55 protein-coding genes, 1 other RNA gene and 1 pseudogene (2 of these 57 cut by a window edge) are annotated in these 57671 nt (G+C 47.5%); 50 read left to right on the forward strand and 7 right to left on the reverse strand.

The window, feature by feature from the left end:
- The 16 genes from HW447_RS14405 to HW447_RS14480 form a co-directional block, all read left to right on the forward strand.
- Positions 1–341, forward strand: partial view of a mannitol dehydrogenase family protein gene (locus tag HW447_RS14405; RefSeq protein WP_176255822.1) — the 3' end only. 1270 nt of this gene lie to the left of the window's left edge; 341 of the gene's 1611 nt are visible here — the last part of the coding sequence; its start codon lies beyond the left edge, outside the window; the stop codon is at positions 339–341.
- 381 nt (positions 342–722) lie between these two features.
- On the forward strand, positions 723–2942 hold the full coding sequence (locus HW447_RS14410; protein ID WP_176255823.1) for an AraC family transcriptional regulator: 2220 nt from the start codon (positions 723–725) through the stop codon (positions 2940–2942).
- A 151-nt stretch (positions 2943–3093) separates the two neighbouring features.
- A complete protein-coding gene (locus HW447_RS14415) occupies positions 3094–4731 on the forward strand; it encodes an extracellular solute-binding protein (RefSeq protein ID WP_176255824.1) in 1638 nt (545 codons plus the stop codon).
- An 86-nt stretch (positions 4732–4817) separates the two neighbouring features.
- A complete protein-coding gene (locus HW447_RS14420; protein ID WP_176255825.1) occupies positions 4818–5738 on the forward strand; it encodes an ABC transporter permease in 921 nt (306 codons plus the stop codon).
- 11 nt (positions 5739–5749) lie between these two features.
- Positions 5750–6640 carry a carbohydrate ABC transporter permease gene (locus tag HW447_RS14425; protein WP_308464090.1) on the forward strand — a complete coding sequence of 297 codons (891 nt, stop codon included), beginning with the start codon at positions 5750–5752 and terminating at the stop codon, positions 6638–6640.
- Between the two features lie 3 nt (positions 6641–6643).
- Positions 6644–7744 carry a glycoside hydrolase family 88 protein gene (locus HW447_RS14430; RefSeq protein WP_176255826.1) on the forward strand — a complete coding sequence of 367 codons (1101 nt, stop codon included), beginning with the start codon at positions 6644–6646 and terminating at the stop codon, positions 7742–7744.
- Positions 7745–7754: 10 nt separating this feature from the next.
- Entirely contained in the window at positions 7755–9548 is a 1794-nt protein-coding gene (locus HW447_RS14435) for a hypothetical protein (protein WP_176255827.1), read from the forward strand.
- The gene (locus HW447_RS14440; RefSeq protein WP_279285706.1) at positions 9545–11446 is read left to right on the forward strand and encodes a DUF2264 domain-containing protein; all 1902 of its coding nucleotides are present in this window, start codon (positions 9545–9547) and stop codon (positions 11444–11446) included. Before HW447_RS14435 ends, HW447_RS14440 begins: the two co-directional genes overlap by 4 nt.
- Positions 11447–11448: 2 nt before the next feature.
- Positions 11449–12939 (forward strand): DUF3604 domain-containing protein, encoded by a 1491-nt coding sequence (locus tag HW447_RS14445; protein WP_176255829.1) that lies wholly within the window; start codon positions 11449–11451, stop codon positions 12937–12939.
- Positions 12940–13140: 201 nt separating this feature from the next.
- On the forward strand, positions 13141–14130 hold the full coding sequence (holB, locus tag HW447_RS14450) for a DNA polymerase III subunit delta' (protein WP_176255830.1): 990 nt from the start codon (positions 13141–13143) through the stop codon (positions 14128–14130).
- Positions 14131–14174: 44 nt separating this feature from the next.
- Positions 14175–15107: a PSP1 domain-containing protein gene (locus tag HW447_RS14455; protein WP_176255831.1), complete on the forward strand. Its 933-nt coding sequence runs from the start codon at positions 14175–14177 to the stop codon at positions 15105–15107.
- Positions 15097–15867: a tRNA1(Val) (adenine(37)-N6)-methyltransferase gene (locus HW447_RS14460; RefSeq protein ID WP_176255832.1), complete on the forward strand. Its 771-nt coding sequence runs from the start codon at positions 15097–15099 to the stop codon at positions 15865–15867. The genes HW447_RS14455 and HW447_RS14460 overlap by 11 nt, the downstream gene beginning before the upstream one ends.
- A gap of 21 nt (positions 15868–15888) precedes the next feature.
- Positions 15889–16773: a 16S rRNA (cytidine(1402)-2'-O)-methyltransferase gene (gene rsmI, locus HW447_RS14465; RefSeq protein WP_176255833.1), complete on the forward strand. Its 885-nt coding sequence runs from the start codon at positions 15889–15891 to the stop codon at positions 16771–16773.
- Between the two features lie 4 nt (positions 16774–16777).
- Complete coding sequence (locus HW447_RS14470) at positions 16778–17527, forward strand: threonine/serine exporter family protein (RefSeq protein WP_176255834.1); 750 nt, start codon at positions 16778–16780, stop codon at positions 17525–17527.
- A complete protein-coding gene (locus HW447_RS14475; RefSeq protein WP_176255835.1) occupies positions 17524–17985 on the forward strand; it encodes a threonine/serine exporter family protein in 462 nt (153 codons plus the stop codon). Before HW447_RS14470 ends, HW447_RS14475 begins: the two co-directional genes overlap by 4 nt.
- 87 nt (positions 17986–18072) lie before the next feature.
- A complete protein-coding gene (locus HW447_RS14480; protein WP_176255836.1) occupies positions 18073–18423 on the forward strand; it encodes a class Ib ribonucleoside-diphosphate reductase assembly flavoprotein NrdI in 351 nt (116 codons plus the stop codon).
- A 162-nt stretch (positions 18424–18585) separates the two neighbouring features.
- Here HW447_RS14480 and HW447_RS14485 read toward each other — a convergent pair whose 3' ends face one another.
- Positions 18586–18852: an AbrB/MazE/SpoVT family DNA-binding domain-containing protein gene (locus HW447_RS14485; RefSeq protein ID WP_176255837.1), complete on the reverse strand. Its 267-nt coding sequence runs from the start codon at positions 18850–18852 to the stop codon at positions 18586–18588.
- A 276-nt stretch (positions 18853–19128) separates the two neighbouring features.
- Between HW447_RS14485 and HW447_RS14490 the strand changes: the two genes are divergently transcribed.
- The 16 genes from HW447_RS14490 to HW447_RS14565 all read left to right on the forward strand — a co-directional run bounded on the left by HW447_RS14490 (position 19129) and on the right by HW447_RS14565 (position 34240).
- Positions 19129–20091 carry a beta-ketoacyl-ACP synthase III gene (locus HW447_RS14490; RefSeq protein ID WP_176255838.1) on the forward strand — a complete coding sequence of 321 codons (963 nt, stop codon included), beginning with the start codon at positions 19129–19131 and terminating at the stop codon, positions 20089–20091.
- 201 nt (positions 20092–20292) lie between these two features.
- Positions 20293–20526, forward strand: a complete 234-nt coding sequence (gene acpP, locus HW447_RS14495; RefSeq protein WP_176255839.1) for an acyl carrier protein — start codon at positions 20293–20295, stop codon at positions 20524–20526.
- Between the two features lie 165 nt (positions 20527–20691).
- The gene (fabK, locus tag HW447_RS14500; protein WP_176255879.1) at positions 20692–21618 is read left to right on the forward strand and encodes an enoyl-[acyl-carrier-protein] reductase FabK; all 927 of its coding nucleotides are present in this window, start codon (positions 20692–20694) and stop codon (positions 21616–21618) included.
- A 4-nt stretch (positions 21619–21622) separates the two neighbouring features.
- Complete coding sequence (fabD, locus tag HW447_RS14505) at positions 21623–22549, forward strand: ACP S-malonyltransferase (protein WP_176255840.1); 927 nt, start codon at positions 21623–21625, stop codon at positions 22547–22549.
- Between the two features lie 46 nt (positions 22550–22595).
- On the forward strand, positions 22596–23336 hold the full coding sequence (fabG, locus tag HW447_RS14510) for a 3-oxoacyl-[acyl-carrier-protein] reductase (RefSeq protein ID WP_176255841.1): 741 nt from the start codon (positions 22596–22598) through the stop codon (positions 23334–23336).
- Positions 23337–23364: 28 nt separating this feature from the next.
- Positions 23365–24603, forward strand: coding sequence for a beta-ketoacyl-ACP synthase II (fabF, locus tag HW447_RS14515; RefSeq protein ID WP_176255842.1), 1239 nt, complete (start codon positions 23365–23367; stop codon positions 24601–24603).
- A gap of 19 nt (positions 24604–24622) precedes the next feature.
- Positions 24623–25144 (forward strand): acetyl-CoA carboxylase biotin carboxyl carrier protein, encoded by a 522-nt coding sequence (accB, locus tag HW447_RS14520; protein ID WP_176255843.1) that lies wholly within the window; start codon positions 24623–24625, stop codon positions 25142–25144.
- A gap of 22 nt (positions 25145–25166) precedes the next feature.
- Positions 25167–25592, forward strand: a complete 426-nt coding sequence (fabZ, locus tag HW447_RS14525) for a 3-hydroxyacyl-ACP dehydratase FabZ (protein ID WP_176255844.1) — start codon at positions 25167–25169, stop codon at positions 25590–25592.
- 17 nt (positions 25593–25609) lie between these two features.
- Positions 25610–26962 carry an acetyl-CoA carboxylase biotin carboxylase subunit gene (locus HW447_RS14530; protein WP_176255845.1) on the forward strand — a complete coding sequence of 451 codons (1353 nt, stop codon included), beginning with the start codon at positions 25610–25612 and terminating at the stop codon, positions 26960–26962.
- A gap of 24 nt (positions 26963–26986) precedes the next feature.
- Entirely contained in the window at positions 26987–28708 is a 1722-nt protein-coding gene (locus HW447_RS14535; RefSeq protein WP_176255846.1) for an acetyl-CoA carboxylase carboxyltransferase subunit alpha, read from the forward strand.
- Complete coding sequence (locus HW447_RS14540) at positions 28708–29919, forward strand: NAD(P)H-dependent flavin oxidoreductase (protein WP_176255847.1); 1212 nt, start codon at positions 28708–28710, stop codon at positions 29917–29919. The genes HW447_RS14535 and HW447_RS14540 overlap by 1 nt, the downstream gene beginning before the upstream one ends.
- Positions 29920–30122: 203 nt before the next feature.
- Positions 30123–30800 (forward strand): hypothetical protein, encoded by a 678-nt coding sequence (locus HW447_RS14545; protein ID WP_176255848.1) that lies wholly within the window; start codon positions 30123–30125, stop codon positions 30798–30800.
- On the forward strand, positions 30790–31560 hold the full coding sequence (locus HW447_RS14550) for an ABC transporter permease (protein WP_176255849.1): 771 nt from the start codon (positions 30790–30792) through the stop codon (positions 31558–31560). Before HW447_RS14545 ends, HW447_RS14550 begins: the two co-directional genes overlap by 11 nt.
- Positions 31547–32263, forward strand: coding sequence for an ABC transporter ATP-binding protein (locus tag HW447_RS14555; protein WP_176255850.1), 717 nt, complete (start codon positions 31547–31549; stop codon positions 32261–32263). Before HW447_RS14550 ends, HW447_RS14555 begins: the two co-directional genes overlap by 14 nt.
- A 19-nt stretch (positions 32264–32282) precedes the next feature.
- The gene (locus HW447_RS14560) at positions 32283–33287 is read left to right on the forward strand and encodes an ABC transporter substrate-binding protein (protein WP_176255851.1); all 1005 of its coding nucleotides are present in this window, start codon (positions 32283–32285) and stop codon (positions 33285–33287) included.
- A gap of 131 nt (positions 33288–33418) precedes the next feature.
- The gene (locus HW447_RS14565; RefSeq protein WP_176255852.1) at positions 33419–34240 is read left to right on the forward strand and encodes a MerR family transcriptional regulator; all 822 of its coding nucleotides are present in this window, start codon (positions 33419–33421) and stop codon (positions 34238–34240) included.
- A gap of 367 nt (positions 34241–34607) precedes the next feature.
- Here HW447_RS14565 and HW447_RS14570 read toward each other — a convergent pair whose 3' ends face one another.
- A complete protein-coding gene (locus HW447_RS14570; RefSeq protein ID WP_176255853.1) occupies positions 34608–35273 on the reverse strand; it encodes a YitT family protein in 666 nt (221 codons plus the stop codon).
- Positions 35274–35508: 235 nt separating this feature from the next.
- Between HW447_RS14570 and HW447_RS14575 the strand changes: the two genes are divergently transcribed.
- The 9 genes from HW447_RS14575 (at position 35509) to HW447_RS14615 (ending at position 43917) form a co-directional block, all read left to right on the forward strand.
- Positions 35509–36165 carry a nucleoside recognition domain-containing protein gene (locus HW447_RS14575; protein WP_176255854.1) on the forward strand — a complete coding sequence of 219 codons (657 nt, stop codon included), beginning with the start codon at positions 35509–35511 and terminating at the stop codon, positions 36163–36165.
- A 105-nt stretch (positions 36166–36270) separates the two neighbouring features.
- Positions 36271–37257, forward strand: a complete 987-nt coding sequence (locus tag HW447_RS14580; RefSeq protein ID WP_176255855.1) for a Gfo/Idh/MocA family protein — start codon at positions 36271–36273, stop codon at positions 37255–37257.
- A 109-nt stretch (positions 37258–37366) separates the two neighbouring features.
- Positions 37367–37966 carry a GNAT family N-acetyltransferase gene (locus HW447_RS14585; protein ID WP_176255856.1) on the forward strand — a complete coding sequence of 200 codons (600 nt, stop codon included), beginning with the start codon at positions 37367–37369 and terminating at the stop codon, positions 37964–37966.
- Positions 37967–38141: 175 nt separating this feature from the next.
- Positions 38142–39077 carry a cysteine synthase A gene (cysK, locus tag HW447_RS14590; protein WP_176255857.1) on the forward strand — a complete coding sequence of 312 codons (936 nt, stop codon included), beginning with the start codon at positions 38142–38144 and terminating at the stop codon, positions 39075–39077.
- A gap of 143 nt (positions 39078–39220) precedes the next feature.
- Positions 39221–39754, forward strand: coding sequence for a nucleoside recognition domain-containing protein (locus HW447_RS14595; RefSeq protein WP_176255858.1), 534 nt, complete (start codon positions 39221–39223; stop codon positions 39752–39754).
- 201 nt (positions 39755–39955) lie between these two features.
- Positions 39956–41365 (forward strand): adenine nucleotide alpha hydrolase family protein, encoded by a 1410-nt coding sequence (locus tag HW447_RS14600; protein ID WP_176255859.1) that lies wholly within the window; start codon positions 39956–39958, stop codon positions 41363–41365.
- Between the two features lie 18 nt (positions 41366–41383).
- A complete protein-coding gene (gene murD, locus HW447_RS14605; RefSeq protein ID WP_176255860.1) occupies positions 41384–42808 on the forward strand; it encodes a UDP-N-acetylmuramoyl-L-alanine--D-glutamate ligase in 1425 nt (474 codons plus the stop codon).
- An 81-nt stretch (positions 42809–42889) separates the two neighbouring features.
- The gene (locus tag HW447_RS14610; RefSeq protein WP_176255861.1) at positions 42890–43351 is read left to right on the forward strand and encodes a MarR family winged helix-turn-helix transcriptional regulator; all 462 of its coding nucleotides are present in this window, start codon (positions 42890–42892) and stop codon (positions 43349–43351) included.
- Positions 43352–43368: 17 nt separating this feature from the next.
- A complete protein-coding gene (locus HW447_RS14615) occupies positions 43369–43917 on the forward strand; it encodes a hypothetical protein (RefSeq protein WP_176255862.1) in 549 nt (182 codons plus the stop codon).
- 163 nt (positions 43918–44080) lie between these two features.
- Here the strand turns inward: HW447_RS14615 and nagB are convergent, their stop codons facing one another.
- Entirely contained in the window at positions 44081–44806 is a 726-nt protein-coding gene (gene nagB / locus HW447_RS14620) for a glucosamine-6-phosphate deaminase (RefSeq protein ID WP_176255863.1), read from the reverse strand.
- Positions 44807–45900: 1094 nt separating this feature from the next.
- Here nagB and HW447_RS18500 point away from each other — a divergent pair.
- Positions 45901–46425 (forward strand): annotated as a pseudogene (locus HW447_RS18500) (DUF6128 domain-containing protein); the annotation flags it as partial.
- A gap of 15 nt (positions 46426–46440) precedes the next feature.
- Here HW447_RS18500 and HW447_RS14630 read toward each other — a convergent pair.
- Positions 46441–47136 (reverse strand): anaerobic ribonucleoside-triphosphate reductase activating protein, encoded by a 696-nt coding sequence (locus HW447_RS14630; RefSeq protein WP_176255865.1) that lies wholly within the window; start codon positions 47134–47136, stop codon positions 46441–46443.
- A 184-nt stretch (positions 47137–47320) separates the two neighbouring features.
- On the opposite strand from HW447_RS14630, the gene tadA reads away from it, so the two are divergent.
- Positions 47321–47926 (forward strand): tRNA adenosine(34) deaminase TadA, encoded by a 606-nt coding sequence (tadA, locus tag HW447_RS14635; protein ID WP_176255866.1) that lies wholly within the window; start codon positions 47321–47323, stop codon positions 47924–47926.
- An 8-nt stretch (positions 47927–47934) separates the two neighbouring features.
- Here tadA and HW447_RS14640 read toward each other — a convergent pair whose 3' ends face one another.
- Both HW447_RS14640 and HW447_RS14645 read right to left on the reverse strand, forming a co-directional pair.
- The gene (locus HW447_RS14640; protein ID WP_176255867.1) at positions 47935–49035 is read right to left on the reverse strand and encodes a CdaR family transcriptional regulator; all 1101 of its coding nucleotides are present in this window, start codon (positions 49033–49035) and stop codon (positions 47935–47937) included.
- 12 nt (positions 49036–49047) lie between these two features.
- Positions 49048–49227 carry a DUF6472 family protein gene (locus HW447_RS14645; RefSeq protein WP_176255868.1) on the reverse strand — a complete coding sequence of 60 codons (180 nt, stop codon included), beginning with the start codon at positions 49225–49227 and terminating at the stop codon, positions 49048–49050.
- Between the two features lie 162 nt (positions 49228–49389).
- Between HW447_RS14645 and HW447_RS14650 the strand changes: the two genes are divergently transcribed.
- Together HW447_RS14650 and ffs are read left to right on the forward strand one after the other, a co-directional pair.
- Positions 49390–50568 carry a glycerate kinase family protein gene (locus tag HW447_RS14650; protein WP_176255869.1) on the forward strand — a complete coding sequence of 393 codons (1179 nt, stop codon included), beginning with the start codon at positions 49390–49392 and terminating at the stop codon, positions 50566–50568.
- Between the two features lie 62 nt (positions 50569–50630).
- Positions 50631–50892, forward strand: an RNA gene (gene ffs / locus HW447_RS14655) — signal recognition particle sRNA large type.
- A 125-nt stretch (positions 50893–51017) separates the two neighbouring features.
- Here the strand turns inward: ffs and HW447_RS14660 are convergent.
- Positions 51018–51599 (reverse strand): hypothetical protein, encoded by a 582-nt coding sequence (locus tag HW447_RS14660; protein ID WP_176255870.1) that lies wholly within the window; start codon positions 51597–51599, stop codon positions 51018–51020.
- A gap of 279 nt (positions 51600–51878) precedes the next feature.
- Here HW447_RS14660 and HW447_RS14665 point away from each other — a divergent pair, with 279 nt between their 5' ends.
- The 5 genes from HW447_RS14665 to HW447_RS14685 all read left to right on the forward strand — a co-directional run.
- Positions 51879–52958, forward strand: coding sequence for a 6-phosphofructokinase (locus HW447_RS14665; RefSeq protein ID WP_176255871.1), 1080 nt, complete (start codon positions 51879–51881; stop codon positions 52956–52958).
- Positions 52959–52967: 9 nt separating this feature from the next.
- Complete coding sequence (gene dnaX / locus HW447_RS14670) at positions 52968–54701, forward strand: DNA polymerase III subunit gamma/tau (protein WP_176255872.1); 1734 nt, start codon at positions 52968–52970, stop codon at positions 54699–54701.
- Between the two features lie 74 nt (positions 54702–54775).
- Complete coding sequence (locus HW447_RS14675; protein ID WP_176255873.1) at positions 54776–55132, forward strand: YbaB/EbfC family nucleoid-associated protein; 357 nt, start codon at positions 54776–54778, stop codon at positions 55130–55132.
- Positions 55132–55728, forward strand: a complete 597-nt coding sequence (gene recR / locus HW447_RS14680) for a recombination mediator RecR (RefSeq protein ID WP_176255874.1) — start codon at positions 55132–55134, stop codon at positions 55726–55728. Before HW447_RS14675 ends, recR begins: the two co-directional genes overlap by 1 nt.
- 32 nt (positions 55729–55760) lie before the next feature.
- Positions 55761–57671, forward strand: the 5' portion of a protein-coding gene (locus HW447_RS14685) for a tetratricopeptide repeat protein (protein ID WP_176255875.1). Its footprint extends 600 nt past the window's final position; only the first 1911 of its 2511 coding nucleotides appear in the window; it begins with the start codon at positions 55761–55763; its stop codon lies off the right edge, out of view.

A 57671-nucleotide genomic window follows, 5' to 3' on the forward strand; every position in this document is an offset into this window, starting at 1 on the left:
AGTCCTATGTGGCAAAGTATGGCGATGCCAAGAAGCTGACAGCCATTCCTCTGGCTATTGCAGGCTGGTGCCGCTATCTTCTGGCTGTGGATGACGAGGGGAGGGCATTTGAACTTTCCGCCGATCCCATGATCCCGGAACTGACAAAACAGCTGGAAGGCATAGTAGTTGGAAAGCCGGAAACATACACCGGTCAGTTAAAGCCCATTCTGTCCAATGGGAATATTTTTGGAATTGATCTTTATGAGGCTGGTATTGGAGAACTGATCGAAAATATGTTTGCAGAAGAGATAGCCGGACCAGGGGCAGTAAGAAACGTCCTGAAAAAGTATATGGCGTAAGCCACGCAAATTGCATGGATGTAAAAAATCCCGTGCTGGCCGCATGAAAATGCGGCGGGCGCGGGATTTTTTTGAATGGCGGGGGTGAGTTAGGCTATCCAAAACCATATGTTATCCGCATTGTAAGTCAGCCCATTACTGTCAAAATATATTTTTATCAGCCGATTGCTTTTAAAAGATAATAAGTTTAAAATATTCATAAGGAGCTCCTTGTGTGATTTTCAAGATGTTGAATATCTGAATTTTATCACAATGGGAAGCGCTTTTTCGATTCACTGATTACAGATGAAATTTACGGTACATCTGTGAATAATTCAGATTTATTTAAGGGGTTATCTATGATGATATAAAAATATCAGGAGCAGTAATGGGAGGGGAATTATGAAAAGAAAATCCAGGGTGTATTTAAAGCTGCTATTGTCATATGTAGCAATTTTAATAATTCCAATTTTAGTAGCAACTGGAATTTATGGACGAGTATGGCATATTATACGAGGCCAGGCGTCAAGAACAAATGAAAATCTTTTGAATACAGTAAAACAGGAAATCGACAGTGAAATAAAGAATATTCAAAAAATAGAAAGCCGCTTGGCTCTTGACAGTGAGATCCAGAATCTTTCTAAAAAAGAAAGTTTCAGCATAAAAAACCAGCAGTCGTTATACTACTTGTATGATGACTTAAGGATAATTGATGTTGCAGAACCTCTATTTGACCATGTATTTGTATATTTTCCTGCGGCAGATAAAGTAAGTAGCAGTCTTGGAAATATGGATCTCTCGTTTTATTATGAACTTTATTATAAAAGTGACAGCACAAGCTTGGAAAATTTCAGGTCATACCTTGCTTCGCAGCATTACAATGATGTACGTCCCATTACGGGTTCATATGGACATAATAAACTGATTTTTACAATGAGTTCTCTTAATGCCGCTTCAGGTGAATATGCGGCAACAATCGGCATTGTTATGGATAAGGATCAATTTCGTCAGAAATTGCTTTTTGGCAAATGGGATGAACAGATGAATATTCGAATCGTAGACAGCGAGGATAATACAATATGTATGGATGCAAAGAGTGATTTATTACCAGAAAAGACGCAGAAAACTTCTTATATTGTTACTGGGGTGAATTCTGATGCGGCTGATTGGAGATATGAAGCAATTATCCCAAAAACTTTAATAGATAAAGAAGCTCATGAAATTCAAATATGGTCAGCAGTGGGATTATTTATCTGCATTATTTCTGGGTTTGGAATTGCAAGTTATCTTGCAAAGAAAAATTATAATCCTTTAAGAATGTTGATGGAGAATGTTGCACGTTACAACAATTCAAAAAGCAACGATAAAATGGAGAGCGGAGTAGACGAATATCAGTGGCTCAATCACCAGATGGAGAGTTTTTTCAAGGAGCATATAGATACGCAAAGGCTTTTAAAAAACAGCCGAAAAACATTAAAAACTTATTATTTGTCTAAAATGATGATGGAGCACTGTGAGAGAAACTCTCAGGAACAGGTTGGAATCCGGCTTTATTCTGAATTTTATGCAGTCGTTCTTTTAAAACCGGAGTTAAAAGGGGAATTGACAGCGGAACGCCTTGGAGAAGAGGCGCAGGTGCTCAGAAAATTCATAATAGCCAACGTGCTGAGCGAAATTTGCCAGAAATATTTTGAAGTAGAAATGACGGAAATGGGGGAACGGGAGGCTGCCATTATAGGGATGAATATACCTTCTCTGGACAACATGGAACGTTTACAGGAGTGTGTAGAAAATCTTCAGCAAATTACAGAAGAGTCATTTAGCTTTTCATGTATCGCTCTTCTGGGAACAGCCTGCCGTGGAATTGGCGGGATTCATGAATCATATGTGCAGGCACAATCGATGGAAGAGTATATTAATCTTTTGGATACTCCGGTAATCCGCTATGATAAAGTAAAGGATCTGCGTTTTGTATATGAATATCCGGAAGAAATGGAATTAAAAATTATTCATGCAATGAAAATAGGAGATGAAAAAACAGCAGGAAAATGTATGATGGAGGTGTTTGACCGAAATCTTTCCGGACAAGTAAAAGCCAATACTTACCGTTGCTTAATTTTTGATATGATTGGTACACTTTTAAAAGGAGCAAGCACAGGAGGATATAACCACACGGATCCTGAAATTGGAGTGTTGGAACAGATTTCAGTTAAAACACCGGTTGAAGAGGCAAAGGATAAATTTCTAAAATGCCTTGGTTCAATCTGTTTACACATTCGGCAGATTCGTGCAAAAGCAAGTGAGGATAACATATTCAGCCAGAAAGTAGAGGATTATGTAAATCAAAATTTCACAGATCCAGATTTAAATATTTCTATTGCAAGCCAGTATTTTCGTATAACCCCCTCATATCTGTCATCTCTTTATAAAAAACAGACAGGAAAGAGTTTGTTAGACTTTATTAACAATGTGCGGATTGATTTTGCAGAGGGACTTTTAAAAAAGGGATGCAGTGTGGCAGATGCGGCAGAACAATCCGGATTTCGTGACAGTGCAGGTTTTATCAGGGCGTTTAAGAAGAAAAAAGGGATTACACCTGGACAATTAAAGAAAGAATTTTAATTTTTACCAATCAATTTGATAAAATGCAAACTTTTATAGGCGTTTTTGCTAATAAAGTTTGCATTTTTTGTATATAAAAATCAATATTATAATGATAAGATGAGGACACAAAGCAAACTGTTATAAAAATACAAGTAGGAGGAGAAGGAAGATGAAAAAACGGAAAATAGCCTTGTTTTTAACTGCGGCAATGACATTGGCTTTGGCTGGATGTGGGGAAAAATCAGAGCCAGAACAGACAACTGCCGCTACAGCTGGAGCAGAGGGGACCCAGCAGACACAAACAGGCGGTGATTTTTCTTATCCCATGCAGGCCGGTGATACACTGACTTATTGGTGTGAACTTCAGGGTACTGTAAGTCCGAACTATTCCAATTTAGGAGAAACGCCATTTGCAAAGGCATGGATGCAGGAAACGGGAGTGAATATTGAATTTATGCATCCGCCAACGGGACAGATAAAGGAACAGTTCAGTCTAATTCTTGCAGATGGAAGCCTTCCTGACATGATGGAATACAGCTGGGTACAAGATTATCCGGGAGGCCCTGAAAAAGCAATTAAGGATGGAGTAATTCTTCCTCTTAATGATGTGTTTGAACAGTATTGTCCTAATATTACTGCATATTTAAAGGAACATCCAGAAGTAGATAAAATGATTAAAACGGACGATGGACATTATTATGTATTTCCATTTATTCGCGGAGATGAGAAACTTTGTAATACTATTGGACTTATGCTGCGTCAGGATTGGTTAGAGGAATTAAATCTGGAAGTACCAGAGACTATTGACGAATGGCATACAGTGCTGACCGCATTTAAGAATGAAAAGGGTGTTGCAGCACCTTATTGTCCAGAGTGGACCAGAGAAGATTTTAAGGATAATGATCCGTTTGCATACGCATTTAATACTTGTAGGGGATTCTACATCGATAATGATGGTCAGGTTCAGTTTGGCGCAGTAGAAGAGAACTATAAGAAATATCTGGAGCTGATGAAGCAGTGGTATGAAGAGGGCTTGATTGACCCCGATATGGCTACATTAAAATTTGACCAGGTAAGTGCAAAGATGACTAATGGATCTGCAGGAGCATCCATTGGATTTGCAGGAAGCCGTATGGGGGCGTGGATTACAGCAGCACAGGCCAGTGATCCGAATTATATGCTGGTAGCGGCTCCGTATCCAACGCTTGAAAAGGGAACGAAACCAGAATTTGGACAGATGGATAATCAGTATCCGGGAACGGCCAGTGTGGCAATTACCACTTCCTGCAAAGACGTAGAAAGAGCAGCACGTTTACTGGATTATGCTTATGGAGAAGAGGGACATATGCTTTTCAACTTTGGTGTAGAAGGCGAATCATATGAAATAAAAGAAAACTATCCAACATATACAGACTGGGTAATGAAAAATCCAGATGGATGGCCCGTATCCCAGGCAATGTCTGCGTACATTCGTGGAAATTATAATGGACCATTTGTACAGGATCTTCGCTATCTGGAACAGTATTATACCATTGATCAACAGAAAGAAACGCCGGATGTCTGGGGAAACAGTAATGCAAAAGAACATAAGATGCCTCCGGTAACGCCTACTTCAGAAGAGAGCAGAGAATATTCTGCCATTATGAATGAGATCAATACTTACCGCGATGAAATGGTACTGAAGTTTATTTTTGGTACAGAAAGTCTGGATAATTTTGATACATATGTAAAAAATATCGAGAATATGGGACTAGATCGCGCATTGGAGATTCAAAGAGCAGCATTAGAACGCTACAATGCCCGTTAAAGGCTGAGGGATGCTGCAAAATGGGAACATCATTTTGCAGTGTCTCTTTTGTATTCTGACAGATTGAAATGGAGGAATGATAAAAAATGAAGCAGCCGTCAATTTTTTACAGGATAAAAAAAGACTGGATCAGAAATAAATCTCTATATATGATGATCCTTCCGGTTCTGATCTTTTTTATTCTATTTCATTACAAACCTATGTATGGTGCAATTATTGCATTTAAAGATTACACGCCGGCCCTTGGAATAGACGAAAGCCCCTGGGTTGGATTGGAAAACTTTTTCAGATTCTTTGACAGTGTATATTTTGGCCGTTTGATTCGTAATACGATCCTGTTAAGTGTGTACAGCCTGATTTTTGGTTTCCCAGCCCCAATTATTTTAGCTCTTTTGTTAAATGAAGTGAAAAATAAAAAATTTAAGGGTCTGACCCAGACGGTTACCTATCTGCCGCATTTTATTTCAATGATTGTAGTAACGGGTATGCTGGTGGATTTCAGTATGACGAGCGGTTTGTTTAATGACATTATTGAATTGTTTGGGGGGGAGCGTTCACCTCTGCTTCAGAATCCAGATCTGTACAGAACTATTTATGTGGCATCCGGTGTATGGCAGGAAGTGGGATGGGGATCCATTATTTATCTGTCTGCATTATCTGGAGTGGACAGTCAGCTATACGAAGCGGCTCAGATTGACGGAGCAGGAAAATGGAAACAGCTGGTTCACGTAACACTGCCGGGAATTATGCCTACCATAATTATTATGTTTATTTTGAAAATGGGTACTCTGATGAACATGGGATATGAGAAAACAATTCTTTTATATAATCCTGCAACGTATGAGACAGCAGATATTATTTCTTCATATATTTACAGAATTGGTCTTTTAGAACAGGATTGGAGTTATTCCACTGCAATTGGCCTCTTTAATTCCGTGATCAATTTAGCTCTTTTGCTGATTACCAATAAATTGGCGCGTAAATGTGGCGAAACAAGCTTATGGTAGGAGGGACAGAAATGAAAACAATGAAAGTGAAACGTTCCAGAGGTGAAAGAATCTTTACTGTATTCAATTACATTTTTCTGTCCCTGATTATGTTGCTTTGTCTGTATCCGGTCTGGTATGTAGTTGTGGCTTCTTTTAGTGACAGCAATATGCTGACCCAGCATACAGGTCTTTTATTAAAGCCGGCTGGATGGAGTGTGGAAGCATACAGTAAAGTATTTAAAAACCCAATGATTATCCGCGGTTATTTAAATACCATGTTTGTGCTGCTGGTAGGCGTTGCATTAGATATTATTATGACATCTTTGGGGGCCTATTTTCTTTCCAGACGCAGAGTTATGTTTAAAAAGCCCATTATGATGATTATTATGTTCACCATGTTTTTCTCCGGGGGTATGATTCCTTTTTATCTGAATTTAAAGGATCTTCAGCTGCGAGACAGTCTTTGGGGACTGATTTTGCCTTTTATGATCAGTACATATAATCTGGTGATTTTAAAAACATCCTTTGAAAGTATTCCTGAAAGTTTGATTGAGGCAGCGCAGATCGACGGAGCAGGGCATATAACGATTCTCACCCAGATTGTTCTTCCTCTTTCAAAAGCAATTTTGGCAGTAATGGTGCTTTACTATGGTGTTTCAATTTGGAATTCATGGTTCTGGGCATCAGCTATTATACGCACAAGAGAACTTTATCCTCTTCAGGTAATTTTAAGAGAAATACTGATGCAAAACGATGTCACATCAATGACAACAGGTGTAGGAACAATGGATCAGGAATCAGTAGCAATGACTATTAAATATGCGACAATCATAGTAGCAACCGTACCTATCCTTTGTGTATACCCGTTTTTGCAGAAACATTTTACTAAAGGAACAATTGCAGGAGCAGTAAAGGAGTAAAAAATGGATGCAGAGAAAATTTTTGAAAAGCTGGAAACCAAGATTCATGCTGAATGTATGCGGTTGGGAGAACGTATTCCTTATATAGCAGAGGATGGAGCATACCGGAATGATATGCGGGATGTAAAGCTGTCATGGTGGACAAATGGATTCTGGCCGGGAATTTTATGGCAGATGTATCAGTGTACAAAAGATTCAATTTATAAAAATGCAGCAGAGCATACAGAGCAGGAATTTGATTGTATTCTGGAAAACTTTGAGGCTTTGCATCATGATGTGGGATTTTTATTTCTTCATACGGCAGTAGCTGATTACAGAATTACAGGAAATCCCAAATCACGTGTACGAGGGCTCCATGCCGCTAATATATTGGCAGGCCGTTTTAACCCTTCAGGAAACTTTATTCGGGCATGGAATGATGACAAAACAGGCTGGATGATTGTAGATTGTCTTATGAATGTGCCGCTTCTTTACTGGGCGGAAAAAGAACTGAAGGATCCTAGGTTTGGGGAAATCGCAAGACGGCATACAGATACAGCCGTTCGTTATTTGCAGAGGCCAGATGGTTCCTGTAATCACATTGCGGTCTTTGATCCGGTAACAGGGGAGGCGGTTGAATTCCCGGCCGGTCAGGGCTATAAAGAGGGATCTTCATGGTCCAGAGGGCAGGCATGGTCAGTGTATGGCTTTGCCTTAGGATACCGCTATACAGGTAAACGGGAATATTTGGATGCTGCTAAGCGGGCAGCCCACTACTTTATGGCAAATGCGGCTCAGACCGGTTTTGTATCATTGCTGGATTTCAGAGCACCTGCTCAGCCTGTATATTGGGATACATCAGCTACCGCCTGTGCTGCCTGCGGTCTTCTTGAAATTGCAGATGCAGTAGATGAATCCGAGAAGATGCTTTACAGAAATAGTGCGGAAAAAATGTTGGAAGCTCTGGAAGAAAAGCATTGCTGCTGGAATATAGAAAAAGACGGTATTTTACAGAATGGAAGCGTTGCTTATGATAAGCAGGTTCATGTCCCGTTGATTTATGGGGATTACTTTTTGGTAGAGGGAATTCTCAGACTGATGGGGAAGGGATTTATGATCTGGTAAAGGAGCCGGTATGGAGAGGGAAGAGTGTTTTGACCTGTTAAAAAGCTGGTGCGATGGTTTAATTAGTTACCAGATTCACAATAAGGGAGACTCACGTTTTGATGGCGGCTTTTTCTGCCCGGCCTGTAAAATGATTCACGGAAGAAGCCAGGACGCTGTATACCCTTTGATGTGTGTGGCGGATTTTACAGGAGAAGAGAAGTATCGGAAGGCAGCAGAAGCTGTTTTTGACTGGGGAATCAATATGGTTTGCGACGATGGGAGTTTTTATAATGACGCTCAAAGCGAATGGAATGGGATAACTGTTTTTGGAGTAATAAGTCTGTGTGAAGCGTTAAATCACCATGGTCACCTGCTGAATTTGGAAACAAAGAAATATTGGGAGCAAAGAATGAAAGCAGGGGCACGTTGGATCGCCCGAACGATTACTGTGGGTTATAAAACTAACATCAATTACCATGCGTCTGCGGCAGCAGCACTTGCTTTGGCAGGAAAATATGAGGATAGGGCAGAGTATTTAGTTCAGGCAAAAGAACTGGCAGATTATTGCGAAAATCATTTATTGGAAAATGGCCTTTTTTATGGAGAGGGTCAGCCGGCAGAGGGGGTAACGAAAAGAGGATGCCGTCCGGTAGATATCGGATATAATGTGGAAGAGTCCATTCCATCTCTGGTTTTATATGCCAGAACAGTAGGCGATTTAAGATTAATTAAAAAACTAAAGGAAATTTTGAAAAAACAGCTTGTTTTTATGCTGCCGGATGGGGCATGGGATAACAGCTTCGGTTCCCGAAATTATAAATGGACCTATTGGGGAAGCAGAACATCAGATGGCTGTCAATCGGCATATGGAATATGGGGAGAGGAAGAGCCTGTATTTCATGAAGCAGCAGTACGTAATGTGATGTTGTATAAAAAATGCAGTGTAAACGGACTGTTATATGGAGGCCCTGACTATGAGACACACGGTGAAGAACCCTGTATTCATCATACATTTTGTCATGCAAAGGCTCTGGCATCAATGATAGACTCTGGGCAGTGGAGCAGCCAGGAGAAAGAACTTCCTTCTCAGCACGCTCCATCACTGTTATATTTTCCAGAAATAGATGTTTGGAAAATTTCAATAGGTGATTTTTTGGGAACTGTAACAGGCTATGATTTTAATTACATGAAAGGAGGGCACGCTTCGGGGGGAACATTAACCATGCTGTGGCATAAAACAGCCGGGCCTGTTATCATGTCATCTATGACAGATTACTGGCTAAAGGAGCCGCATAATATGCAGCTTTCTCTGAAAAAAACACAGCACTGCAGTTTAACACCAGGAATTGAAATGCAGAGCAGTCAAAAAAAGTATTCCAGTTGTTATGACTATGATTCCCATATCACAGCACAGGAACTGGAAGATGGGGTCAGGATTGCGGTTAATCTGGAATTAAAGGATGCAGAGCATAATTCTGCTGATAAACCGGTGTATGGAAGTCTGGTATATTCTTTTTCTGATGATGAAGTCATAATTGATGGAGAGATTCAATTATCACAGGAATCCAAGTGTGTGCAGCCCATGTTTATACTCCCAATAATTGGAAAACATAAGCTGGGGATACAACGTGTACATGATAGCTGGGAATTGCCAAGAGATAGGGGAAAAATAAAGATTGGTATATCTGATTTAGAAGAAAACGCAGATCCGACTCCAATATTTTTTTTGGCTGGAGGATTTGAAGCATGGCGATTTGCTGTAAAAGCAGATAAAAATGGGAAATTCCACGTCGCAATTCAGGTAGAGGAGACAGGAGTATGACTGGACAATGGAAAAACCGGAAAATTCAGAGCAGAGCAGGCGCGGCAGAACTGTTTTTAGAAATGATCCGTCCGCTGAAAAAGTATTATAGTGACGGAAAGGGATGGCTTCATGTGGGAAATACAGGGGTACATTATGGAGAAAAGGCCGCAAGAATGGAGGGATTTTCCAGAATTTTGTGGGGGTTAGGTCCTTTATGGTCCAGGGAGAGCCCTAATTTAGCTCCAGATTTAAAATCTGAGATTGAAGAATGGAAAAAGCATTATTTGACCGGGCTGATCCATGGAACTAATCCCCAGTATTCGGAATACTGGGGGGATCTGGTAGACTATGATCAGAAAATGGTTGAAATGGCAGCCATTGCAGTAGCTGTAAGTCTGTCACCTCAAGTTTTATGGGATCCGTTGGATGCGTGTCAGAAAGAACAATTTTGTGTTTGGATGGACCAGATTAATCATCACAGGGTGCACGCCAATAATTGGAGATTTTTCAGAATTCTTGTGAATATGATGTTTCGGAGGATCGGACGCCCCTGGTCACAGGAGAAGGAAGATGAGGACTGGGCTGTGATTGCGGACTGTTATGAGGGGGATGGCTGGTACCATGACGGAAATAACGGACAGTTAGATTATTATATTGCGTTTGCGATGCATTTTTATGGTCTTGTTTATGCTAAATTCATGGAAAAAGAAGAGCCTGATTATTGTTGCATATTAAAGGAGCGGGGAAAACAATTTGCAAAAGATTATATCTACTGGTTTGATACAGAGGGAAGAGAAATACCCTATGGGCGAAGTCTTACATATCGCTTTGCTCACGGAGCTTTCTTTTCAGCATTGGCGTTTGCCTGTGATGACAATATAGAATATGGACTTTTACGTCACTTGGCCATAAATAATCTGGAAAAATGGCTTTGCCGCCCCATATTTGATAATGATGGTGTACTTAGTATTGGATATGGGTATCCCAATTTATTTATGAGTGAAAGATATAATGGTCATGGCTCTCCTTATTGGGCATTAAAGACCTTTTTTATGCTTGTATTGGAGGATAACCATCCTTTCTGGACAGCACAGGACCAGCGGCCGCTGTTTAAAGCTGTACAGCTTTTAGAGCATCCGCATATGCTGATTACGCATAATATGGATCATGTCCAGTCATTTGTAACAGGTCAGCATTGTCAAAATCATGGCTGCACTGCAGAAAAATATGAAAAGTTTGTCTATTCTAATCAATTTGGTTTCAGTATATCCAGAGGGCATCAGCTGCGTGATGGGGCATTCGATAATACATTGGCTGTATCGATAGCAGATGATAACTGCTATCGGATGAAATATGGCACAAAATCGTTTTTTATAACAGAACAGGCGGTATTTTCTGCATACAGTCTAATGCCTGGAGTAGAAGCTGAAAGTGCAGTTATTCCTTTGGGATCCTGGCATATACGGATTCACCGTATTTTGACAGATAAAGAAATTGATCTGGCGGATGGCGGGTTTTCTATTGAGGCCGAAGTGTCCTCCCAGGCACAAGCTGGTGATCTTTTGGAAAAATACAGTGAGGATCAGATTAAACATGAGGAAGGAAAAATATTTGTCTGTCTGCCATGGGGAGTCACCGGGGCGGTTTCTGTGAATGGAGATGGAAATGCAGTAGTAATCGATACATTTCCAAATACAAATCTGCTGTACAGCCTGGCTGTCTTGCCAATGATTTGCAGAAGGCTTAAGCCTGGTCAGCATGATATCATTGACTGCTTTTTGGGGGACCGAACAGAAGATGCAGTCAAATATATTGATATGATTCCGCAGGCAGAACTGAAAGAAAATAACATATATGTTAGAACAGATACGAGTGAAATAAGGATAGAATGGCCTGATTTAAAACGGGAGGAATAAAGATGGATATTTACTGGGGGGATCTTCATAACCATTGTGGGATTACATACGGATTTGGGTGCCTGGAAAATGCAATTGAAAGAGCAAAAAGCCAATTGGATTTTTGTGCATTTACTGGCCATGCAATGTGGCCCGATATGTATGAAAAACGACCGGAAACAGAATTTGTTGTCAATTTTCATGAAGAAGGATTTAAGAAACTTAAAGATCATTGGACAGATATTCGGAACAGAGTAAAAAGAGCAGGAAAGGAAGGATTAGTTACATTTCAGGGGTATGAACTTCATTCCAGTCAGTATGGAGACTATCATCTTTTATCACCGGCAGATGATCTTCCCTTAGTATATGGCGAATCGCCGAAGGATCTGATAAAAGCCTGTCAAAGAGATGCGATCGTTATTCCCCATCATATTGGATATCCAAAGGGGTACAGGGGAATTAACTGGGACGAATTTGACAGCAGCATATCCCCTGTCGTAGAGGTATTTTCTAAACATGGCTGTGGAATGAGCGAAGAGGCTGATTATCCATATTACCATAATATGGGGCCCAGAGATGGCCGAAATCTGATATATGAGGGTTTAAAGCGTGGAAAGCAATTTGGTTTTGTGGCTTCTACCGATCATCATGCAGGATTCCCGGGTTCTTATGGAGATGGAATGGCTGCCGTCTGGGCAGAAGGGAAAACAAAAGAAAGCATATGGGGTGCGCTGAAGGCTGGGCGAACCTATGCAGTGACAGGAGACAGAATCCACTGTCAGTTTGATATAAATGGAATTCCAATGGGTGGAAAAACGGAAGGAAGCAAAAGGGTACTGAATTGGAATGTAAAAACAGAATATGGACTAGATAAGATTGTAGTGTATAAAAACGGGAAACCAATCTATGTTGAAAATGGAGAATTGCATAAAAAAAATATTTCCAGAGGGCGCTATAAAATCCGGATTGAGATGGGATGGGGAAAGCAGGATTTATATCGCTGGTCTGGAAAACTGGGCGTTACAGGGGGAAGCATTGTATCATTACACCCATATTTTCGGGGAAGAAGTGTGCTGGCACCGTCTCAGGATGAATGCTATGATGTGGATCAAATTAATGACATAGCAACCAGTGCATTGGTATTGGATGGGAGCAGTGCAGAGTGGATTTGCGATACGGTGGGAAACAAGTCTACGCTGCATCCATCTACTTCTTCAATTGTATTTGAAATAGAAGGAAACCTGAACACAAAGCTTTATTTTAAGATGAATCAGAAAGACTACAGGGCATCTATAGGGGATCTTCTGGAATATGGTTATGTTTGTGAAATGGAATATTATCATTCACAGGCATTCAAAATTCATCCGGCACTGCCGTGTTCACGATATCAGTTTGAGATGGAACTAGAGGATAATCATCCAGAACAGTTATGTGATGTATATCATATGGAAATCAGTCAGAAGAATAGGCAGTGGGCGTATATTTCTCCAGTTTATGTAAGGACAGGCTTATAAAACAGCGTACGTGGAGGAGTGCGGGAGGACTCCTTCAACACACCTCACGGCCTCAGCAGGCATACCCCCTCTTTTCAATCATCTGAAAAGAGGGGGATTTTTGCGTCTGGATCTTTTGCCCGCCAACTTAAGGCTATACATCAAAATTAACTTATGTTATACTGATGGCAGCATAAAAAGCAATCAAAGGGGGTATGGAAGATGCTGGTTTTTAAGGACATTCTGGGACATGAGCAGATCAAGGAGCATTTTAAAAATGCAGTGGAAACAGGAAAGATCTCTCATGCGTATATACTCAGCGGCGAGGCGGGAATGGGGCGCAAGTCTCTTGCCAACGCTTTTGCGCTGAGCCTTTTGTGTGAAAAGGGAACGGCCGAGCCGTGTATGCAGTGCCATGCCTGCAGGCAGGTGCTTTCGGGCAGTCATCCCGATCTGATCTATGTGACCCATGAGAAGCCTGCCAGCATCGGCGTGGATGAGGTTCGGGAGCAGATCAACAACACCATCATGGTGCGGCCCTACAGCAGCTATTACAAGATCTATATTGTGGATGAGGCGGAGAAAATGACGGTTCAGGCCCAGAACGCCCTTCTTAAGACCATTGAGGAGCCTCCCTCCTATGCGGTGATCCTGCTTCTTACCACCAACCCGGATGCATTTCTGCCCACGATCCTTTCGCGGTGTGTGCAGCTGAAGTTAAAGCCTCTGCGGGATTCGGTAGTGAAGGAGTATCTGATCCAGTCTTTAAAGGAAGAGGAGACCCAGGCAGAGATTTATGCCGCATTTGCAAGGGGAAATCTGGGAAAAGCCATTCATCTGGCTGATTCAGAGGAGTTTAAGGTGATGTATAACGAAATTCTTCATCTGCTGAAGCATCTGAAGGAAATGGATATCTCCGAGCTTTTAGACTATATCCGCAAGCTGAAGGAGGACAATCTGGATCTCCATGATTGTCTGGACTTTATGCAGATGTGGTATCGGGATGTACTGATGTATAAGACCACTAAAGACATCAATCTGCTGATTTTTAAGGATGAATTTTCGACGGTGAAGAATATTGCAGCTTTAAGCGGATACGAAGGACTGGAGAAGATTCTTGAGGCGATTGACAAGGCCAGAGTGCGGCTGGACGCTAATGTAAATATGGAACTGGTGATGGAGCTGATGCTTCTGACCATGAAGGAAAACTAAGACGCCATTTAGTATGGCACAGACCAATAAAAAGGAGAACAGAATTGACAGTTATCGGAGTTCGTTTTCGGACGGCGGGAAAAATTTACTATTTTGATCCCGCCGGACGTGATATAAAGACCGGCGATCATGTGATCGTTGAGACGGCCAGAGGAATTGAGTACGGATATGTGGTGCTTGGCAACCGGGAAGTTGAGGACGCAAAGGTGGTTCCGCCCTTAAAGCCGGTGATCCGTATGGCGACAGAGGAGGACCGGGCGGTAGAAACCCGGAATAAGGAGAAGGAGAGAGAGGCGTTTAAGATCTGCCAGGAAAAGATCCGCAAGCATAAGCTGGAAATGAAGCTGATTGATGCAGAGTACACCTTTGATAATAATAAGGTGCTGTTTTACTTTACTGCAGACGGCCGGATTGATTTCAGGGAGCTTGTAAAGGACCTGGCCAGCGTGTTTAAGACCAGGATTGAACTGCGTCAGGTTGGCGTGCGGGATGAGACAAAGATTATGGGAGGAATCGGCATCTGCGGAAGGCCTTTGTGCTGTCATTCGTACCTGTCGGAGTTTATCCCTGTATCCATCAAGATGGCAAAGGAACAGAATCTTTCACTGAATCCAACCAAGATTTCCGGTGTCTGCGGCCGACTGATGTGCTGCCTGAAAAACGAGGAAGAGACCTATGAGGTTTTAAACAGCAGGCTGCCGGCCATTGGTGACTATGTGACTACTGCGGACGGCTTAAAGGGCGAGGTGCACAGTGTAAATGTGCTGCGCCAGCTGGTAAAGGTCGTAGTTGTGGTAGACCGGGATGAGAAAGAGATTCGTGAGTATAAGGTAGAGGACCTGAAATTCAAGCCCAGAAAGAAGAAGGGAAAGAACGGGGAGCGTCAGGCCAAGGAAAGCGGAGGTTCGGATACGGAACTTAAGAAACTGGAGGCCCTGGAGAAAAAGGAAGGAAAGTCGAAGCTCAATGATAAGTAAGGAGCATACCTGGATCAAGGTTAAGGAAATTTCACTGCGGGATGATGAGCGGATCGACGATCTGCAGCGCAATCATTACGGCATTATCCAGAGAAAGGGAGCTTTCTGCTTTGGAATGGACGCGGTGCTTCTGTCAGGCTTTGCAGTGGTGAAGGAGGGGGAGAAGGTCCTGGATCTGGGAACCGGAACCGGGATTATTCCCATTCTTTTAAGTGCTAAGACCCAGGGAATGCATTTTACAGGGCTGGAGATTCAGGAAGAGTCGGCAGACATGGCCCGTCGGAGTGTGGCTTATAATGGCCTTGAGGATCGGGTGGAGATTGTAACAGGCGATATAAAGGAGGCCGGGACGCTCTTTGACCGGGCTTCTTTTGATGTGGTAACGAGTAATCCGCCCTACATGAATGATGCGCACGGCATTAAAAATCCCCAGGATGCCAAGGCTATTGCACGCCATGAGGTGCTCTGCACCCTGGAGGACGTGGTACGGGAGGGGACGCGAGTGCTGCGGCCCGGAGGCCGTTTTTATATGGTACACAGGCCCAGGCGTCTGATCGAGATTATCCAGACCATGAAAATGCATGGTCTTGAACCTAAGAGGATGAAGTTTGTCCATCCCTACAGAGACAGGGAGGCAAACATGGTTCTCATCGAGGCAGTCCGGGGCGGAGGCGCCCTTTTAAAGGCAGAGCCGCCGGTGATTGTATTTGACGAGAATGGAGAGTATTCCGAAGAGATACGGACTACTTACGGTTATTAGAAAAGTAAAGGAGCTGGAGCTATGGCAGGAATATTATACTTGTGCGCAACGCCCATTGGAAATCTGGAGGATATTACCTACCGGGTAGTGCGTACGCTGGAGGAGGCGGATCTGATCGCGGCAGAGGACACCCGTCACAGTATTAAGCTTCTAAACCATCTGGGCATCAAAACGCCTATGACCAGCTACCATGAATATAATAAGATAGATAAGGCGAAATATCTGGTGGAAAAGCTGAAAGAGGGGACAAATATTGCATTGATTACCGATGCTGGAACGCCTGGTATTTCTGATCCAGGTGAAGAACTGGTGCGTCAGTGCCATGAGGCAGGTATTCCCGTAACTTCCCTTCCTGGCCCTGCAGCCTGTATCACGGCGCTTACCATGTCTGGCCTTCCTACCAGGAGATTCTGCTTTGAGGCATTTTTGCCGGCGGAAAAGAGTGATAAAAAGGAGCGTCAGAGGATACTTGAGGAACTGAAAAATGAAACCAGAACCATTATCCTGTATGAAGCGCCCCATCATTTGAAACGGACACTGGCAGATCTTTTTGAGGCCATGGGAGACCGGGATATCACTATCTGCCGGGAACTTACGAAGAAATTTGAGAGCGCCTGGAGAACCACGTTTAAGGAGGCCCTGGCCGTGTATGAGACCGAGGAGCCCAAGGGAGAATGCGTCATCGTTATCCGGGGCCGTTCCGTACAGGAAATGGAGGAAGAGGCCAGACAGTCCTGGGAGGCAGTGAGCCTGGAAGAGCATATGGAACATTATATGAGCCAGGGCATGGATAAGAAGGAAGCTATGAAGGCGGTGGCAAAAGACAGGGGAGTGTCTAAGAGGGATGTGTATCAGGGACTGCATGGAAATAAAAACAGAAGCGAGCTTAGCGGAAGCAGAATATGACGAGATGAAATATTTCATGACAGCTATTATGGATGCGGGGGAACTCCTTGCTGCCCATGGAGCTGAGGTGAGCCGGGTGGAGGATACAATTACCCGCCTGTGCATGGCCTATGGTTTTGCCCGTGCGGATGTGTTTACCATTACATCCAGTATTATCGTCACCGCCATGTCGGCAGACGGGCGCGCCGTCACTCAGACCCGCCGGATCCGGACGAGGGATACAGACCTGGGAAGAGTAGCCAGGGTAAACGAACTGTCCCGCAGAATATGCGCCGGCCCAATATCCTTAGAGGAGTTTAAAAGGGAGCTGGATGTCATCCGAAAAGGGAAAAAAACATCGGTTCGCCTGGAACTGGGGATGCATATGATGATTGCGGCAGCGCTGTCGGTTTTCTTTGGAGGAACCGGAATGGACGGCATGGCGGCGGCGCTGTCAGGGGCGGTTTTATATGGGATGCTGCATGGAAGTTCCATTTTGAAACTGAATACCATTATTCAGAATATGCTTTGCAGCGCAGTGACGGCGATGGCTGTTCTGCTCCTTGTCAGGATGGGAATCGGCACACAGCCGGATAAGATCATGATTGGCGATATTATGCTGGTAATTCCAGGGCTTCAGCTGACCAACTCCCTGAGAGATATGATAAATGGAGATATGATCAGTGGACTTCTCAATATGAGTGAGGCGGTTCTAAAAGCGGCTGCGGTAGCCATGGGCTTTGCTCTTGTAATTATTTTTGGAGGGACAGTATGAGCTTTGCTGTAATTCAGACCGTTACAGGCATGATCGGATCGGTAGGATTTGCTGTTTTGTTTGGCGTTCGGGGAAAACGTCTTGCTGTGATCGCTTTAGGAAGCGGCGCGGGATGGGCCGTCTATCTTTTGTGCAGAGCCGCCGGGTGGAGCATATTTTCGGGGCTGCTGGCTGCCAGTCTGTTTGTTGCCGCTCTCAGTGAGATATTAGCCAGAATCATCCGCACTCCGGTGATCCTTCTCCTGGTTCCCATGCTGATTCCGGAGGTTCCCGGAGAAGCTCTTTATTATACGATGTATTATCTGGTGCAGGGACTTAAAGAGGAGTTCAGTACATACTTAACACTGGTGCTGACAGAGGCGGGAGCGATTGCGCTGGGGATCATACTGGCGTCCCATGTGGCGAGGCTGGCGGTGAGCGTGAGGAGGCATATGGGGAGAAACAGAGTGTTAAAATAGGACTTGACGAAAACAGAGTTTAATGATAGGCTGACTAATGGTTAGATATAACTAATTTTTGCTTTTAAGAAAGAAGGTTGTATACCAATGAAATATGTATATGCTTCGCGCAGCGGAAATGTAGAAAAACTGGTTCAGACTCTGGAATTAGAGGCTCTAAAGCTGAAGGACGGTACGGAAACCGTCGGCGAGGACTTTATTCTTTTAACCTATACAGACGGCCGGGGTGAGGTTCCGCCTGTGGTGGCGTCCTTTTTAAAGTCCAATGGATCCCGTTTAAAGGGAGTGGTTGTTTCTGGAAATATGCAGCGCCATGCAGATACCTTCTGCGGTGCCGGGCAGATTATTTCTGAAGAGTACGGCGTCCCTGTAATCGCTCAGGTAGATGGGGCGGGCGACATCTATGACCACAGGTCGATCCGGGCAAAGCTGGCTTAGCGGCACGGTTCGGTTATCCGGTATAAAGCCGGACAGCTAACCGGGTCAGCAGGCCATTTTACCTGAATTAAAATATAAAAACCCCCAGTGTTTGTCTGCGTATCTTCCTTAATACACAGAGAACCTTGGGGGTTTTTGCAGTTACTGCGCTGCCAGTTCTGCCTATGCCTCAGCTACATTCAGCCCGGCCAGTTTTGCCAGCGCCATAACAGAATTGCGGGATACTTTTTTTCCTTCATATTCCAGCAGATCCTCGGTACTGCCTGTAAAAATATCTGCGCTTTCCGCTTTTTTAAGGATAATGCAGTCATCCTGAACGGTTATTTCAAGTCCATCTTTGACATCCAGGTCAAGGCTTCTCCTTAATTCTATAGGAAGCGTGATTCTGCCCAGCTCATCCAGCTTGCGGATTACTCCTGTGGTCTTCATCTTATGACCTCCTTTGTAATTTGTAAGATTCTGAAACTTTTACAACTCTAAACTAACAAAACCGGGAAATGAAGTCAATAAATAAAAAAGTCTAAAATGGTAAATTGTGGTATAATTTAGTAAATTTTTGGAATATTCCTGCCAAATTCCTACTTGACAAACGGTTTCCTATCCTGTAGTATTACTTTGAGATTCAAAGTATTTCGGCAAAGGAAGGTACAGCCCTTTGGCAGCGGGCCGTTTTCAGACCGCTCATCCGGGGCCGGGTAAATAAAAATGACGACCAGAATAATAGGAACCGGCTCCTATGTGCCGGAGCAGATCGTGACTAATGATGATCTATCGAAGATTGTTGAGACAAATGACGAGTGGATCCGCAGCCGAACAGGCATTAGAGAACGGCGGATTGCCACTGAGGACGGCACCTCGGATATGGCGGCCAAGGCAGCAGCCAGAGCCATTGAGCAGGCAGCCATTCTCCCGGAAGAGATTGACCTGATCCTTCTTGCAACCTCGTCACCGGATTCCTGTTTCCCAAACGGAGCCTGCGAGGTACAGGCTAAATTGGGAGCGGTGAATGCAGCCTGCTATGATATCAGCGCAGCCTGTACGGGTTTTGTGTTCGCTTTGAGCACTGCTCACGCGTTTATTTCCGCGGGGATCTATAAGACAGCCCTTGTGATTGGAGCCGATGTGCTGAGCAAGCTGATTGACTGGACAGACCGGGGGACCTGCGTTCTCTTTGGAGACGGGGCAGGAGCAGCTGTTGTCCGGGCCGATGAGACAGGTATCCTGGGCCTGAATATGCATTCCAATGGGGAAAAGGGCGGTGTTCTCACCTGCGGTTCCCGTTCCAACGGCAATTTCTTATTAGGAAGAAAGCCGGAACTGGGATATATGACCATGGATGGACAGGAAGTATTTAAATTTGCGGTAAAAAAAGTTCCTGAATGTATGAATGAGGTGTTGAGGGAAACAGGATACACCACACAGGACATCGATCATTTTGTGATCCATCAGGCTAATTTCCGTATCATTGAGTCGATTGCAAAGCGGCTTAAGGTGGATGTGGATAAATTTCCCGCCAATATGGAACGTTACGGAAATACATCCGGAGCTTCCGTCCCCATTCTTTTAGATGAGTTAAACCGGAAAGGACAGTTAAAGCGCGGTGAAAAGATGATCTTATCGGGTTTTGGAGCGGGCCTTACCTGGGGAGCAATTCTCCTGGAATGGTAGCAAAACGGCAGGAATGGGAGGCAGCCCTGGCAGCCGAAATTGGGGGTGTTTGCCCCTGGACGGTTGGCAATGGAAGAAAAAATGTCTAAAAACCGTTAAAAATTAAAAACCCCCGTAAAAAGGGCATAGACAATTCGTGAATATAATGGTAAATATTTAGGTGTAATATATAATAACCTATGTTAAAAGGAGACAGAAATCATGTTAGAGAAGATGAAAGAAATTATTGCAGAGCAGTTAAGCGTAGACGCTGAGTCCGTAACCGAGACTTCCTCCTTTAAGGAAGACCTGGGCGCAGATTCCCTGGATCTTTTCGAGCTTGTTATGGCTTTAGAGGATGAGTATTCTGTAGAGATCCCCGCAGAGGAGTTAGAGAAGATGTCTACAGTAGGCGATGTTATGGAGTACTTAAAGAACCACGGTGTAGAGGCATAAGGCCGGACCGCATAAGGTTAAAACTGCATAAACAAATGAGAGGGACGGCGTGTGGATGGTTTGAAGCACGCTGTTTCCTCTATTGAAGAGAAGTCTGACAGAACACAGCCGCAGGCCGGATGGTTCGGTATGGACGGAATCGCAGAAGAGCGTATGGAGAAAACAATGAAAACAAGAATCACAGAGATGTTAGGAATCGAATATCCCATTATCCAGGGAGGTATGGCCTGGGTAGCGGAGCATAACCTTGCGGCAGCCGTATCCGCAGCCGGCGGTCTGGGCCTGATTGGAGGAGCCAATGCCCCCGGAGAGGTTGTCCGTGACGAGATCCGCAAGGCGAGAGCGCTGACGGATCGCCCCATCGGCGTAAATGTTATGCTTTTAAGCCCCCATGCAGAGGATGTGGCAAAGGTAGTTGTGGAGGAAGGCATCAAGGTTGTTACTACCGGAGCTGGAAATCCTGAAAAATATATGGAAATGTGGAAGAACGCAGGAATCAGGGTTATCCCTGTGGTAGCTTCCGTGGCTCTGGCCCGCCGTATGGAAAAATACGGAGCAGATGCCGTTGTGGCAGAGGGAACGGAGTCTGGCGGCCATATCGGCGAAGAGACTACAATGACCCTGGTTCCCCAGGTAGTGGACGCAGTTTCCATTCCTGTTATTGCGGCAGGCGGCATCGGAGACGGAAGAGGCATTGCGGCGGCCTTTATGCTGGGAGCAGAGGCGGTGCAGATGGGAACCCGCTTTGTTGTGGCAAAGGAATCGATTGTACATGAAAACTACAAGCAGCGCATCATCAAGGCAAAGGACATTGACTCTGTAGTAACCGGCAGAAGTCACGGACATCCGGTAAGAGGCCTGAGAAATCAGATGACCAGAGAGTACACTAAGCTTGAGCAGGAAGGAAAGTCCTTTGAGGAGCTGGAGTACCTGACACTGGGCGCTTTGCGCAAGGCAGTGCAGGAGGGTGATGTGATGAACGGCACGGTAATGGCCGGCCAGATCGCAGGTCTTATTTCAAAGGAACAGACCTGTAAGGAAATGATCGGCGAGATGATGGAACAGGCAAAAAAGCTTTTAAACAGGGAGTAGAAATATGAGCAGGATCGCATTTATTTTTCCAGGTCAGGGCGCACAGACCTGCGGTATGGGAAAGGATTTTTATGAGCAGACAGAAACCGGAAAAAAGGTATTTGACAGAGCTTCTGAGCTTCTGGGCTTTTCCGTTCCGGAACTGTGTTTTGAGCCCAATGACCGTCTGGACATTACCGAATATACCCAGGCGGCCATGGTGACTGCCGGGATTGCAATGATGAGGGTGTTGGAAGAAAAGGGGATTCATCCGGATGTGACGGCAGGCTTAAGCCTGGGAGAATACTGCGCTCTGGCGGCAGCGGGCGTGATGAGCGATGATGATGCAATCGCAACGGTGCGCCAGAGAGGGATCCTGATGCAGGAGGCTGTTCCCGCCGGCGTAGGCGCCATGGCGGCGATCCTGGCTTTGGATACGGCAGTGATCGAGGAAGTGACCGCTTCCATGGAGGACGTATGGATTGCCAACTATAACTGTCCCGGCCAGATCGTAATTTCCGGAAGGAAAGAGGCGGTGGAAGAGGCCTGTGAGCGTTTAAAGGCAGCAGGAGCCAAGAGAGCCATCCTGTTAAATGTAAGCGGTCCATTCCACTCAGGTATGCTGACAGAGGCCGGCGAGAAGCTGGGACAGGTTCTCTTGCAGACAGAGATCAAATCCCCTCAGATTCCCTATGTGGCTAACGTAACGGCTCAGTATGTGACAGAAGCTGCTCCGGTGAAAGAGCTTCTGACCCGCCAGGTATCCTCCTCTGTAAAATGGCAGCAGAGCGTGGAAACCATGCTGGCAGACGGCGTGGACACCTTTGTAGAGATAGGCCCGGGCCGTACACTGACCGGTTTTATGCGCAAGATCGACCGCGCTGCAAGATGCTTCAATGTAGAAAAGCTGGAGGATATTGACAAGGTAGCGGAGGCTTTGAAAGAGGCATAATTACCGATTGTATTTTAACCAAAACCATGATAAAGGAGAGTCAGATATGCTGGAAGGAAAGATCGCACTGGTAACAGGAGCAAGCCGCGGCATCGGCCGCCAGATCGCAAAGACACTGGCCGCAAAGGGCGCAGCAGTGATTGTAAACTATAATGGTTCTGCTGCAAAGGCAGAAGAAACAGTAAGGGAGATCCGGGAAGCCGGAGGCAGCGCAGAGGCAATACAGTGCAATGTTTCCGACTTTAACAGCAGCAAGGAGATGCTGGACGGGATTGTGGCAAAATACGGCCGTCTTGATATCCTTGTAAATAATGCGGGCATTACAAGGGACAACCTGGTAATGAAAATGTCCGAGGAGGACTTTGACGCAGTGATCCAGACCAACTTAAAGGGCGTGTTCAACTGCATCCACCACATTTCCCGTCAGATGTTAAAACAGAGAGCCGGACGCATTATCAATATTTCCTCTGTTTCCGGCGTTCTTGGAAATGCGGGACAGGCCAACTACTGCGCCGCCAAGGCGGGGGTGATCGGCCTGACAAAAAGCGTGGCAAGAGAACTTGCAAGCCGCGGCATTACCGTAAACGCGGTTGCTCCGGGCTTTATCCGAACAGATATGACAGATGTGCTGAAGGATGAGGTAAAGAAGGCCATGATGGAGCAGATTCCCATGAAGGATTTCGGGGAAGTGGAGGACATTGCCAACGCAGTTGCATTTCTGGCATCGGAAGACGCCAGATACATCACAGGACAGGTAATCAGCGTAGACGGCGGAATGGCTATGTAATGCGCGGGAAAGAGAAGGAGCGGATCAAATGAATACAAGAGTAGTAGTTACAGGCATGGGAGCCATCACCCCCATTGGAAATGATGTGGAGAGCTTCTGGCAGGCTTTAAAGGATAAGACACTGGGAATTGCCCCGATCACATATTTTGACACAGAGGATTTTAAGTGCAAGCTGGCGGCTGAGGTAAAGGGCTTCGACCCGAAGGAATATATGGATGCCAAGACCGCCCGGCGCATGGAGCCATTTTCCCAGTTTGCCGTGGCGGCCGCAAAGCAGGCACTGGAAGACGCAGGCATTGATATGGAGAAGGAGGATCCCTTCCGCGTAGGTGTCAGCGTAGGCTCCGGCATTGGCTCTCTTCAGGCTATGGAGCGCAGCGAGAAGAAGCTGTTGGAGAAAGGCCCCAGCCGTGTAGAGCCTCTTTTGGTTCCGCTTATGATCTGCAACATGGCGGCTGGAAATGTAGCCATCCAGTTCGGCCTGAAAGGAAAATGCATCAATGTGGTAACTGCCTGTGCCACCGGCACGCACTCCATTGGCGAAGCCTTCCGTTCTATTCAGCATGGGGAGGCAGATGTGATGGTAGCGGGCGGAACGGAAGCCAGCATTACCCCCATCGGCATTGCAGGCTTTACCTCTCTGACTGCCTTAAACACCACAGATGATCCCAAGCGTGCCTCCATTCCCTTTGATAAGGACCGAAACGGCTTTGTAATGGGCGAAGGAGCAGGCGTAGTTGTATTAGAGTCCTTAGAGCACGCCAGGGCAAGAGGTGCAAAAATCCTGGCAGAGGTTGTAGGCTACGGCGCAACCTGCGACGCATACCATATCACGTCCCCTGCCGAGGATGGAAGCGGCGCTGCAAAAGCAATGGAATTTGCCATGAAGGATGCAGGTATCACGCCGGAACAGATCGACTATGTAAACGCCCATGGCACCAGCACCCACCACAATGATCTATTTGAGACCAAGGCGATCCATCTGGCCCTGGGCGATCAGGCAGAGAAGGTGAAGATAAACTCCACCAAGTCCATGATTGGCCATCTGTTAGGTGCAGCCGGCGGCGTAGAGTTTATCACCTGCGTCAAATCCATTGAGAACGGCTATGTTCACGCGACGCTGGGACTTGAGGAGCCGGGCGAGGGCTGTGATCTGGATTATACCCAGGGTGACGGCGTGGAAATGGATGTAAATTATGCGATCAGCAACTCACTGGGCTTTGGCGGACACAATGCCAGCCTGATCGTGAAGAAATTCACAGAGTAAGGAACAGGAGGACATGACAATGAATATCGAAGAGATCCTTACACTGGTTCAGGCGGTATCAGACTCCAGCCTGACCAGCTTTAGGCTGGAGCAGGGAGATACGGTGATCTCCCTGAAAAAAGAAAAGGAAGAGGCCAGGATTGTGACCGTTGGCGCCCCGGCAGTTCCTGCCGTATTTGCAGCTTCCGGCCCATCTCCCGCTGTCTCTGCACCGGAGACGGTTACTGCATCAGGCACACAGGTTTTGGGAAATGTACCTGCCGCACAGACTGCTGCCCCGGCATCCGCCGGAAATGATATTGGTTCTGATAAGGTAATCGCCTCTCCTTTGGTAGGAACCTTCTACAGCTCATCCTCCCCGGATGCGGAGCCTTTTGTAAAAGAGGGGGACACCGTGAAAAAGGGTCAGGTGCTTGGTATTATCGAGGCCATGAAGCTGATGAATGAGATAGAAAGCGAGTACGACGGAGTGGTTGAAGCAGTGCTCGTCAATAACGAGGATGTGGTAGAGTACGGCCAGCCGCTATTCCGCATTAAATAAGCCGTTTCAGGAGGATTTTAATATGTTAATGGGTATCAAAGAGATCCAGGAGATCATTCCTCACCGCCATCCGTTTCTGTTGGTGGACTGCATTGAGGAATTGGAACCCGGCGTGCGGGCGGTAGGATATAAAGCCGTTACCTACGATGAGTCCTTTTTCAGGGGCCATTTTCCGCAGGAGCCGGTGATGCCGGGAGTGCTGATGGTAGAAGCCCTGGCTCAGACCGGAGCCGTAGCGATCCTGTCTCAGGAGGGCTTTAAGGGAAAAACAGCCTATTTCGGAGGCATCGATAAACTGAAGTTTAAGCATAAAGTAGTTCCCGGAGACCGTTTGCGTCTGGAATGTGAAATCATCCGCCAGAAAGGCCCTGTAGGTATTGGAAAAGCCACGGCTACCGTAGACGGAAAGATTGCCGTTACCGGAGAGCTGACCTTCATGATCGGTTAATTGTGGGGAGAAATAAAATGTTTAACAAGATTTTGATCGCAAACAGAGGAGAGATCGCTGTCCGCATTATTCGGGCCTGCCGGGAAATGGGAATCCAGACGGTAGCGGTGTACTCTGAGGCAGACAAGGACTGCCTTCACACTCTTTTAGCGGACGAGGCCATCTGCATCGGCCCCGCGCCCTCCACACAGAGCTATTTGAATATGGAGCGTATTCTTTCGGCCACCGTAGCAATGAAAGCAGATGCGATTCATCCCGGTTTCGGCTTTCTCTCTGAAAATGCCCGTTTTGCAGAGCTTTGCAGCAAGTGTAATATAACATTTATCGGCCCATCCGCAGAGATCATCAACAGGATGGGAAATAAATCCGCAGCCAGAAAAACCATGATCGAGGCTGGTGTGCCTGTGGTTCCGGGAAGCAAGGAAGCGGTACACACCTCAGAGTCCGGCCTTGCCATGGCAAAGGAAATCGGTTTTCCGGTGATGATTAAAGCCTCCTCCGGCGGCGGCGGCAAGGGAATGCGCATTTCCAGAAGCGAAGAAGATTTTACCGAGCATTTTACCGCGGCTCAGTTAGAGTCTGTCAAAGGTTTCTCCGATGATACCATGTACATCGAAAAATATATCGAAAAGCCCCGCCATGTAGAGTTCCAGATCATGGCAGACCGGTTTGGAAATGTGATCCACTTAGGAGAGCGCGACTGCTCAATCCAGAGACGCCATCAGAAGGTTCTGGAGGAAGCGCCCTGCAGCGTCATTTCCCCAGAGCTTCGTAAGAAGATGGGAGAGACAGCCGTGCGGGCGGCAAAGTCCGTGGGTTATGAGAATGCGGGCACCATAGAGTTCCTTCTGGACAAGGATAGAAATTTCTATTTTATGGAAATGAACACCCGGATCCAGGTAGAGCATCCGGTGACAGAGATGGTATCCGGCATTGACCTGATCAAAGAGCAGATCCGTGTGGCCGCGGGAGAACCGTTAAGCGTTACTCAGGATCAGGTAGAGATAAAGGGCCATGCCATTGAGTGCCGGATCAATGCGGAGAACCCGGAGAAGCATTTCATGCCGTGTCCCGGCCTGATCCGCACCGTCCATCTGCCCGGAGGAAACGGCGTCCGCGTAGATACCCATATTTACGGCGATTATAAGGTGCCTGCAAACTACGATTCCATGCTGATGAAACTGATCGTATATGACAAGGACAGGGAGGCTGCTATTGCGAAAATGCAGAGCGCCCTGGGGGAAGTTATCATCGAGGGCATTGAGACGAATATCAATTTCCAGTACGAGATTCTGGAAAATGAGGCTTTTAGGGCCGGTGACACGGATACGGCTTTTATTGAGAAATATTTCCCGGAGTATGTAAAATAATCAGTCAGAAAGGAAGTAGCCCCTATGCTGCGTAATATGTTCAAAAAAACGTATACCAAGATCGACACGATCTACAGGCCAAAGGCCGCGGACAGCGATGAGCCATCCATCCCACAGGGATTGTGGCGCAAGTGCAATAAGTGCGGGCAGCCGATCTATGTGGAGGATGTAGTGAACAATTATTACGTCTGCCCCAAATGCGACGGCTATTTCCGCATTCACGCATACCGCCGGATCGAAATGATCACAGATGAGGGAACCTTTAAGGAGTGGAATCAGGAAATGCCCTTTTCCAATCCCTTAAATTTCCCTAATTATGAGAAAAAAGTGGCAGCGGCCAGAGAAAAGAGCCATTTAAACGAGGCCATTGTCACAGGAAAGGCCATGATCGAGGGGAATCCCGCGGTGATTGGCGTCTGCGACGCACGGTTTATCATGAGCAGCATGGGCCACGTGGTCGGAGAAAAGATCACAGAGGCGGTTGAGAGAGCTACAGAGCAGAAGCTCCCTGTGATTCTGTTTGCCTGTTCCGGCGGGGCCAGGATGCAGGAGGGAATCGTATCCCTGATGCAGATGGCCAAGACCTCGGCGGCCTTAAAGCGTCACCATGAGGCGGGGCAGCTCTTTATCAGTGTCCTGACGGATCCTACTACAGGGGGAGTTACGGCAAGCTTTGCCATGCTGGGTGATATCATCATTGCAGAGCCTCATGCCCTGATCGGCTTTGCAGGTCCCCGTGTGATTGAGCAGACCATCGGCCAGAAGCTGCCTGAGGGCTTTCAGCGGGCGGAATTTCTGCTGGAGCATGGTTTTGTGGATATGATTCTGGAGAGAAAAGACCAGAAACGTGTCATCGGCCAGATTTTGTATATGCACAGAAACCATAAAATGACGGCTGCAGAACTGCCGGATGGCGTTTCTGACGCAGGGACAAAAGCTTGTGCAGAATGCGGTGTTCAGGCAGAAAGGACAGCTTGGGATACTGTTGTTCTTTCCCGAAAAGCCAACCGCCCTACGGCTCTTGATTATATCAACGCTGTTTTTGACGAATTTATTGAGTTCCACGGCGACCGTTATTTTAAGGATGACGGGGCTGTTGTGGGCGGTATTGCCCTGTTCCATGGAATGCCTGTGACGGTCATCGGCCAGCAGAAGGGAAAGAACACAAAGGATAATATCAAGCGTAATTTCGGTATGCCTTCTCCTGACGGATACCGCAAGGCGCTGCGTCTGATGAAGCAGGCGGAGACCTTCGGCCGTCCGGTGATCTGCTTTGTGGATACGCCGGGCGCTTTCTGCGGCCTGGAGGCTGAGGAAAGGGGACAGGGTGAAGCCATTGCGAGGAATCTCTTTGAAATGTCGGATCTGAAGGTTCCGGTTCTCTCGGTTGTGATCGGAGAGGGCGGAAGCGGCGGCGCTTTAGCCATGGCGGTGGCAGATGAGGTATGGATGCTGGAAAACGCTATCTATTCCATCCTGTCTCCAGAGGGATTTGCTTCCATTCTTTACAAGGACAGCAAAAAAGCTCCGGAGGCGGCAGAGGTAATGAAGGTTACGGCTGCCGACTTAAAGAAACTGGGGCTGATCGAGCGGATCATCCCGGAAGAAGAGCCTGCGGGCACGGACACCCTGTATCGGATTGCAGCAGCAATGGATCAGGCGATGACCGGTTTCTTTGAAACATATCTTCCTATGTCCGGCCGGGAACTGGCAGAACACAGGTATCAGAGATTTAGGAGAATGTGATGAGTAAATTCAAACCATTAGTAATTGGAGACCTGGTTGTGAAAAAACCGGTGATCCAGGGGGGAATGGGAGTAGGAATCAGTCTCCACCGTCTGGCAGGAGCCGTGGCAAAGGCAGGAGGAATGGGACTCATTTCCACGGCGCAGATCGGTTTTCGGGAGCCGGATTTTACCACGAATTTTATAGAGGCCAATCTGCGGGCTATTCGCAGGGAATTTAAGAAAGCCAGAGAGATCGCACCGGAGGGAGCCATCGGTTTCAATATCATGGTGGCTACCAAGCACTACGATATGTGGGTCAAAGAGGCAGTTTGTGCCGGAGCCGACGCGATTGTATCAGGAGCCGGTCTGCCGGTATCTCTTCCCGAATACGCCGAGGCGGCCTACGCTGAGATGAAGGCGGCTTATGAGGAGATGAAGGCGCGGCTGGATCAGGTGAAAACAGGAGCGGCAGAGCTGAAGGCCTCCTGTGAGGAGCTGTGCAGAAAACTCTCCCGACGGACAAAACTGGCTCCTATCGTATCCACAGCCAAAGCAGCTATGGTTATTTGCCGGATGTGGGATAGAAAGTACAACAGAGTCCCTGATTTTATCGTTGTGGAAGGTCCTCTGGCAGGAGGACATCTTGGCTTTTCAAAGGAGCAGCTGGCACAGTTTGGGGCGGATACGGATGATGTGGAAAAAACCTACAATCAGGCAGCCTATGACGAGGAAGTCCGTGCCATTATAAAGGTGGTCAGGGATTATGAGAAGAAATATGACACCCATATCCCTGTAGTCACAGCCGGCGGCATTTACACCCATGAAGATGTAGTCCACCAGTTTGATCTGGGAGCCGAGGGCGTTCAGGTAGCGACCCGTTTTGTTACAACAGAGGAATGTGATGCGCCAAAGATTTACAAGCAGGCGTATATCAATGCTGAAAAAAAAGATATTGTTATTACTCAAAGTCCTGTAGGTATGCCGGGAAGAGCCATTTTAAACCCTTTCCTAAAGAAGATAAAGGCAGGAGAGCGCCCGCCTATCCGGTCATGCTTTCAGTGTCTGGAGCACTGCGATATAAAAACAATCCCGTACTGTATTACAAAAGCTCTTGTCAACGCTGCTGAGGGCGACGAGGACGCGGCGCTTCTGTTCTGCGGAAGCAATGCTTACCGCGCGGATCGCATCGAGACGGTGGACGGGGTGATGAAGGCGCTGCTTTGCGGGTAAACGCGGGCATGGTTTTTGCGGAAAGACGGCAAAAAAAGCAATATTATCATAAATACCAAAAGAGACTGTAGATGCGCGTTTACAGTCTTTTTTGATATATAAAAAAGCCAGTATATACAGGCAGTTGACTTTTTTATTATTATCTGCTATGCTGTATAGGTTGGTTAGTTAAATCTAACCATAAAGATGAGGAGAAAATGGAAGTGACATATATATGGATTAATCCAGTAGTGGAACAAATGTATGAGGAATATGTACTGGATCAGTTTTTAAAACGGCATGGTCTGGAACGGGTGCGGTGCAGAACCGACTGGGGACGGATCGTGAAGGAAAAGTACATAAGGCTCATAACGGAGGGTGGTGAAACTGTGATGGACGCGCGATGTCCCATGGCCTGCGGACTGGTAAAGGAATGGGCGGAGGATAAATCGTCCTGTGAGAACAGCGGGCCGTTGAAAGTGAATGAGCAGATGGAAGGATACAGTATGAAGATAGCAGATATTGAGCCTATTCTGATCCATTGTGCGAGAGAGATATGCAGCAGGCAGGAGTTAAAGGATGGAAGGAAGATCATCACAACACCCTGTCAGGCGCTGGCTGATATGGGAAATTCACTGAAACTTTACAATACCCGTTTTTTTTCATGGAACTCGCTTCTGGAAACCCTTGGAGAGAGGCCTGAGGGAAATGTGCCGGAGTTCAGCCCGATTCCTCCCGGTTTTTTCCGCGAGCTGGGGCAGAGGACAATGAGCCTTACGGGAAGGGAGTCCATAGAACAGTGTGTACAAGACGGAAGCTGGCAACGGGTTCGTCTTGTGGAAATGCTGTATTGCCGCGATGGATGCCATAATGGGGATGGGGTGGTGACAGATGAAGCATAGGATGAAACGCGCAGCTGCCCCTCTGGCTGGAATTGGAGCGGTTGTACTGGTGTGGTATATGGTAAGCCGGTTGGGGCTTCTCAGCGCCTATGTGCTTCCTCCTCCTTCCAAGGTGTGGAGCAGCTTTATAAAAATGCTGGTCACAGGGGAACTTTGGAAAGACATATATATAAGCTATGTCCGGGTAATGAAGGGGTTCTCTATTGCATTTGTTCTGGCATTTCTGCTTGGAATGGTACGGAGCCTTCTGCCTGCGTCAGGCAGATATTATGAATTTATTGTTCAGTTTTTCCGTAATGTGCCGCCCCTAAGCATGATTCCTCTGCTGATCCTATGGTGTGGGATTGGGGAAATGACTAAGACGGTCATTATTGTCCTTGCATCCTTTTTTCCCATGTATCTGAATATTGTGAAGGGCTTTACAGGGTGCGACAGAAAACTGATGGAAGTAGGGGAGATGTTCGGATACTCCAAAGGGCGCCGTTTCCTGCGAATTGTTCTTCCCTATGCCCTGGCGGATATTCTGGTGGGTATGCGTATTGGTCTGGGATACAGCTGGCGCGCGATTATCGGCGCCGAGATGGTAGCGGCCTCCACGGGATTGGGTCACATGATTCTTTTTGCCCAGCAGATGTCCAGAACAGACAAGGTAATTGTGGGGATTCTGGTCATTGGAATTGTGGGATATGTGACAGACAGGGTTTTTGCCCTGGCAATCAGCAAATTATTGAAAGGATCCGGTGACAATGGCTGGGATTGAGCTTATAAACATACATAAACAGTATTGGGTAGAGAATAGAACGGTTAAGGTTTTGAACGGGATCAGCCTGCATATACCTGAGAACCAGATCACAGTAGTTCTGGGGCGCAGCGGCTGCGGAAAAACCACGCTGCTGCGGCTGACAGGAGGGTTAGAGAAGGCGGATCAGGGAGAGATCCGCTATGGTGAATCCCATAAGACTGCCTTCGTATTTCAGGAACCCCGGCTCATGCCCTGGCTTACGGTGTGGAATAATATAACCTTTGGCCTGTCTAAAAGGGAGCAGGATCGTAAAAAGATCGCCGATATCATCACCACAGCGGGCCTGACAGGGTTTGAAAAGGCCTATCCGGCCCAGCTTTCAGGCGGGATGCAGCAGAGGACAGCCATCGCCAGGGCTTTGGCCTATGAGCCGTCTTTTATCATGATGGACGAACCGTTTGCGGCCCTTGACTATTTTACCAGGGAACAGATGCAGAAGGAGCTTATGAGAGTTCAGAAAAAACAGGGCAGCAGTATTCTGTTTGTAACTCACAGCATTGATGAGGCCCTGATTCTTGGGCATAAGATTGTCGTGATTGAAAAAGGGCGCATAAAAGCCCAGTATCAGGTTCCTGAAACAACCGGCGAGAGGAATTTGCTGGATGATATGTTTATTTTTCTCAAAAGGAATATTATTACAACTTTAGATTACAGCAGTTAAAATACAGGAGGAATATATTATGAAAAGATGGATCGCTTTAGGACTGGCAATATGTTTGGGAGTGACAGCCCTTACAGGCTGCACAGGATCATCGTCAGCGGTGACAGCAGAGACTCAGACAGAGGAGCAGGAAAAGGGAACGGAACAGAGGGCGCAGTCTGGAATGGATAAGCTGGTGTTGACCTATGTGGTTTCGCCGCTGAATGTTCCCTCCATTATTGAGAGGAAACAGGGAATATTTGCAAAGAATTTTGAGGATATGGGTATTTCGGTAGAATATGCAGAGATAAATTCAGGGGCCGACCAGACCCAGGCTCTGGCCTCCGGGGATGTTCAGATCCTTTACGCTGTGGGAGCAACCTCCGTTATCTTATCAGCGGCCAACGGGGCTGATATTAAGGTGCTTAATATGTACAGCAGATCACCAAAGGCATTTTGTATGTATTCAAAGGATGAAAGTCTCACTTCACCGGAAAGTCTCCGGGGAAAGACCATTGCCGGACCGGCAGGAACAAATCTGCATGAGCTTCTGGCGGCATATCTTGCAAAGGGCGGCATGACAATTGATGATGTAAACTATGTGAATATGGGGATTGCGGAGGCAAAGGCAGCTCTGGACGGCGGCAGCACAGATGTGGCCCTGATTGCGGGGGCAACGGCATATCAGGCAAAGCAGCAGGGATACCATCTGGTAGCTGACGGGGAAGGCCTGATAAAGGCAATCATCGCAGTGGCTGTAAGACAGGATTTTTATGACGCAAATAAGGACGTCATTGAGAGATTTATGAAAGCCCAGGAAGAAATTGCCTCATTCATGCAGGAAAATCAGGAAGAGACGCTGAATATTGTGGCGCAGGAACTGGATCTGGATGAGGAAGCAGTAAAAGAAATGTATGGATATTACGATTTTTCCATGGATATCAGTGACGAGGACAGAGACGGTTTTCAGAAAACGGCTGATTTCATGCTGGAATCCGGAATGATTGATCATGCTTTGGATGTAAATACGCTGTTTATTCAGTAGTTTGCCAGAGGTTTCCTTGACCAAACCTGAAAATCCGGGTAAGATAAATACAGTGAAATGGCCGCCTGTGCGTCAGTAAGAGGATGCTATGGAGGCCATTTTCCTGTTTTAGATAAAGGGAGCTGGACAAAATGGACAAAAAGAAAGAATATCTTATAGGAGATGTCTCGCGTATCGTAGGTCTGAGCAGGGATGCGCTGCGGTTCTATGAAAAAAAGGGGATTATCCATGCAAAGAAGAAGGAAAATGGATACAGGTATTTTTCCGATGAAGATATATACCGTCTGATGTGCATTGTATACCGCCGGAAGATGAATGACAGCCTGGAGGAGATAAAGGATTTTGTTAAGGACGATATGCCGGTTGCCCATATGTGGCAGCATCTGGAGCGCAGGATTGGAGAGGAGGAAGAGGAGATATGCCGCCGCAGGCAGACAATTGCCAGACTGAAGCTTTCCATTCATGATATGGAAAACATTGAGGCATATGAAGGAAAATGTGTCCTTAAGGAGCTGCCTGCAGCGTATATTCTGGATACCTGCGAGGATCTCTATGACAGCCTGCGCCAGTGGTTTTCCATGTCATCGGAGGTCAGCGGCCTGGATATGGCTTATTTTTATAATGTGTTCTCCATGAGAAATGGTATGTTGGAAAATGAGGGAACCCAGCTTTTGATTTACAAAGGCCTGGAACCTTTTATCAATTCCGGTTTTGACCTGTCGGCCTGCTTGTCGACAGAGCCCTTGCCCTGCGTCTATCGGGTGGAAGCCTCCAAAGACCTCCTGCCAGACGCCGCGGCGGCAGAAACGATGGCCGATTGGGCAAGCTCTCAGGGATTTGTTCCCACAGGCGTATTCTACTCTAACAATATGACGTCCTTTTTGGGAGAGGATACGAATATTTATTATCTGGAACTGTATATGCCGGTGATCCCGGCGGGAAAACAAAAATAAATAAAGATGGGGGATGGCCTGCCGCAGGAGAAAGCTCCTGACAGCGGGCCTGCGTCATTTCTGACATCCCAGAGAATAAACCATGGAGTAAGACCAGGGTCAAGTCAGTTTATAAAAACGTAAAAAAATGTAAATATTCTTACAAAAAGGTCATTTTAACGTTCTGAATGTGGATAAAATTTTAACAATATTCAATATTTCCACAGGAAAATACATATTTCCCCAGAATATCCCCTGCATTTCCCCATGGTATAAACAAAGTTATCCACTGACTTATCCACATTATCCACCGTCATATACAATATATATGGTGGAAATAGGTCAAAACACAAGATTTAGTTTGTGGATAACTCTGGCAATATGGCGTTTACAGTTCCTCTGCCGCTGCCCTCTCCTTTGGACGTCCCAGAGTGGTGATAAAGTCGATCAGATAGGAGGAAATCATAACAGTAACCAGAGAATATATGATCCGTCGCACGGGGATATAGGAGAGCGATAATACCAGCACGGTAAGATCCGTAAACAGATAGGCTCTGGAAATACGCCAGCCTGTGATCTTTGCAATCACGAGGGCCAGAGCATCGTCACCGGCGCAGGAAGCGCCCTGACGGACAACCAGCCCACAGCCGATACCAATAAAACACCCGCCCGCTACCGCTGCGAAAAAGGGCGAATCAGCCAGACTGGGAAGAACCGGAGGGAACAGCTCCCACAGGCGAAAAAAGCCTGCCATACAGGCAGTGGCAAAAATGGAAGTTTTGAGAAATTCTTTTCCAAGATACTTAAAGCCCATAAGATAGCTGAGGCAGTCAAGAACTGGCGACAGCATAGAGGATGACACGCCCAGCCAGAAGTTCAGCAGAAGGATCAGGCCAAGTATGCCTCCTTCTGTAATATCTGCCTGTTGATGGACATTATAAAGCCCAAAGGTAGTGATGGCCGTGCCGAGGACAATAGAAACAACGGTTCTGGGAACAAAGGTCTCCTTCAGTTCCCCCTTAATGGTGTGTGACAGCTTTTTAAGCTGCAACATAATAAAACATCCTTTCTGAAATATGGTGTATCCTCCAGATGCCGAACCCATGTAAAGGGGTGTTTATTCCCGTCAGTCCGGTAAGGAGCGATATATTCCTATTATAGCAGATGAGGGTGGAGGGGTGTCAAGAGGGGGAAACTGCGGGACGCACAGCGAATGTATGGCATATCCCATTGGTTTCCTGCATACAATACCAGATAAAATACGGTTGTATATCAAAAGGAGGCTCCCCATGCTTAACTACCTCTGGTCATCAATGATCCTTACAGGTACTCTCTGGGCGGCCGTCCATGGGCGGTTGGATGATGTGACCCAGGGAGCTTTAACGGCTGCTAAGGAGGCGGTAGCGCTGTGCGTCACCATGTTAGGCGTCATGTCCCTGTGGACGGGCGTATTGGAGATTGGAAACAGCGCCGGGCTGATCGGACAGCTTTCAAAGGCCATGAGACCGGTCCTGCGGTTCCTTTTCCCTGATCTTGCGCCGGACAGCAGGGCAGCAGAACATATCTCTGTCAATTTCATTGCAAATATGCTGGGGCTTGGCTGGGCGGCCACGCCAGCGGGCTTAAAGGCCATGGAGGAACTGAAAAAAACGGAGGAATCCCGTTACGCCGCGGGTACCTCGCCATACTGTTCCCAGACGCCTCCAACGCCTGAGGCACGGCGGGATCCGCCCTGTCTTACCACCGCCACACCGGAGATGTGTACCTTTCTTATCTTAAATATCTCTTCCCTTCAGCTGATCCCTGTCAACATTATTGCCTACCGCAGCCAGTACGGCAGTCCGTCTCCTGCAGCCATCACAGGCCCCTGTCTGGCGGCAACGGCAGCCAGCACTCTGGCGGCAGTAGTGTTTTGCAGGGTGATGGGCCGACGAAGCAGAAGGTAAAACGGAAAGTAACTATTGACGCCTCCTCCAAACAAAATTACAATAAAATCAAATCACAGTGCATATTCAGCTTCTGGAGTGCACATGATAAAAGGAGGAAAACCCATGACAACCCCGACTTTATTAAACTGGGCCGTATTAGGAACGGGTGTGATCGCAAATGAGATGGCGTCTGCTCTGGCCGGTATGGGCCGCAGTCTTTACGGCGTGTGCAACCGCACCTATGAAAAAGCGTCTGTATTTGCAGAAAAATACGGCGTAAAGCAGGTATACCCCACGTATGATGCCCTTTTCTCCGATCCCAACGTAGATGTGATCTATATCACCACGCCCCATAACACCCACTACAGCTTTATAAAAACTGCCCTGGAACACAAAAAGCACGTTCTGGCAGAAAAATCCATTACCCTAAACAGCAGGGAACTGGAAGAACTGACTGTGCTTGCCCGTGAGAAAAACCTTGTTTTTGCCGAGGCCATGACCATTTGGCATATGCCCCTTTACAAGAAACTGTGGGAGCTTACAGAAGGCGGGAACCTGGGAAGAGTTCAGATGATTACGGCCAATTTCGGCAGCTTTAAGGACTATGACATGAAGAACCGTTTCTTCAACCGAAGTCTGGCCGGCGGCGCGCTGCTGGATATCGGCGTTTATGCCTTAAGCGCCATCCGCAGTTTTATGGAAGAGACGCCGGATCAAATTCTCAGCCAGATGCTGCCTGCGCCTACCGGCGTAGACGAACAGGCCACCATTCTCCTGAAAAATAAAAAAGGACAGATGGCCACGGCGGCTTTGTCCCTTCATTCCAAGCAGCCCAAGCGAATGATGATCAGCTGCGAAAATGCCTATATTGAAATTATGGAATATCCCAGAGCGGACGAGGCCGTCATTACAGACGCCGTGACCGGAAAGCGCACGGTGATCCATGAGGGAAATACAGCAGACGCTTTAAAATACGAACTTTTAGATATGGAAAGTGCTGTTTTAAATGGTGAGCGATCCGTTATGAAGCTGGATGAAACCCGTGATGTTATGGCAATGATGACTGCCCTGCGTAAGGAGTGGGGCTTAACGTATCCAGAGGAAGAGTAGGCGGTCCGCCTGCTCTTTCCTGTTTCTTCGGTCGTGCTTGTATCAGATGGGGGCATCTGCATGAAACAAAAACAGAATACAGAGACAAATACTTGAAAAGGAAAAAGAATTGAATACGTTAAATATAGAGACAGAACGTCTTGTTTTAAGAAACTTTACAGAGAATGATCTGGAAGCGCTGTACGGTATTTACAGCGATACAGAGGTGAACCGTTTTCTTCCATGGTTTCCGTTAAAAAGTATGGAAGAAGCGGAGACATTTTTTAAAGAGCATTATAAAAACTTGTATGACAGAGCGGGGTTTTATGGACTGGCCGTCTGTCTTAAGACGGATAACAGGCCTATTGGATACATTCATGTGAGCGCCGACGACAGCCATGATTTTGGCTATGGACTTAAGCAGGAGTTCTGGAACCAGGGAATCATGACGGAAGCCGCAAAGGCAGTAATAGAGCAGCTGAAAAGAGATGGTATTTCGTATATCACTGCTACCCACGATATAAAGAATCCCCGAAGCGGCAGCGTCATGAAAAAACTGGGAATGAAATATTGCTATTCCTACCGTGAGCAGTGGATGCCTAAAAATATTCCCGTAATCTTCCGTATGTATCAGCTGAATCTGGATGAAAATGAAAGCCGTATTTATAAGAAATACTGGAATGAGGCAGAGGTTCGGTTTGTAGAGAAGATGGAGGACATGGGTGTCTGACAGGCAATACGATGCATAAAAACGTTAAAAAGCAAAAAATAATCTTGACAAACGAGTATACCCGCTCTATAATCCTACTAAACCTAGTAAAACAGTATGAATAAAGGAAAGGACCTCAGGCTGGAAGGCTGGCGGCAGGCGAGTCTCTGCTTCCTGTGAGGAAAGGGTGACGTTTATGGCAGGTATTTTTAAGGGAATGACAGAACTGGTAGGAAATACGCCTCTTGTAGAGGCGGTAAATCTGGAGAAGAAGGAAGGATTAAAGGCGAGACTTCTTCTGAAATTAGAGTATTTTAATCCGGCTGGAAGCGTAAAAGACCGTGTGGGTAAGGCCATGATCGAGGATGCGGAGGCAAGCGGCCGCTTAAAAGAGGGCTCCGTTATCATTGAGCCGACCTCCGGAAATACAGGAATTGGCCTGGCATCTATCGCGGCGGCCAAAGGCTACCGGGTGATCCTGACCATGCCTGACACCATGAGCGTAGAGCGCAGGAATATTTTAAAGGCATATGGGGCAGAAATTGTACTGACGCCCGGCGCACAGGGAATGAGCGGAGCCATTGCAAAGGCCGCTGAACTGGCAAAGGAGATTCCGGGAAGCTTTATCCCCGGCCAGTTTGTAAACCCTGTAAATCCCAAGGCTCACAGAGCGTCTACAGGCCCGGAGATCTGGAGAGATACAGAGGGTGCGGTGGATATCTTTGTAGCTTCTGTGGGAACCGGCGGAACCATTACCGGGGCCGGCGGATACTTAAAGGAGCAGAAACCGGAACTTAAGGTAGTTGCGGTAGAACCTGCCACTTCTCCGGTTCTTTCCGGCGGAAAGGCCGGAGCACATAAGATCCAGGGAATCGGCGCAGGCTTTGTACCTGAGGTATTGGATACAACTGTTTATGATGAGATTATCACTGTGGATAATGAAGTTCCCTTCGAGACTTCGCGTATGCTGGCCCGGACGGAGGGTGTACAGGTCGGTATTTCCTCAGGAGCAGCTCTTTACGCGGCGCTGCAGGTTGCAAAACGGCCTGAAAACGAAGGAAAGACTATTGTAGTGCTGCTGCCTGACAGCGGCGACCGCTATTACTCCACTCCGCTGTTTACAGAAGGATAAGGCTCAGCATCGAAGCCAAGCTGCATCGGACGCCGATTTTCGGTAATGAAAAACATAATCACCGCCTGACAGGAATAGGTTTTATAAAAGGCTCTGATCCTATGGATCGGACGCTTAAAACGATTTCTGTCAGGCGGTTTTTTATGACGTTTCTGCTTTTTTTGTCAGAGGCCATGGTGCCTCTTATGATCTTTTATATGGTTGGCTTTGGCCTACTGTCCGGCCGGCCGGTTCTGGACGATTTTATCCGTGGCGCCAGGGATGGAATGAAAACCGTAGCAGGTATCTTTCCTACCCTTGTGGGCCTGATGGTGTCAGTGGGCGTCTTGCGTTCCTCAGGGCTTCTGGATGCTCTGGGAGAGCTTTTAAAGGCTCCCGCTGCCCTTGTGGGCCTTCCTGCGCCTATTCTGCCCGCGGCGCTGGTACGCCTGGTGTCCAACTCTGCCGCTACGGGTCTGGTTCTGGATCTTTTTAAGGAATACGGCACGGAGTCGCGGATTGGTCTTATGGCCTCAATCCTGATGGGAAGCACAGAAACGGTTCTTTACTGTATGAGCATCTATTTCGGTTCTGTGGGAATCCGAAAGACGCGCTACACTCTGGCCGGCGGCCTGTTGGCCGCGCTGGTCAGTCTGGCGGCCAGCGCGGTGCTGTCCGGCTTGATGGCAGGAGGATGAAATAAACCGCAGATGATCTGATCGGATGACTCCGCCGGAAATATCCATTGCAAAATACCCGCCGGCACACTATAATTGAGCGTGTGTATCCCTGGCTTTGTTCACGGAACGTAAGGCGATACCGTTAGGACGCCGACAGCAAAGCAGTTTGGGAAATTACGTGTACCTAAACAGAACCATACAGATAGAAAGAGGTTACATATGGAACGATATCAGAAATTTCGGAAGGAATTTCCGCGTTTTTACTATCATGGATATAGGACAGAAGAAAATGAACTTGTATATAAGATTACATTTGACTTTGAGATAGAGGGGCTATCCTCCTTTGCCCCTACCTGGACATTTCCAAAATGTACAGAACAGGGAAAAACCTGGGATAATGACCCTTTATTTCAAAAGATGGTTTTTTCCCTTGGCATGGTGGAGCTGGCAAGCTACTGGAAACTGACCTGTTCCCCTCAGGTTATTGTGGAGGCGGGCAATTTAAGCGGCGATCAGATTCTTTGGTGGAAGGATCTGTATTTTAATGGTCTGGGAGAGTTCTTCTATATCAACCAGATCAAAGAAGCTGATCCGGCGGATTTTATGGAGATCATATGCCGGGGGAAAGACGCCATAGAAACCGTTTCCTCCTCTGGCGTCAAAGGACGTCCTGCTGCTGTTTCCGGTGCAGAAAATGGCGTCTTGGTGCCTATCGGCGGCGGTAAAGACTCCGCAGTTACCCTTGAACTTCTGCGCAGCGCCGGTGTGCCGATTTACGCCTATATCATTAACCCCAGAGGGGCAACCGTCCATACCACCGAGGCGGCGGGTCTGGATGCGGACCATGTGATCAGCGTAAAGCGTACCCTGGATAAGCGTATGCTGGAATTAAATGGAAAAGGATATTTAAATGGCCATACCCCTTTTTCCGCCCTGGTGGCATTTTCCAGTATCATGGCAGCCAGAATGGCCGGACTTTCCTATGTGGCCCTGTCAAATGAATCCAGCGCCAATGAAAGCACTGTAAAGGGAAGTACGGTCAATCACCAGTATTCCAAGAGTTTTAAATTTGAAGAGGATTTCCACCGCTATGAGATGGAATATCTTTCTGGGAGCGCTTATTATTTCAGTATGCTGCGCCCCTTAAGTGAGTTCCAGATCGCCCGGTATTTCGCGTCTCAAAAGCAGTATCATGCCATATTCAGGAGCTGCAACGCAGGCAGCAAGACGGACAGCTGGTGCGGACATTGTCCTAAATGCCTGTTTGTATACCTGATCCTGTCTCCCTTCCTTACAGAGACGGAAACAGAAAAAATCTTCGGACGAAATATGCTGGAGGACAGAGAACTGAAGCCTCTGCTGGAGCAGCTTACCGGTATTCAGGAGGAAAAGCCCTTTGAGTGCGTCGGAAGCCGGGATGAGATCAATACAGCTATCATCCTGACCATTGACCGTATGGAGGCAGAGGGAAAGAAACTGCCTATGCTGCTGGAATATTATAAGGGAATGGGACTTTATGACCAGTACAAGCCCATGGGAGACCGGTTCTCGTCCTATTTTGACAGTCAGAACCTGGTGCCAGCTCCATGGGAGGAGCTGGTGAAAAAAAGCTGCACAAAGGAAGCATAAGAAGCGAGGAGAAACAGAGTGATAGAGAAAATAGAACCCTGGATACAGGGAAAGCGGGTGCTTTTGCTGGGATTCGGGAGGGAAGGAAGATCTACATATAATGTACTCAGGCGGCTGGGAACCTGTTCCGTCCTTGATGTAGCCGATCAGCTGGCTTTGGAGGATCAGCCGGAAGGCATTGAAACATGGATCAGCGGCCCTGATTATCAGAGCTGTTTGAATGACTATGACGTGGTCTTTAAAAGTCCCGGCGTGGTCTTAGAACGTCCTGCGGAGGAATACCGCTGCCAGATCTTATCTCAGACCGAGGTATTTTTCCAGTGCTTTCGGGATCAGATCATCGGGATCACGGGGACGAAGGGAAAAAGCACCATTACCACCCTGCTGTATCACCTGTTAAAGCACGCAGGCTATGATACCATTCTGGCGGGAAATATAGGTATTCCGGTATTCGATCTGATGGAGGATATACGGCCGGAGACAATCATTGTCTGCGAGCTGTCCTGCCACCAGCTGGAATATATGACCGTCTCCCCTCACATTGCTGTCCTGTCCAATATCCATGAGGAGCATCTGGATCATTACGGAACCATGGAAAAATACGTTCGTGCCAAGGAACATATTTTCCTTAACCAGAGGCCGGAGGACGTGCTGATCTGCAGTGTACAGTGCCTGCCTGAGCCGGGGGAATGTGTCTCCAGGCTGATTACTGCCTGCCCCGCGTTTGCGGAACCGCCTCTGGACAGGTACTGGAAGGAGAAAAAGACGCCTGTCCGTCAGGATGCTCCCTCTCTCTGCGTAGAGGAAAACGAAAACGCTACCATCATCCGCTATGAGGGAACGGTTTACCGTATTCCTCAGGACAGGATTCGTCTGATGGGACAGCACAATTACTTTGATATCGGTTTTGCGTATGCCGTATGTCGTATTCTTCATATGTCTGAAGAGGATTTTACGAAGGGACTCATAGACTACGAGCCTCTCCCTCATCGTTTACAATTTCTGGGAGAACTGAACGGCGTAAAATACTACGATGATTCCATTTCCACCATCTGTGAAACAGCGATTCAGGCTTTAAAAACCTTAAAGGATACAGATACTATTCTGATTGGCGGTATGGACCGGGGAATTGATTATCGGGAACTGATCGAATATCTGTCCCGATCCCCGGTTCCCCACATCATCCTGATGGAGGCTACGGGGAAACGGATTTTTGAGGAGATTACAGAGGATTACCCGGAATTTGAGAATATGCAAAGACTGATTCCGGCAGAGCATTTGGAGGATGCGGTGCAGATTGCCAAAGAAGTAACAAGGCCTGGACACAGCTGTGTTATGTCTCCGGCAGCTGCCAGCTACGGCATTTTCCGAAACTTTGAGGAGCGCGGTGAGAGGTTTAGGGCGCTGGTATTTGCAGAACAGCCGGAAAACACAGTTTTTTAAGAATTTTATAAGCATTTTGGGGCTTGTATGAGCAGGGAAAATACTGTACAATCAGTAGAGCATATCTGAAAGATACAGAAGGTGAAAGGAAAAGACGTGGAGAAAACCTACGATACACTGAACGATGTACTGGTAAATCTGTTCCGTGATATTAACGATATCGAAGAGAAGGCGATTACCAGCTATGAATACAAAGATCTGACGAATAACGATATGCACGTGATCAACGCCATCGGAGTAGGCACAAAGAAAAATATGTCATCCATCGCAAAGGAATTGTCGGTTACGGTAGGAACGCTTACCATCTCCATGAACAGCCTTGTAAAAAAGGGATATGTGGTTCGCTGCCGCAGTACAGAAGATCGGCGGGTCGTTCATATTTCACTTTCTGAAAAAGGAATCAAAGCATACGAGCACCATAAGCATTTTCACGAACAGATGATACAGGGAGTGGTAGATACGCTGACAGACGAAGAGCTGAAGGCTCTTGTAAAAGCGCTGACAAAGCTGACCTCCTGGTTTCGTAGCTTTGAGGAGAATTAAAGGAGGCATTTTTTAAAATGAAAAAATGGTTATTGGGCTTAATGGCGGCGGTTATGGCAGCATCTCTTGCAGCCTGTACGCCCACAACACAGAAGCAGAAAGAGACAACAAAAGCGGCTGCAGAGAATAGCGCTCCAGCAGTAGTTTCTACTACCGGAGGCGCATCCGACAAGGTGCCGGATCCCAATGTAGCGCCCGTAGCTGTGATTTCTGTCTACCACAAGGGCGATGGCGACAGTCTGGTTCAGGAGATGGATTCTCTGGATGATGATAATCTGGACGCCCAGGCCTTGGTAGATAAGATGGTTGAATATGGAATTTTTAAGGAAGGAACAGAAGTCCTTTCCTTTGACAAAACCGGAGAAGGCGAGAATTCCAAAGCCGTCCTTAATCTGAATCAGGCTGAAAACAACGAAGGCGTCTCCGATACTCAGTTTCTGGTTGAAATTGGAAATACCTTTATTGAGAACTTTGAACTGGCATCCCTGAAGATTCAGGTCAATGGCAAGGACATGGCCGGTGCAGAGAACTTAAGCTATGTGACAGACTTTGAGAGCGTGGAGTAGGGAATACTGCCGCAGTAAGAATATTTGTTTGATACGTGAGAATCAGTCGGGACACTTCTTGAGAGAGGGGTGTTTCGGCTGTTTTTTATATAAAAACTGGTAAGCTGGATATTTAAATTTTACCGCAGCCTACCAGTTTTGGTTTATTCGCTCAATTTAAAAATTAAAACTCAGCCATAGCCGCCTCATCAGCTACTACGATCACATCGTTATGCAGCTGCAGGATAGAAGCCGGAACCTGTGGTGTCACAGGGCCGCAGAGTGCTTCGCGCAGGATACGGGCTTTATCTGCTCCGCTGGCAATAAGAAGGATTTTCTTAGCCTGCATAATCGTCTTGATACCCATGGTATACGCCTGTCTGGGAACATCGTCAATGGAGGCAAAGAAGCGTTTATTTGCCTCGATGGTACTTTCAGTTAAGTCCACGCAGTGAGTCATTTTCGCAAATTCAGAATCAGGCTCATTGAAACCGATGTGACCGTTGTGTCCGATGCCTAAAAGCTGTAAATCAATGCCGCCGATATCGTCGATTACGCGGTTGTAGCGGGCGCACTCAATGGCGCTGTCAGGCTCGGTTCCATCGGGAATATTTGTGTTCTTTAAGTCGATATTGATATGTTTAAAGAGATTATTGTACATGAAATAATAATAACTCTGGTCATTTTCCTTTGTAAGGCCCTTATATTCATCCAGATTTACCGTCTTTACGCCGGAAAAGTCAAGATCTCCCTTATTATTCCAGTCGATCAGCTGCTTGTAGGTGCCAAGGGGAGAAGAACCGGTAGCCAGACCAAGCACGCAGTTTGGTTTCATGATTACCTGCGCTGAAATAACGTTGGCAGCCTGACGGCTCATTTCATCATAATTTTTTGCTTTATAGATCCTCATAATACGTTCCAACCTTTCCGAAATAAAAAAATTTTCTTGCAAATTTCTCTATATAGAATAACATTTTCCCAACATACTTTCAAGAGGAAAATCATATAAATAATGGTAACAGCGCAGATTATACAGGTATCAGCGGATGGGGGAAACGGGACGTTGAAATCCGCTGACGGCGCAATCGGGAAATGGTACAAGGAGTGGGAAATATGGTAAATTATCGGAGACTTATCTCTTATATCTATGCCTATGAGGGAAGCATGAAAGGGAAAAATATAGGGTTTGCCAAGCTGGAGTCCAGAAACGGCCAATGCCGTCTGAACGTAAATGTAAAAAAGGTATATGCCGGAGGCGGCGATCTGGGAGTGTACCTTCTGTCATCTTCACAGGAGATATTTTTGGGAAATATGTTTATCCACAATGGGGCGGGAGAGTTCAGGGCTGTTTTGCCGCTTGAAAATATCTCAGGCTCAGGATGCTCGATGGAAAGCTGCTACGGCCTGTCTGTTCACGAAAAAAATGAGGACTGGCGGGTATATAAGACCATATGGGAAGATGCTGTGACCCAGGCGGCAGAACTGGATCTGGCAGAAGTGACATCTCAGAACATGGGGGATGCCAGCGAACAGATACATAGAAAGCTGACGGAACTGAATCAGGAGATTCAGGCAGAGGAAGAAAGGCTGGAGGAAGAACGGGCTCAGATCGTGCAGGAGGCAAAACGGGAGGTAGATGAACGGAAAGCAGAGACTGTGAAGGAAATAGAGGCTGCGGAAACGCAAAAACCTGCGGAAGAAAGATATGAAAATATTCCAAGAGAGAGCAGAAAGGTGGGAAGTGGAGCACAGCTGCTGCTGCAGAATATAAATAGAGTGGGAAATGTGCTGGGGATTTTATCTCAATCCCAGACAAGCAGGAATGCAGGGGGAGGGGGGTCGGATTTTAGCGGATTAGAACCAGGAGCAGCCGCTTCTCCAGACCGCAAAGATTCTGCCTTAACTGTCCCGGAATCGTCAGCCTCAGTATCGTCCCCTCCGGATTTGCCAACTCCGGCAGATGACGCCCCATCGTCCTCAGCGTCTGCCGCTCCAGGTGCGATACCGAAAGCCCCGGCTGTCGGGGACGGGACGCCGGCGTCTCAGCCGGCCCCAAAGCCTGAGATTATCCAGGCTCCTCAGGAAGAAGAGTTTTTGTTAGGCGATCCGGAAGCATTGGCGCGCCTGGAACGGGAGGAACATATGAGCCGTCCGGATCTTCTCTGGGAAACCTTTCGCAAACGCTATCCAAAGATTCAGGCCTTTGACAGCCCGGGGTCTATTGAAATCCTTACAATCCGTCCCCAGGATATTGGTCTTCTTCCGCGGGAAAACTGGAACTACGGAAATAACAGTTTTCTGCTGCATGGCTATTATAATTACCGCTATCTTGTATTCGCGCGGGTGAGAGATGAAGCGCGGGGACGTACCCGCTACATTATTGGCGTACCCGGACATTATTACAGCAATGAAAAATATATGGCCTCTATGTTTGGCTTTCCTCATTTTGTTCTTGCAAAGAAACAGCCTGTTCAAAATGGCCGCTTTGGCTACTGGTACGCGGATGTTAGAATGGAGAATACAGATTGACAGAACCCATCTGGCTTAATCCATTCCCCGCACAGTCACCTGCTCTGCAAAAGGGGCTATGATCTGTGCAAACCATTCCATCTCTTTTCGGGTAAAGCTATGGCAGGAATCGGGATCAAGCACCTGCCCCGATTCCTTATAACATTGAAGAAAATACTGTTTACACCCGCGGATCCATGGGCCGATCTCCTGAAAATCGGTTATATCGTGAAGTCCCGCCACAACCGTTGTCCGAAATTCATAAGGGATGGCACCATTCAGAAGAAACCGGATGCTTTGCTCGATTTGTTCCAAATTCAGTCCTGCACATCCAGCGGCCCGTTCATAATGGCTTGGCCCTGCTTTAATATCCAGGGCAACTGCGTCGATTCGTCCCTTTTGGCAGAGCATTTTCAGGATCTCCGGCCGATAGCCGTTTGTATCCAGCTTTACTGCCAGCCCAAGACTGCGCACCTTACAGATAAATTCCTCCAGATCTGGCTGCAGTGTAGGTTCTCCGCCAGTGATACAGACCCCCTCCAGAATGTTTCTTCTTTTCTTTAAAAATGCCAGCACCTTATCTTCCGGCAAAGCAATGTCAGCTTTGTGTTCCAACAACTGGCTGTTGTGGCAGAAGGGGCAGCGGAAGTTGCAGCCGCCTGTAAATATAGTGGCAGCTACTTTTCCTGGAAAGTCCAGCAGAGTGGTTTTCTGAAGTCCGCATATTTTCACGATTCTTTCATCCTTTCATTTGCAAATTTCCCAAAGTTATATATAATGGATAGAACACTATACTATCAGGGGCAAAAAGCTTCAGGCCTTCCGGCCGTTGAACCCGACATCGCATTATGGTGTAAAAATATTCCGTTTATACATTATAAGTATATCATACAGAACGAACTATGAATATTCGCGTATGCACAGAAGGAGAATGCCGACCATGACAGAACAGGAGATTGCCCTGGCAAATGCCAAAGGTCTTGAGACCCGCAGACGCCGCTGGGAGCAGAGAAACGAAAAAAAGCGCCTTGCCGCTCTTGCAGCCCAGGAGGCGGACAGGGCTGCCCGGAAGGCAGATGAAACCTATATGAAAGAAGCGGTCCGTCAGGCCAAAAAAGCCGCGGCTATTGGAGATGTGCCTATCGGCTGCGTTATCGTAAAAGAAGGACAGATTATCGCAAGAGGTTATAACCGTCGCAATGCCGATAAAACCGTCCTTTCCCATGCTGAAATCACAGCCATAAAAAAAGCCTGTAAAAAAGAGGGGGACTGGCGTTTAGAGGACTGCACCCTGTATGTGACCCTGGAACCGTGTCCCATGTGTGCTGGAGCGATTGTCCAGGCCAGAATCCCCAGGGTAGTGATTGGCTCCATGAACGCAAAAGCAGGCTGCGCAGGTTCCGTGATGAATCTTTTGCAGGAGCCTGGGTTCAATCATCAGGTGGACATGGTTACAGGTATTTTAAAAGAAGAATGCTCCGCACTGATGACTGATTTTTTCAAAAGCCTTCGCCGACGATAGGCAGGCGGTCAGCTTCCATCTTGTTCTGTCCGCATCCGTACGCCCAGATACAGCGCAGTTCCGTCGCGGAATACCCGCGGATCGTATCCGGTGATCCGTGCAATCCGTTTGAGCCGGTACTGCAGTGTGTTTTTATGAAGGAAAAGCCGTTTTCCGGTTTCTTTTAATGACATATTTTCCTCATAATACACCTGCAGCAGCCTCATATCCTCCTGACTCAGCCTGGAAACTGTCTTTTCAAGATAATCTTTTTTGCGGTCCGGATCCAGGCCGTCAAACAGGATTTCCACATCCAGGTCCGAAAAATCGCAGAAACATTGGTCTGAAAAATGCAGAGAATGGATGGCGGTTAAAGCCTCCCGGTAGGAGTGAGACAACTGTGCCGGTGTTCTGGCTGTTCCAAGACCCGCAGAAAAAGTATGTTCCTGTGCTGCGGCAAACTGGCAAAAATGTCTGCGGTATAATGTGGACTGCTGCTGTGGGATCAGCGCCACATATTCTCTGGGGGATTCATGACAATACAGTTCAATTCCCATTGTATGGAAAAGGACGTCCAGATCCCGTTCAAATATGGAAATATTAGCCGGATTATACCCCTCATTCAGCCGGATATCACAGACCAGAAACAGGCCATTGCAGGAAATTTTAAATTCTTCCATACAGCCTTTCAGATATTTGGCATCTCCTTCCCCCTTAAGAACCAGAGAGCGGATCATATACCGAATCTTTTCCCGGCGCGACCGGACTGCGGCATCCAGCTCCTGCTCCCGGATCAAAAGGAGGGTCACTCGTACTGCTAGATATCCAAATTTGCGCACATCCTCCGGCGGCCCGCTGATTCCTATCACTGCCAAGAGGCTGTTTTGATGGAACAGGGGTATATTGACCCCTTTTTGCGTACCCTCAAAGCTGCCGTCCTCATGTACCTCGATGACCGTTCCGGTCTGTGCCGCCTTCTGCCCGATCTCATGGAACTCCCCGACCCGCTGGGGGGATGTACTGGCAAATATCACGCCGGAAGGGGAAATAAAATTGACATCCTTTCCGCATACATCCTTCACAGTCTCAACGATCTGCTGCGCCAGCCGGCGGCTTATTTTTGCAATCATATGGGCCTCCGTTTAAATCTGCTTTCTTACGATCCGGTACTCATCTCCCAACTGGTAATAGGGACAGTTACGAAACGTTCCCTGAATAAAACGGATCATTTCATCTTCATCCAGATCTTTTGTACAGACATAGCAGTCATATTCCTCATCATATTCGTAATTCGTACAGCTTTCACAGTTTATCTGAGCCATTATGCGCCTCTTTTCGTTTTCTGTAATATATTATAAATAATATTATATCATAAAAATGTTCTGCATAACATATCCATTTTATAGCGTTTGCGTTAGAATAACATCATACAGCCTGCAGGTGTTTTGCAGGCATCAGGAAAAGTAAAGCGGGGAGAAAACAATATGAAAATAACTATAGCCATTGATTCATTTAAAGGAAGTCTGTCATCCATGGAAGCGGGAAATGCAATTCGTACTGGTATCCATCGTGTATACCCGGAGGCCCTGGCAGAGGTGCGCCCCCTGGCGGACGGAGGCGAAGGCACAGTTGATGCCCTTGCAGAGGGAATGAACGGCGTTATTCATGAAATTTCTGTCACAGGGCCCTTAGGGGAACCGGTAACTGCCCGTTACGGAGTAATTGAAAGCACTCATACCGCTATTATGGAGATGTCTCAGGCTGCGGGTATTACTCAGGTGCCTCTTCAAAAACGCAATCCTCTTTATACTACTACATACGGGGTTGGTGAAATGATTCGGGATGCCATAGAAAAGGGGTGCCGCCGTTTTATTATGGGAATCGGGGGCAGCGCCACCAATGACGGCGGCTCAGGAATGCTCCAGGCGCTGGGATATGACTTTTTAGATGCTCAGGGGAGACCAGTGCCTTATGGGGCAAAAGGACTGGAAATACTGGAGACGATTTCTGACAGCCATGTGATTCCAGAACTGGCAGACTGTCATTTCTATATCGCCTGCGATGTGACAAATAAGCTCTGCGGAGAGCTTGGCTGCAGCGCAGTCTATGGCCCGCAGAAAGGGGCAGATCCGCAGATGATTCAAAAGATGGATCAGTGGCTGGCCCGCTACGCAGCCCTGGCCCGTAAAACCTTCCCCAGGGCAGACCCACAACAGGCTGGGACCGGCGCTGCCGGCGGACTCGGCTTTGCGTTCCTTACATTTACAGACGCTGTTTTGGAGTCTGGTGTTAAACTGGTGCTGGAAGAGACAAGGCTTGCTGACTATATAAAAGATGCGGATCTTGTGATTACCGGCGAAGGACGTCTGGACGAACAGACCGCCATGGGCAAGGCGCCCATAGGTGTGGCACGTCTGGCAAAACAATACAATAAGCCGGTTATAGCCTTTTCCGGCGCCGTTACCCCCAAAGCCGCCGCCTGCAATACAGCAGGAATCGATGCCTTTTTCCCTATTTTGCGGTCAGTGGTTACTCTGGAAGAGGCCATGAACCCGGAGAATGCCGCTCTGAATATGGCTGATGCGGTGGAGCAGGTGTTTCGGGTAATTCGTTTTGTATGGCTGCGGGAGTATGATTCGTGCAGCCAGAAGGAAATTCCTTGACAAACCAGCCCCTCAACGCTATACTAAATAGGCAATTCAATTATAACCCAGTCATAAACTTTCCACGCAGCCGGGGAGATAGCGGTGCCCTGAACCTGCAATCCGCTCCAGCAGGGGTGATACCTTGCCTCGGGCAGAACATTGCGGAGCTGCCTTGTGCAAGTGGCGTTGACGTTTGGGTCTTACGCAACGGGAATCTGTGAACCGTGTCAGGACAGGAATGTAGCAGCACTAAGCAGAACCTCTCGTGTGCCGTAAGGCAGCCTGAACCGAGTTAACTGCATGAGTAACGTCCGTGATGCCTGCACAAAGCAAGGTGCGTGGATTTAATATGAATATATCAAAGACCTGAGAAGGACAAAGGCAGGACAGCCTTGTATTCTCAGGTCTTTTTCTTAAAAAATCAGGCTTCACGTGCGGAAGGTATGCAGCAGACTTATAAAATGCCTCTATTCCATGATTTCAATACTTACCACTTTAGAGCCGTCAAGCACCAGCCGTACCGTCATATCTGCTGTAAGATCAGAAAGGTCCGCACTTTCATGGTCAGGGCCTTTTGTGACCGTGGTGGAATCTGTTAGTGTAAGTGTCTGAGTCTCATCGTTGAAGGTCATTTCGGGAGGAGTTTCCCCGTCCGCAGGTTTTTCAGGAGGAGTTTCTCCATCTGCAGGCTTTTCGGGAGGGGTCTCTCCATCTGCGGGTTTTTCAGGAGGAGTTTCCCCATCTGCGGGCTTTTCAGGAGGAGTTTCCCCATCTGCGGGCTTTTCGGACGGGGTTTCTCCATTTGCAGGTTTCTCGCCCATTTCTGGTTTCTGAGCGGTTGATACAGTTAGAGAATCATCGGATACAGCTGTGATTTTAGCCATTACTCCATCATCCTCCTTCGGCGGTCTTTGCCCTTCCTCCGAAGTGCCTGCCGCAGAGGCAGCCTCCGTACCATTAGAAGCCGCATATCCGGTCATGGAAGCCCCGGCGGCAAGTGCGGTGCACATTCCTGCGCATAGTAAAATTCTGGAAAATCTTTTTTTCATAGTTGTAATCCTTCTTTCTCCTGTATTTCAGCTCCCATCATTTCAAGTGTGGTCTGAACTGATGCATGAAGTATAACCGGACTTCCTTAAATCAACCTTAAGTACACATAAAGTTCACAAATACAATTACAGTGCGAGTTTTCCTGTATCCTGACCTGTCAATTTACACTTGCCCCCATAACCCCTTTGCGCTATAATTACAAAATGGGTATAATATAACCATTCCTGCGCATACCGCTATGTTCGGGCGCGCACAGTCTGATACGGAGGAGATGCAATATGAGAAGAGTAGGAATCCTGACCAGCGGCGGAGACTGCCAGGCGCTGAACGCCACTATGCGGGGCGTAGCAAAATCCTTATACAATATGTTCGATGATGTAGAGATCATTGGGTTTGAGGATGGCTATAAGGGCCTGATGTACGCTGATTACCAGATCATGAAGCCATCTGATTTTTCCGGCATTCTCACTCAGGGGGGAACGATTTTGGGAACCTCACGGCAGCCATTCAAGCAGATGCGTGTTCCAGATGAAAACGGCCTGGACAAGGTAGAGTCCATGAAACACACCTATCGGAAACTGAAACTGAACTGTCTGGTGATACTAGGCGGAAATGGCAGCCAAAAGACAGCTAACCTCCTCAGCCAGGAAGGGCTTAACGTGGTATCTCTTCCCAAAACCATAGACAACGACCTTTGGGGCACAGATATGACCTTCGGTTTCCACAGCGCAGTGGAGGTGGCAGCGAATGCGATTGACTGTATCCACACCACGGCAGCTTCTCACGGCCGTGTGTTCATTGTGGAGGTTATGGGCCACAAGGTAGGCTGGCTTACCCTTTACGCAGGTATTTCAGGGGGAGCTGATATTATCCTTCTTCCTGAGATTCCTTATGACATCCATGCAGTCTGCGACGCCATTACAAAGCGTACCAAGGCAGGCAAGCGCTTCTCTATTCTGGCAGTGGCTGAAGGAGCTATTTCCAGGGAAGATGCCAGTATGACAAAGAAAGCGTTAAAAGAGAAGAAAAAGAACGGCATTGTTTATCCGTCCATCGCATATGAGATTGGAGCAAGGATTCGGGAAGTAACCGGAAGTGAAGTCCGTGTTACCGTTCCGGGCCATATGCAGCGCGGCGGTGAACCCTGTCCATATGACCGTGTCCTTGCTACCAGATTGGGGGCGGCAGCAGCCAGACTGATTGCAGATGAGGAATACGGGTATATGGTAGCCCTGAAAAATAATGAGATTACTAAAGTGCCCCTGTCTGAGGTGGCAGGTAAATTAAAAACCGTTGATCCCAACTGTTCCATGATTAAGGAAGCAAAGATGGTGGGGATCAGTTTCGGAGACGAATAAGGAGCAGCCATGTCATACACGGCTTTATACCGAAAATGGCGTCCCGTATCCTTTGAAGATGTCAAAGGACAGGACCCGGTCGTACAGACCTTAAAAAATCAGATTACTTCAGAACGGATCGGCCATGCCTATCTGTTCTGCGGAACAAGAGGTACGGGAAAGACCAGTATTGCAAAGATCTATGCCCGTGCAGTCAACTGTGAGCATCCCATAGACGGCAGTCCCTGCAATCAGTGCGCAGCCTGCCGTTCGATTCTTGCGGGCGCTTCCATGAACGTAGTGGAGATTGATGCGGCTTCCAACAACGGCGTTGAAAATATCCGCGATATCCGAGAGCAGGTTCAGTATCCTCCGACGGAGGGGAAATACCGGGTCTATATCATCGATGAGGTGCATATGCTCTCGATTGGGGCGTTTAATGCCCTTTTAAAGACATTGGAAGAACCGCCGTCCTATGTGATCTTTATTCTGGCCACTACGGAAGTTCACAAGATCCCGGTTACGATCCTGTCACGGTGCCAGCGGTACGATTTCAAACGCATTTCCGTGGATACCATTGCGGACCGGCTCCGGGAACTTACTCAGGCAGAGCAGATCCATGTAGAGGACAAAGCGTTAATGTATATTGCAAAGGCAGCCGATGGTGCGCTGCGAGACGCATTAAGCTTTTTGGATCAGTGCATTGCCTTTCATTATGGAACGCTTCTTACCTATGACAATGCTCTTGAAGTTCTGGGGGCTGTTGATTCCAGCGTATTCAGCCGTATGTTCGGCGCAGTGACGGAAGGGCGCACAAAGGACTGTATTACGGAACTGGAAGAAATTGTGATACAGGGACGGGAACTGGGGCAGTTTGTGACCGACTTTATCTGGTATTTGAGAAATCTCCTTCTGATTCAGAGCGCCGATGACCCGGAGGGGCTGGTGGATATGTCAGAGGAGAACTTAAGGCAGCTGAAGGCGGACAGTACCAAAACAGATGGAAATACCCTGATGCGTTATATCCGGGTATTTTCCGACTTGTCGAACCAGCTGCGGTATGCCAGTCAGAAACGTGTTCTGGTAGAGGTTGCGCTGATCCGTCTAACCCGACCGGCTATGGAGCCGGATCTGGATTCGATTTTACAGCGGCTTCATCAGCTGGAAGAGCAGCTTGAGGACATAGAGGTCAGAGGGCTTTGCCCGGCTGTAGGTATGCCTGGTTCCCGGGGGGATTTTGGGCTTTCGGCATCTAACGCGGGAAATTCGGGCGGTTACAAAGCCGGGGAGGCTGTCCTTGGCGCTGCGTCAGGCCAGATTCCTGACGGCCTGGCTTTACAGCCCGCTGCTGGCAGCCCGATGGAAAATAACGCCGATCAGCCCCTATATGGGGGGGTGTCGACTCCGGCCGAAACCATTTCCCTGCCCAGGGCTCAGCTGGAAGATCTCAGCCTGATCCGCAACGAATGGGCTAAAATCGTGCGCAGCATCGGCGGAGGGGCAAGATCCTATCTGAGAGATACAGTGGTGGAACCTGGCGGCGAAGGCTGTCTGACTATTGTGTTTTTAGACCCCATGAGCTATGATATGGGGAAGCGTCCCACCGTCATTGGAGAACTGGAACGCAAGGTAGAAGCGTCTTACGGTAAGGCCATTTATTTTAAAACAAGGCTGGCCGGCCGTGGTGAACGGCTGGACACGATTTACGTTACAAAAGAAGACCTGGAAGAGAAAATCCAGATGGATATCACTTACGAGGACTGACCCATTTTCAATAATAACAAAGTAACTATTCAGGATCCGAACGCGGATCCGGCAGAAAGAGGAGGAACAATACCATGGCAAAACGTGGCGGATTCCCAGGCGGTATGCCGGGAAATATGAATAATCTTATGAAGCAGGCACAGCGTATGCAGCGCCAGATGGAGGAGACTACCAAGGCGCTGGAAGAGAAGGAATACACTGCGGCAGCAGGCGGCGGAGCCGTAACTGTGACCGTTTCCGGAAGAAAAGAGGTCGTTTCCATTAAATTATCAGAGGAAGTGGTAGATCCTGACGATATCGAGATGCTCCAGGATCTGATCGTAGCAGCCACCAATGAGGCGTTCCGCCAGATGGAGGCTGACAGCACCGAGGCCATGTCCAAGCTCACCGGCGGACTGGGCGGCGCATTAGGCGGAGGCTTCCCCTTCTAATGGATTACTACAGCAGCCAGATCAGCAAACTGATCGAAGAATTGTCCAGGCTTCCCGGAGTAGGCGCAAAGTCTGCCCAGAGACTTGCATTTCACATTATCAATATGCCAAAGGAACAGGTAGAGCAGCTGGCGGGAGCCATGACCGGAGCCAGAAATAATGTACGCTACTGCAAAGAATGTTTTACTCTTACAGATAAGGAACTCTGCCCGATCTGCAGCAGTACCAAGCGGGATCACAGAACCATCATGGTGGTAGAGAACACCAGAGACCTTGCGGCCTACGAAAAAACCGGCAAATACAACGGAGTTTATCATGTGCTTCACGGAGCCATTTCCCCCATGCTGGGAATCGGCCCCAATGATATCAAGCTGAAGGAACTGATGCAGCGCCTTCAGGCAGATGTGGAAGAGGTCATTATTGCAACCAATTCCAGTCTGGAAGGCGAGACTACGGCCATGTATATCAGTAAACTGATTAAACCTACCGGCATCAAGGTGACCCGGATTGCCAGCGGCGTACCTGTAGGCGGCGATCTGGAATATATAGATGAAGTGACCCTACTGCGGGCGCTGGAAGGAAGAACCGAGCTTTAAAATGCCGCTTACGGCAGGGAGAGATGCACAAAATGGATAAATATGAGTTTAATTTAAGGATTGATCAGATCAAGAAAAAGATCGCCTCAGAGGACTTTGAGACAGCGATGAAGATTGCAGACACGATTGACTGGAGACGGGTCCGCAATGTCAACATTCTGTCCATGGTTTCCGGCGTATATGAAAAAAATGGAGAGTACCAGGAGGCAAAGGATATTCTTCTTCTGGCTTTTGAGCGGGCTCCAATCGGCAAACGCCTGCTGTATAAGTTGGCCGAACTTGCCATCAAAGAAGGCAGCACCGGTGAGGCAGAGGACTACTACAGAGAATTCTGCGACCTGGCTCCCGAAGATCCAAGACAGTATATTCTGCGCTACCTGATTTTGGGTGCAAAAGGCGCTCCCGTAGAGCAGCTGATTCACACGCTGGAGCAGTACTGCAACGTGGAACTGGATGAAAAATGGCTCTACGAACTGGCCGAACTTTACAATGCGGCACACATGGAGCAGCTTTGCGTCATGACCTGTGACAAGATCATGCTGATGTTTGGCACAGGAAAATATGTGGACAAGGCCATTGACCTGAAGGTTCAGTACGCTCCGCTGACCAGCTACCAGATGGATCTGATGGAAAATAAGGACAAATATGAGGCTCGATTAAAGGAAGTAGAGAAGGAATATGACAAAAGAAAGCCTATGGTTCTTCCTATTGACGCCCAGAGTCATGATAGCGTGACGGAGGAAACCTACGGTGCGGTGCCAGAGCCTGCAGGTGAAGCGGATTATGAAAGCGTATCCGATACGTCGGCCAGGGAAACGGACGGCGGCGCAGGGAATTTGGCTGCAGAGGATGAGTGCTGCGATGATCTTCCCACACAGTCTCCTGAGACTGATATATACGCGGAAACAGAGGAATTTCCTGAAGAAACAGATGCCTTTGCCCCGATTTTTTCCGACGATACAGAAACAGAAGAGGATGATACGGCCGCCCTTTCATTTGACGGGGATGAGGGCGCGCAAATGGATACAGAATCTTATGATACGGCTTCAAAAGAAATGGCTGTGGCAGAAGATGAGGCTTATCAGGAAACCGTGTATGCAAGTGAAACACAGGAGGAGCAGCCTGAGTGCGAGCCCTCTTTACAGGCTGCCAAAACAGACGACGATATGCTCAGAGCACACATACATGAGGCAGAGGTTCAGGAGGATCTTGCAAAGGAGATGTCCCGTCTTGCAGAAGAACACGGATACAGCGAAGAAACGCAGGCCGCTCAGACCCAGATACTTACAGATATTCGCCATTTGAAAAAAGGTCCCGTATACAGCGGTTCCAACCATCTGATGATTGAGGCGGAAAAACCGGAAGAGGGATTTGAACTGGCTGTAAAGACATTAAAACGGATTCACCAGGAAACAGGCGCTAAAAATCAGGCTGCGAAGATCACAGGTTCAAAATTGAACCATAGAGGCATTTTTACACTGTCAGATAAGCTGACGGGAAAAGATCTCATCATTGAACAGGCTGGAGACATGAATGAAGCCATCCTTCAGGAACTAAATCAGCTTATGGCCAGAGACGAAACCGGCATGAGCGTTGTTCTCATTGATACGGCGGAACGTCTGGAAGAGCTTCACAGAGTTTACCCTGGACTTGCAAAGCGGTTTGAGTGTATTGGCATTTCCGATGGAACGCAGGAAGAACCGGCTGTTTCCGGTTCGGATAACCGCCCGGTGCGCTCTGTAGAGCTTCATAGAGCGCCTGCTCCATCAGCTCCGATCCGGCCGTCAGCCGGAATTGAGATATCCCGGGGGGATGCGCCGCGCCGTCCTTCAGCCTTCGGATCGGTTGTATCCGAGGATGAGATGCCAGAGGAACCGGGAATCCTCCCGGCCCGTCCTGCCTATCAGGCTGCGGTTCGCCCACAGGCGTCCCAAAGCGCCTCA

Origin of the sequence: Enterocloster alcoholdehydrogenati, from assembly GCF_013282095.1 — a bacterium.
GTDB classification, from domain to species: Bacteria; Bacillota; Clostridia; order Lachnospirales; family Lachnospiraceae; genus Enterocloster; species Enterocloster alcoholdehydrogenati.

Bases quoted from the DNA above. Each gene is read 5' to 3' on its own strand.
- HW447_RS14535 (WP_176255846.1), top strand. From the start codon at position 26,987: ATGCTGCGTAATATGTTCAAAAAAACGTATACCAAGATCGACACGATC.
- HW447_RS14540 (WP_176255847.1), top strand. From the start codon at position 28,708: ATGAGTAAATTCAAACCATTAGTAATTGGAGACCTGGTTGTGAAAAAA.
- HW447_RS14435 (WP_176255827.1), top strand. From the start codon at position 7,755: ATGGAGAGGGAAGAGTGTTTTGACCTGTTAAAAAGCTGGTGCGATGGT.
- tadA (WP_176255866.1), top strand. From the start codon at position 47,321: ATGCACAGAAGGAGAATGCCGACCATGACAGAACAGGAGATTGCCCTG.
- nagB (WP_176255863.1), bottom strand. From the start codon at position 44,806: ATGAGGATCTATAAAGCAAAAAATTATGATGAAATGAGCCGTCAGGCT.
- HW447_RS14555 (WP_176255850.1), top strand. From the start codon at position 31,547: ATGGCTGGGATTGAGCTTATAAACATACATAAACAGTATTGGGTAGAG.
- HW447_RS14490 (WP_176255838.1), top strand. From the start codon at position 19,129: ATGACGACCAGAATAATAGGAACCGGCTCCTATGTGCCGGAGCAGATC.
- HW447_RS14415 (WP_176255824.1), top strand. From the start codon at position 3,094: ATGAAAAAACGGAAAATAGCCTTGTTTTTAACTGCGGCAATGACATTG.
- HW447_RS14675 (WP_176255873.1), top strand. From the start codon at position 54,776: ATGGCAAAACGTGGCGGATTCCCAGGCGGTATGCCGGGAAATATGAAT.
- fabK (WP_176255879.1), top strand. From the start codon at position 20,692: ATGAAAACAAGAATCACAGAGATGTTAGGAATCGAATATCCCATTATC.
- HW447_RS14440 (WP_279285706.1), top strand. From the start codon at position 9,545: ATGACTGGACAATGGAAAAACCGGAAAATTCAGAGCAGAGCAGGCGCG.
- fabG (WP_176255841.1), top strand. From the start codon at position 22,596: ATGCTGGAAGGAAAGATCGCACTGGTAACAGGAGCAAGCCGCGGCATC.
- HW447_RS14475 (WP_176255835.1), top strand. From the start codon at position 17,524: ATGAGCTTTGCTGTAATTCAGACCGTTACAGGCATGATCGGATCGGTA.
- HW447_RS14645 (WP_176255868.1), bottom strand. From the start codon at position 49,227: ATGGCTCAGATAAACTGTGAAAGCTGTACGAATTACGAATATGATGAG.
- dnaX (WP_176255872.1), top strand. From the start codon at position 52,968: ATGTCATACACGGCTTTATACCGAAAATGGCGTCCCGTATCCTTTGAA.
- HW447_RS14410 (WP_176255823.1), top strand. From the start codon at position 723: ATGAAAAGAAAATCCAGGGTGTATTTAAAGCTGCTATTGTCATATGTA.
- HW447_RS14445 (WP_176255829.1), top strand. From the start codon at position 11,449: ATGGATATTTACTGGGGGGATCTTCATAACCATTGTGGGATTACATAC.
- HW447_RS14640 (WP_176255867.1), bottom strand. From the start codon at position 49,035: ATGATTGCAAAAATAAGCCGCCGGCTGGCGCAGCAGATCGTTGAGACT.
- HW447_RS14425 (WP_308464090.1), top strand. From the start codon at position 5,750: ATGAAAACAATGAAAGTGAAACGTTCCAGAGGTGAAAGAATCTTTACT.
- recR (WP_176255874.1), top strand. From the start codon at position 55,132: ATGGATTACTACAGCAGCCAGATCAGCAAACTGATCGAAGAATTGTCC.
- HW447_RS14580 (WP_176255855.1), top strand. From the start codon at position 36,271: ATGACAACCCCGACTTTATTAAACTGGGCCGTATTAGGAACGGGTGTG.
- HW447_RS14575 (WP_176255854.1), top strand. From the start codon at position 35,509: ATGCTTAACTACCTCTGGTCATCAATGATCCTTACAGGTACTCTCTGG.
- acpP (WP_176255839.1), top strand. From the start codon at position 20,293: ATGTTAGAGAAGATGAAAGAAATTATTGCAGAGCAGTTAAGCGTAGAC.
- HW447_RS14530 (WP_176255845.1), top strand. From the start codon at position 25,610: ATGTTTAACAAGATTTTGATCGCAAACAGAGGAGAGATCGCTGTCCGC.
- HW447_RS14470 (WP_176255834.1), top strand. From the start codon at position 16,778: ATGAAATATTTCATGACAGCTATTATGGATGCGGGGGAACTCCTTGCT.
- fabD (WP_176255840.1), top strand. From the start codon at position 21,623: ATGAGCAGGATCGCATTTATTTTTCCAGGTCAGGGCGCACAGACCTGC.
- HW447_RS14485 (WP_176255837.1), bottom strand. From the start codon at position 18,852: ATGAAGACCACAGGAGTAATCCGCAAGCTGGATGAGCTGGGCAGAATC.
- holB (WP_176255830.1), top strand. From the start codon at position 13,141: ATGCTGGTTTTTAAGGACATTCTGGGACATGAGCAGATCAAGGAGCAT.
- HW447_RS14570 (WP_176255853.1), bottom strand. From the start codon at position 35,273: ATGTTGCAGCTTAAAAAGCTGTCACACACCATTAAGGGGGAACTGAAG.
- HW447_RS14660 (WP_176255870.1), bottom strand. From the start codon at position 51,599: ATGAAAAAAAGATTTTCCAGAATTTTACTATGCGCAGGAATGTGCACC.
- HW447_RS14480 (WP_176255836.1), top strand. From the start codon at position 18,073: ATGAAATATGTATATGCTTCGCGCAGCGGAAATGTAGAAAAACTGGTT.
- HW447_RS14615 (WP_176255862.1), top strand. From the start codon at position 43,369: ATGAAAAAATGGTTATTGGGCTTAATGGCGGCGGTTATGGCAGCATCT.
- HW447_RS14430 (WP_176255826.1), top strand. From the start codon at position 6,644: ATGGATGCAGAGAAAATTTTTGAAAAGCTGGAAACCAAGATTCATGCT.
- HW447_RS14650 (WP_176255869.1), top strand. From the start codon at position 49,390: ATGAAAATAACTATAGCCATTGATTCATTTAAAGGAAGTCTGTCATCC.
- HW447_RS14460 (WP_176255832.1), top strand. From the start codon at position 15,097: ATGATAAGTAAGGAGCATACCTGGATCAAGGTTAAGGAAATTTCACTG.
- HW447_RS14420 (WP_176255825.1), top strand. From the start codon at position 4,818: ATGAAGCAGCCGTCAATTTTTTACAGGATAAAAAAAGACTGGATCAGA.
- HW447_RS14600 (WP_176255859.1), top strand. From the start codon at position 39,956: ATGGAACGATATCAGAAATTTCGGAAGGAATTTCCGCGTTTTTACTAT.
- rsmI (WP_176255833.1), top strand. From the start codon at position 15,889: ATGGCAGGAATATTATACTTGTGCGCAACGCCCATTGGAAATCTGGAG.
- HW447_RS14665 (WP_176255871.1), top strand. From the start codon at position 51,879: ATGAGAAGAGTAGGAATCCTGACCAGCGGCGGAGACTGCCAGGCGCTG.
- HW447_RS14565 (WP_176255852.1), top strand. From the start codon at position 33,419: ATGGACAAAAAGAAAGAATATCTTATAGGAGATGTCTCGCGTATCGTA.
- cysK (WP_176255857.1), top strand. From the start codon at position 38,142: ATGGCAGGTATTTTTAAGGGAATGACAGAACTGGTAGGAAATACGCCT.
- fabZ (WP_176255844.1), top strand. From the start codon at position 25,167: ATGTTAATGGGTATCAAAGAGATCCAGGAGATCATTCCTCACCGCCAT.
- HW447_RS14550 (WP_176255849.1), top strand. From the start codon at position 30,790: ATGAAGCATAGGATGAAACGCGCAGCTGCCCCTCTGGCTGGAATTGGA.
- HW447_RS14595 (WP_176255858.1), top strand. From the start codon at position 39,221: ATGACGTTTCTGCTTTTTTTGTCAGAGGCCATGGTGCCTCTTATGATC.
- HW447_RS14560 (WP_176255851.1), top strand. From the start codon at position 32,283: ATGAAAAGATGGATCGCTTTAGGACTGGCAATATGTTTGGGAGTGACA.
- accB (WP_176255843.1), top strand. From the start codon at position 24,623: ATGAATATCGAAGAGATCCTTACACTGGTTCAGGCGGTATCAGACTCC.
- fabF (WP_176255842.1), top strand. From the start codon at position 23,365: ATGAATACAAGAGTAGTAGTTACAGGCATGGGAGCCATCACCCCCATT.